This window comes from Radiobacillus sp. PE A8.2 (genome assembly GCF_045635475.1).
Taxonomy (GTDB): Bacteria; Bacillota; Bacilli; order Bacillales; family Amphibacillaceae; genus JBJGXI01.
The window spans coordinates 1-57,671 of sequence record NZ_JBJGXI010000022.1 but is presented as its reverse complement, the minus strand read 5'-3'; the positions used below and the strand labels follow the sequence as shown (position 1 = coordinate 57,671).

General features: G+C 38.1%; 56 protein-coding genes, 1 tRNA gene and 2 riboswitches (1 of these 59 running past the window's edge). Of the genes, 4 read left to right on the top strand and 53 right to left on the bottom strand.

Going from position 1 to position 57,671, the window contains the following annotated elements; translation table 11 throughout:
• The 9 genes from ACI6MV_RS13085 to ACI6MV_RS13045 all read right to left on the bottom strand — a co-directional run.
• On the bottom strand, nt 1–536 hold the 5' portion of the coding sequence (locus ACI6MV_RS13085; RefSeq protein WP_407270751.1) for an L-lactate dehydrogenase. The gene continues 415 nt to the left of window position 1, outside the view; the window shows 536 of its 951 coding nt (coding positions 1–536); its start codon is at nt 534–536; its stop codon lies beyond the left edge, outside the window.
• A gap of 819 nt (nt 537–1,355) precedes the next feature.
• The gene (locus ACI6MV_RS13080; protein ID WP_407270750.1) at nt 1,356–1,673 is read right to left on the bottom strand and encodes a hypothetical protein; all 318 of its coding nucleotides are present in this window, start codon (nt 1,671–1,673) and stop codon (nt 1,356–1,358) included.
• 149 nt (nt 1,674–1,822) lie between these two features.
• On the bottom strand, nt 1,823–2,275 hold the full coding sequence (locus tag ACI6MV_RS13075) for a hypothetical protein (RefSeq protein WP_407270749.1): 453 nt from the start codon (nt 2,273–2,275) through the stop codon (nt 1,823–1,825).
• Between the two features lie 111 nt (nt 2,276–2,386).
• Nucleotides 2,387–2,752, bottom strand: a complete 366-nt coding sequence (locus ACI6MV_RS13070; protein WP_407270748.1) for a hypothetical protein — start codon at nt 2,750–2,752, stop codon at nt 2,387–2,389.
• Nucleotides 2,753–2,931: 179 nt separating this feature from the next.
• Nucleotides 2,932–3,126 (bottom strand): DUF6366 family protein, encoded by a 195-nt coding sequence (locus ACI6MV_RS13065; protein ID WP_407270747.1) that lies wholly within the window; start codon nt 3,124–3,126, stop codon nt 2,932–2,934.
• 108 nt (nt 3,127–3,234) lie between these two features.
• Entirely contained in the window at nt 3,235–3,504 is a 270-nt protein-coding gene (locus ACI6MV_RS13060; RefSeq protein WP_407270746.1) for a hypothetical protein, read from the bottom strand.
• 104 nt (nt 3,505–3,608) lie between these two features.
• A complete protein-coding gene (locus ACI6MV_RS13055; protein ID WP_407270745.1) occupies nt 3,609–4,286 on the bottom strand; it encodes a hypothetical protein in 678 nt (225 codons plus the stop codon).
• On the bottom strand, nt 4,279–4,800 hold the full coding sequence (locus tag ACI6MV_RS13050) for a sigma-70 family RNA polymerase sigma factor (RefSeq protein ID WP_407270744.1): 522 nt from the start codon (nt 4,798–4,800) through the stop codon (nt 4,279–4,281). Before ACI6MV_RS13050 ends, ACI6MV_RS13055 begins: the two co-directional genes overlap by 8 nt.
• 461 nt (nt 4,801–5,261) lie before the next feature.
• Nucleotides 5,262–5,576, bottom strand: coding sequence for a hypothetical protein (locus tag ACI6MV_RS13045; protein WP_407270743.1), 315 nt, complete (start codon nt 5,574–5,576; stop codon nt 5,262–5,264).
• A 323-nt stretch (nt 5,577–5,899) separates the two neighbouring features.
• Between ACI6MV_RS13045 and ACI6MV_RS13040 the strand changes: the two genes are divergently transcribed.
• Nucleotides 5,900–6,238, top strand: a complete 339-nt coding sequence (locus ACI6MV_RS13040; RefSeq protein ID WP_407270742.1) for a hypothetical protein — start codon at nt 5,900–5,902, stop codon at nt 6,236–6,238.
• 125 nt (nt 6,239–6,363) lie between these two features.
• Here ACI6MV_RS13040 and ACI6MV_RS13035 read toward each other — a convergent pair whose 3' ends face one another.
• A complete protein-coding gene (locus tag ACI6MV_RS13035; RefSeq protein WP_407270741.1) occupies nt 6,364–7,026 on the bottom strand; it encodes a hypothetical protein in 663 nt (220 codons plus the stop codon).
• Complete coding sequence (locus ACI6MV_RS13030; protein ID WP_407270740.1) at nt 6,989–7,561, bottom strand: sigma-70 family RNA polymerase sigma factor; 573 nt, start codon at nt 7,559–7,561, stop codon at nt 6,989–6,991. Before ACI6MV_RS13030 ends, ACI6MV_RS13035 begins: the two co-directional genes overlap by 38 nt.
• A 379-nt stretch (nt 7,562–7,940) precedes the next feature.
• On the opposite strand from ACI6MV_RS13030, the gene ACI6MV_RS13025 reads away from it, so the two are divergent.
• Entirely contained in the window at nt 7,941–8,411 is a 471-nt protein-coding gene (locus ACI6MV_RS13025) for a VanZ family protein (RefSeq protein ID WP_407270739.1), read from the top strand.
• 264 nt (nt 8,412–8,675) lie between these two features.
• Here the strand turns inward: ACI6MV_RS13025 and ACI6MV_RS13020 are convergent, their stop codons facing one another.
• The 12 genes from ACI6MV_RS13020 to ACI6MV_RS12965 all read right to left on the bottom strand — a co-directional run bounded on the left by ACI6MV_RS13020 (nt 8,676) and on the right by ACI6MV_RS12965 (nt 20,272).
• Nucleotides 8,676–9,068 carry a hypothetical protein gene (locus tag ACI6MV_RS13020; protein WP_407270738.1) on the bottom strand — a complete coding sequence of 131 codons (393 nt, stop codon included), beginning with the start codon at nt 9,066–9,068 and terminating at the stop codon, nt 8,676–8,678.
• Between the two features lie 95 nt (nt 9,069–9,163).
• Nucleotides 9,164–9,376 (bottom strand): hypothetical protein, encoded by a 213-nt coding sequence (locus tag ACI6MV_RS13015; protein ID WP_407270737.1) that lies wholly within the window; start codon nt 9,374–9,376, stop codon nt 9,164–9,166.
• Nucleotides 9,377–9,441: 65 nt separating this feature from the next.
• Nucleotides 9,442–9,996, bottom strand: coding sequence for a hypothetical protein (locus ACI6MV_RS13010; protein WP_407270736.1), 555 nt, complete (start codon nt 9,994–9,996; stop codon nt 9,442–9,444).
• Between the two features lie 398 nt (nt 9,997–10,394).
• Nucleotides 10,395–12,086 carry an acetate--CoA ligase gene (acsA, locus tag ACI6MV_RS13005; RefSeq protein ID WP_407270735.1) on the bottom strand — a complete coding sequence of 564 codons (1,692 nt, stop codon included), beginning with the start codon at nt 12,084–12,086 and terminating at the stop codon, nt 10,395–10,397.
• A gap of 26 nt (nt 12,087–12,112) precedes the next feature.
• Nucleotides 12,113–12,856: an ABC transporter ATP-binding protein gene (locus ACI6MV_RS13000; protein WP_407270734.1), complete on the bottom strand. Its 744-nt coding sequence runs from the start codon at nt 12,854–12,856 to the stop codon at nt 12,113–12,115.
• An 11-nt stretch (nt 12,857–12,867) separates the two neighbouring features.
• Complete coding sequence (locus tag ACI6MV_RS12995) at nt 12,868–13,719, bottom strand: ABC transporter permease (protein ID WP_407270733.1); 852 nt, start codon at nt 13,717–13,719, stop codon at nt 12,868–12,870.
• A gap of 38 nt (nt 13,720–13,757) precedes the next feature.
• Nucleotides 13,758–14,762, bottom strand: a complete 1,005-nt coding sequence (locus ACI6MV_RS12990) for an aliphatic sulfonate ABC transporter substrate-binding protein (RefSeq protein ID WP_407270732.1) — start codon at nt 14,760–14,762, stop codon at nt 13,758–13,760.
• A 24-nt stretch (nt 14,763–14,786) separates the two neighbouring features.
• Nucleotides 14,787–16,580 (bottom strand): PLP-dependent aspartate aminotransferase family protein, encoded by a 1,794-nt coding sequence (locus tag ACI6MV_RS12985; RefSeq protein WP_407270731.1) that lies wholly within the window; start codon nt 16,578–16,580, stop codon nt 14,787–14,789.
• 77 nt (nt 16,581–16,657) lie between these two features.
• Nucleotides 16,658–16,771, bottom strand: a riboswitch (SAM riboswitch).
• Between the two features lie 30 nt (nt 16,772–16,801).
• Nucleotides 16,802–17,890 (bottom strand): homoserine O-acetyltransferase MetX, encoded by a 1,089-nt coding sequence (gene metX / locus ACI6MV_RS12980; protein WP_407270730.1) that lies wholly within the window; start codon nt 17,888–17,890, stop codon nt 16,802–16,804.
• 86 nt (nt 17,891–17,976) lie between these two features.
• A riboswitch (SAM riboswitch) is annotated at nt 17,977–18,090 on the bottom strand.
• 180 nt (nt 18,091–18,270) lie between these two features.
• Nucleotides 18,271–19,368, bottom strand: coding sequence for a nitric oxide synthase oxygenase (locus ACI6MV_RS12975; protein WP_407270729.1), 1,098 nt, complete (start codon nt 19,366–19,368; stop codon nt 18,271–18,273).
• A gap of 131 nt (nt 19,369–19,499) precedes the next feature.
• Nucleotides 19,500–19,572: transfer RNA gene (locus ACI6MV_RS12970), tRNA-Arg, on the bottom strand.
• A 304-nt stretch (nt 19,573–19,876) separates the two neighbouring features.
• A complete protein-coding gene (locus ACI6MV_RS12965) occupies nt 19,877–20,272 on the bottom strand; it encodes a hypothetical protein (protein WP_407270728.1) in 396 nt (131 codons plus the stop codon).
• Nucleotides 20,273–21,294: 1,022 nt separating this feature from the next.
• On the opposite strand from ACI6MV_RS12965, the gene clpP reads away from it, so the two are divergent.
• On the top strand, nt 21,295–21,885 hold the full coding sequence (clpP, locus tag ACI6MV_RS12960) for an ATP-dependent Clp endopeptidase proteolytic subunit ClpP (protein WP_407270727.1): 591 nt from the start codon (nt 21,295–21,297) through the stop codon (nt 21,883–21,885).
• A gap of 188 nt (nt 21,886–22,073) precedes the next feature.
• Nucleotides 22,074–22,283, top strand: coding sequence for a hypothetical protein (locus tag ACI6MV_RS12955; protein WP_407270726.1), 210 nt, complete (start codon nt 22,074–22,076; stop codon nt 22,281–22,283).
• Nucleotides 22,284–22,448: 165 nt separating this feature from the next.
• Here the strand turns inward: ACI6MV_RS12955 and ACI6MV_RS12950 are convergent, their stop codons facing one another.
• From ACI6MV_RS12950 to ACI6MV_RS12805, 30 genes are all read right to left on the bottom strand, one after another.
• A complete protein-coding gene (locus ACI6MV_RS12950) occupies nt 22,449–22,706 on the bottom strand; it encodes an HPr family phosphocarrier protein (protein WP_407270725.1) in 258 nt (85 codons plus the stop codon).
• A 140-nt stretch (nt 22,707–22,846) separates the two neighbouring features.
• Nucleotides 22,847–23,794, bottom strand: a complete 948-nt coding sequence (whiA, locus tag ACI6MV_RS12945) for a DNA-binding protein WhiA (RefSeq protein ID WP_407270724.1) — start codon at nt 23,792–23,794, stop codon at nt 22,847–22,849.
• A 118-nt stretch (nt 23,795–23,912) separates the two neighbouring features.
• Entirely contained in the window at nt 23,913–24,863 is a 951-nt protein-coding gene (locus ACI6MV_RS12940) for a gluconeogenesis factor YvcK family protein (RefSeq protein ID WP_407270723.1), read from the bottom strand.
• Nucleotides 24,864–24,866: 3 nt separating this feature from the next.
• Nucleotides 24,867–25,751 carry an RNase adapter RapZ gene (rapZ, locus tag ACI6MV_RS12935; protein ID WP_407270722.1) on the bottom strand — a complete coding sequence of 295 codons (885 nt, stop codon included), beginning with the start codon at nt 25,749–25,751 and terminating at the stop codon, nt 24,867–24,869.
• Between the two features lie 15 nt (nt 25,752–25,766).
• Complete coding sequence (locus ACI6MV_RS12930; protein ID WP_407270776.1) at nt 25,767–26,243, bottom strand: NUDIX hydrolase; 477 nt, start codon at nt 26,241–26,243, stop codon at nt 25,767–25,769.
• Nucleotides 26,244–26,757: 514 nt separating this feature from the next.
• Complete coding sequence (gene trxB, locus ACI6MV_RS12925; RefSeq protein ID WP_407270721.1) at nt 26,758–27,705, bottom strand: thioredoxin-disulfide reductase; 948 nt, start codon at nt 27,703–27,705, stop codon at nt 26,758–26,760.
• Nucleotides 27,706–27,802: 97 nt separating this feature from the next.
• Nucleotides 27,803–28,810: a tetratricopeptide repeat protein gene (locus tag ACI6MV_RS12920; RefSeq protein ID WP_407270720.1), complete on the bottom strand. Its 1,008-nt coding sequence runs from the start codon at nt 28,808–28,810 to the stop codon at nt 27,803–27,805.
• 366 nt (nt 28,811–29,176) lie between these two features.
• Nucleotides 29,177–30,838: a glycerol-3-phosphate dehydrogenase/oxidase gene (locus tag ACI6MV_RS12915; RefSeq protein WP_407270719.1), complete on the bottom strand. Its 1,662-nt coding sequence runs from the start codon at nt 30,836–30,838 to the stop codon at nt 29,177–29,179.
• A 56-nt stretch (nt 30,839–30,894) separates the two neighbouring features.
• On the bottom strand, nt 30,895–31,431 hold the full coding sequence (locus ACI6MV_RS12910) for an acyltransferase (protein ID WP_407270718.1): 537 nt from the start codon (nt 31,429–31,431) through the stop codon (nt 30,895–30,897).
• 4 nt (nt 31,432–31,435) lie between these two features.
• The gene (ppaX, locus tag ACI6MV_RS12905; protein ID WP_407270717.1) at nt 31,436–32,074 is read right to left on the bottom strand and encodes a pyrophosphatase PpaX; all 639 of its coding nucleotides are present in this window, start codon (nt 32,072–32,074) and stop codon (nt 31,436–31,438) included.
• The gene (locus tag ACI6MV_RS12900; protein WP_407270716.1) at nt 32,049–33,002 is read right to left on the bottom strand and encodes a nucleoside recognition domain-containing protein; all 954 of its coding nucleotides are present in this window, start codon (nt 33,000–33,002) and stop codon (nt 32,049–32,051) included. Before ACI6MV_RS12900 ends, ppaX begins: the two co-directional genes overlap by 26 nt.
• Before the next feature lie 15 nt (nt 33,003–33,017).
• Entirely contained in the window at nt 33,018–33,845 is an 828-nt protein-coding gene (gene lgt / locus ACI6MV_RS12895; protein WP_407270715.1) for a prolipoprotein diacylglyceryl transferase, read from the bottom strand.
• 17 nt (nt 33,846–33,862) lie between these two features.
• The gene (gene hprK, locus ACI6MV_RS12890) at nt 33,863–34,807 is read right to left on the bottom strand and encodes an HPr(Ser) kinase/phosphatase (RefSeq protein WP_407270714.1); all 945 of its coding nucleotides are present in this window, start codon (nt 34,805–34,807) and stop codon (nt 33,863–33,865) included.
• 232 nt (nt 34,808–35,039) lie between these two features.
• On the bottom strand, nt 35,040–35,399 hold the full coding sequence (locus tag ACI6MV_RS12885; protein ID WP_407270713.1) for a phage holin family protein: 360 nt from the start codon (nt 35,397–35,399) through the stop codon (nt 35,040–35,042).
• Nucleotides 35,392–36,489 (bottom strand): DUF4097 family beta strand repeat-containing protein, encoded by a 1,098-nt coding sequence (locus ACI6MV_RS12880; RefSeq protein ID WP_407270712.1) that lies wholly within the window; start codon nt 36,487–36,489, stop codon nt 35,392–35,394. The genes ACI6MV_RS12885 and ACI6MV_RS12880 overlap by 8 nt, the downstream gene beginning before the upstream one ends.
• A gap of 66 nt (nt 36,490–36,555) precedes the next feature.
• Nucleotides 36,556–37,212 carry a bacillithiol biosynthesis deacetylase BshB2 gene (gene bshB2 / locus ACI6MV_RS12875; protein WP_407270775.1) on the bottom strand — a complete coding sequence of 219 codons (657 nt, stop codon included), beginning with the start codon at nt 37,210–37,212 and terminating at the stop codon, nt 36,556–36,558.
• A 19-nt stretch (nt 37,213–37,231) separates the two neighbouring features.
• On the bottom strand, nt 37,232–37,585 hold the full coding sequence (locus ACI6MV_RS12870; protein ID WP_407270711.1) for a YojF family protein: 354 nt from the start codon (nt 37,583–37,585) through the stop codon (nt 37,232–37,234).
• A 109-nt stretch (nt 37,586–37,694) separates the two neighbouring features.
• Nucleotides 37,695–40,571, bottom strand: a complete 2,877-nt coding sequence (uvrA, locus tag ACI6MV_RS12865; RefSeq protein WP_407270710.1) for an excinuclease ABC subunit UvrA — start codon at nt 40,569–40,571, stop codon at nt 37,695–37,697.
• A 6-nt stretch (nt 40,572–40,577) separates the two neighbouring features.
• Nucleotides 40,578–42,560 (bottom strand): excinuclease ABC subunit UvrB, encoded by a 1,983-nt coding sequence (gene uvrB / locus ACI6MV_RS12860; protein ID WP_407270709.1) that lies wholly within the window; start codon nt 42,558–42,560, stop codon nt 40,578–40,580.
• 635 nt (nt 42,561–43,195) lie between these two features.
• Nucleotides 43,196–44,788 carry a peptide chain release factor 3 gene (locus ACI6MV_RS12855; RefSeq protein WP_407270708.1) on the bottom strand — a complete coding sequence of 531 codons (1,593 nt, stop codon included), beginning with the start codon at nt 44,786–44,788 and terminating at the stop codon, nt 43,196–43,198.
• Nucleotides 44,789–44,989: 201 nt separating this feature from the next.
• Nucleotides 44,990–46,165, bottom strand: a complete 1,176-nt coding sequence (locus ACI6MV_RS12850) for a PDZ domain-containing protein (protein WP_407270707.1) — start codon at nt 46,163–46,165, stop codon at nt 44,990–44,992.
• A 119-nt stretch (nt 46,166–46,284) separates the two neighbouring features.
• The gene (locus ACI6MV_RS12845) at nt 46,285–46,458 is read right to left on the bottom strand and encodes a hypothetical protein (protein ID WP_407270706.1); all 174 of its coding nucleotides are present in this window, start codon (nt 46,456–46,458) and stop codon (nt 46,285–46,287) included.
• A gap of 100 nt (nt 46,459–46,558) precedes the next feature.
• Entirely contained in the window at nt 46,559–48,058 is a 1,500-nt protein-coding gene (locus ACI6MV_RS12840) for a S41 family peptidase (RefSeq protein WP_407270705.1), read from the bottom strand.
• A 138-nt stretch (nt 48,059–48,196) separates the two neighbouring features.
• Nucleotides 48,197–49,600 (bottom strand): murein hydrolase activator EnvC family protein, encoded by a 1,404-nt coding sequence (locus ACI6MV_RS12835; protein WP_407270704.1) that lies wholly within the window; start codon nt 49,598–49,600, stop codon nt 48,197–48,199.
• A gap of 176 nt (nt 49,601–49,776) precedes the next feature.
• Complete coding sequence (ftsX, locus tag ACI6MV_RS12830; RefSeq protein ID WP_407270703.1) at nt 49,777–50,670, bottom strand: permease-like cell division protein FtsX; 894 nt, start codon at nt 50,668–50,670, stop codon at nt 49,777–49,779.
• Nucleotides 50,660–51,346 carry a cell division ATP-binding protein FtsE gene (ftsE, locus tag ACI6MV_RS12825; protein WP_407270702.1) on the bottom strand — a complete coding sequence of 229 codons (687 nt, stop codon included), beginning with the start codon at nt 51,344–51,346 and terminating at the stop codon, nt 50,660–50,662. Before ftsE ends, ftsX begins: the two co-directional genes overlap by 11 nt.
• A gap of 651 nt (nt 51,347–51,997) precedes the next feature.
• Nucleotides 51,998–52,864, bottom strand: a complete 867-nt coding sequence (locus ACI6MV_RS12820) for a YitT family protein (protein ID WP_407270701.1) — start codon at nt 52,862–52,864, stop codon at nt 51,998–52,000.
• Nucleotides 52,865–53,056: 192 nt separating this feature from the next.
• Nucleotides 53,057–54,158, bottom strand: a protein-coding gene (prfB, locus tag ACI6MV_RS12815; protein WP_407270700.1) for a peptide chain release factor 2 whose coding sequence is annotated in 2 segments (ribosomal slippage) — nt 53,057–54,085 and nt 54,087–54,158 — 1,101 coding nt in all. Because the reading frame shifts where the segments join, the coding sequence is not laid out codon by codon here.
• Between the two features lie 94 nt (nt 54,159–54,252).
• Nucleotides 54,253–56,760 (bottom strand): preprotein translocase subunit SecA, encoded by a 2,508-nt coding sequence (gene secA / locus ACI6MV_RS12810; RefSeq protein WP_407270699.1) that lies wholly within the window; start codon nt 56,758–56,760, stop codon nt 54,253–54,255.
• A 495-nt stretch (nt 56,761–57,255) separates the two neighbouring features.
• On the bottom strand, nt 57,256–57,489 hold the full coding sequence (locus ACI6MV_RS12805; protein ID WP_407270698.1) for a hypothetical protein: 234 nt from the start codon (nt 57,487–57,489) through the stop codon (nt 57,256–57,258).
• Nucleotides 57,490–57,671 lie beyond the last annotated feature (182 nt).

Sequence of the window (57,671 nt, the reverse complement as noted above, 5' to 3'; positions counted from 1 at the left end):
TCACCAATAATATAAGCATGTACATTACGAGAATCGACTTGAAAATGTTCACTTAATAAATAACGGAAACGCGCAGTATCTAAGATTGTCCCAGATCCAATTACACGTTCTTTTGGCAAACCAGACACGCTTAACGTAACATGACTTAGAATGTCGACTGGATTCGTAGCCACGACGAATATTCCTTGAAAGCCAGTTTCCATAATACTCGTTACAATCGTTTTGAAGATCTTCGCATTTTTACTAACCAAATCTAAACGCGTCTCCCCTGGAGCTTGGTTCGCACCAGCAGTTATTACTACTAAATCGGCATCACTACATTCCTCATATCCACCGGAACGAATACGCATCGGAAAACCAAACGGCATCCCGTGATTTAAATCGCGCGCCTCCCCTTCTGCCTTTTCCTTATTCAAATCAACGAGTACTAATTCATTAGCAATCCCTTGATTCACTAATGAATACGCATAGCTTGAGCCAACAAATCCAGTACCAACAACGACTACTTTTCTAGACTTAGAAATACCAATTGGCAAATAAACCAACCTCCAAGATACTTTTTAAACTGATAAGTTAATTATCGCATACTACACTTAATATAGCCTAATAAGAGGGTCATACACAAAGGGATTTTAGTGAAATTAGTAGTGGAGTGAGAGCTAATATATGACCGTGAATTATGCTAAGGTTGGGCCGAGGAGCGCAGTGCGGCATAACTTCATGAAGGGTGAATTCCGTGAGTTCGTTTTCGTTGACGGACACCCCGGCGCTTATCTGTGACAAAAAAGGCATAATTAAAATTGTGCGGACACCAGTGCGCTTATTTGAGTAAAATTGATGTTGGTGTATGTTGCACTTAATAAATAAGGTCTCTGGTGGCCGCCAAACCAACATAAATGTCAAATTAAGTGAAATAAGGTCCCGTGTGGCCGCTTAAAATCTTAAGTTGCGCATTGCCACCTGCTCTCTCTCTGCATGGTGTTGGTGTTTTCTATAGCAAGGGTGCATACTCCCAGAAGTTAGCATTTCGAGGCAGCATTTATTAAAGAATTAGATTAAACTGCGGGATTTTAAATAATTTAACGAAAAAATCTATTAGAAAAGATTTACTCATAAAGATCATCTGCTTTTATTCTGTATTTTCAAAATGATGAACTATGAAAAGGATATTTAAAGCGCACACGAGCAAAATACTTCCATAAATACTCTTATCAAAAACAGTTGTTAATAAAACTCCCGCCAAGAGCATTGTCGTAAGCATTACTCTCCAAGAAATATACCTGATTGTCAATTCTCTTATCTCCTTCATAATAGATATTTGATGTGTTTATTAAATTCAACTACTCTTTTATACATCACAAAGGAACGATAAAAATACAAACAATCATAATTAAAAGCCCTGAGTAACCTAGTGAATCGATCACCAATTTTGATTCTGAATTTGTATTTTCGTTTTCTTTCTTTTCATATTCTTTGTACATTTTTTGTTGTAAGTGTTCATCTGGGAAAATCACATCTGCATGGTTAGCTCGACTTGCAAAGAATATCAAACGGTGAATTTTTATAGCTGGCAAGATTAAAATAAAACCTACAATAATTCCAGCTACACCAATGACATGTCTGTTTAAACTGGAAGTAAAAATAATTGAAATTACAGATACAAATACAAACACTATCAAACTAATAACTAGAACGTTCCTGATCTTTTTCAGTAGTGTCCCCTCCTTCCAAACACGATTTCAATGATCAATCACCTCACTAGTTTGAACAATTAATGGGGTTGTGTTTAGCATAACAGAAGAGTGAATTTTCCGATATTTAATTACAAATTACTGATTCTAACCAGCTCACCTAAATTATATCCTACCCACACACCGATAAGTGGGAAGGCATCGCGAGGGAATTCCATCCTTGAATTCTCAAAATTTGTATAAAACAAAAACACTGTTAAAGCAACACTCACTACACTAATAAGGACAGCACCTATCATTGTTCTACGCTTCCAACGTTTCTCTCCCAAACGGTCTCTGTCAAATTCCTGCAACCGCTTATTTGTCTTTGTACCGACCGGCTTTCCTGTATTTAGCGTGTATAACGAGGTAACTGCAATTATCCAGCAAAGCACGCAAAACATTACGAAAATCATGGAAACTTTTCCAATCTCAACAAAATAACCAAACAGCACAAATACTAATAGCATTGCGAGATTGTATTGAATTACTTGCTTCTTTTTTAAACGTTTCACTTCTTGTATATCCCATTGGGTTTCCCCCATTTTATCCTCCCTTTCATTTTAGAATCTAGATGCTACGGTTTTTAGAGTGTTTTTCCATAAATGGTTGCTTACTTGTCGGTTGTGAAAATAGCCAAATAAGTGCATAAAAATTTACTTATTATCTACAAAAGAACGAACCAACATCGTTCCTGCTAACACCGATAAAACCATATGTGTTTCAGGCAGTGCGAAAATATCAGGATATACATTATCTGTCCCCCCATACCACAAATACCAATAGATAGTTGGAATAAACATAAGAACAGACAATATCACTGTTGGAATAAGAAGTTGCCAATTCAATGTAAACTTTCCTCTGACAAGCTTTCTTAAACCGTTCCATTCCATCAATACACCAAATAGGAATGCCCACAAAGACATTGTCGTTAGTAGATTGATGATATCCCCTGATGCTCTTTGTGATGCTAGTTGAATGTCGTGGTAATTGCCAACCATCAAATAAAGTAAAATTGTCATTCCCAAAATCACTGCTAAAACACTGAATACTTTTTTCAGAATAGTACCCCTCCTAAAAGTACAAATAATCATTTTGAATTTATTTTTAAAATTTATATAAGTCTTGTTAAAAGATTCTTTTATAAGACAGCTTTAGAATAGATAGGTAATTGTGCAATTAAGGAGTTTAATAGCATTCTTTATCGAAAGAATACGGCATATATTATAAATCCTAATATCATTATCAGAATAAGCATTCCTGTACCTTTCCAACTTAAACCACCAACTAAATCAGGTAGTCCACCACCGTGAATGTTTCCAGCAGGATTTCTTTTTAACTCTTCTTGATGGATTCGCTCTCTGGTTCTTTCGGGATTCTCTTTTTCTCTTCGCAATCTAATCCCTCCTTAATTACTGTACGAAACCTTAATGCAAAACGTTTCGGATTAATTGATTAAATTGCCATAGATAAAATTATAAAAAGACCGCTACAAGCAGTCTCTTTAAATTCTACCTATATTGATTAACAAAGTAACAACACAATATAATGCAAAGAACATAGAAATAAGTGAAATATACTTTGTTACCCCTTTTTCTTGTCTGACAATAGCAAAAAGTGATAAAACAAATCCAATTAAATATAGGATTGCTCCTACGAAAACGCCATACCAATTTGTGATTAACGGTAAATTAAGAGATGAAAATGGTTCAATCGCTAAGAACAAACCTATGATTACTAGACATATAGACCAAAAGCTAAAGTTTTTGATCATACCTTACACCTCGCTTCTCGATTTTCTATAATATATTTTAACAAATCAGAATTTTGCTTGTATCCAAGGAACAATACAGACGAAAACAGCCTTATTTTTTAATTCTATTTAATCGCAGAGCGATGAAGAATCATTCCTGAATTGTATACTACTGATTTTTCAAAGTAACCATCCTTATATCTGAATACAGACAAGTTCATATTTGTACCTTTTTGCTGAAATACAATAGCATTTTGATTATTCTCTTCATTTACCACATACATTTCAGCCAACCCATGTACGTGGTCATCGAATAAAGTATAATATTCCCCTTCATCTTGCACCAGTAACTGCCATACCTGGCTGCTGTCCCAAAGGTACTGACCTTCATTATCTGGATCTGGTACTGGTGCTGGAGAAATATTTAAAATAATCCGCTCATTTTGACCATCTCCGTCGATATCTACTTCTATATCTTCTGCTGTTAACACGTCTTCATAAACTGTAAAATCTCCAACAGGTATGTTAGTGGTGTCGTTCTCATCTATGATACTATTAGGTTCACCGGAGCTATTTATCCTATCCTTCTGTATTTCAGTTACAGTCATATATCCGATTAAAAATAAAATAGAAACTAATACTAAACTGAGTAAAACGTTTTTAAGATTATAAGATTTATGAGTATAAAACTGCTTTTGTTGCTTTGTCGTTAACCTTGAATACAGTTCTTCTTTATCTTTGTTCGAAAATAAATTATCGGATCCAATATAATCATCCAAGCTTTTCTTAATTTTGTTATTCAAGATCAACACCTCCTAACTTTTTCCGTAACAGATCCCTTCCCCTAGAAATTCTAGTTTTTACAGTTGATTCATTTAAATTTAAGATACTGCTAACTTCCTTAACCTTTAACTCTTTATAATAAAATAGTATGATAACTTCACGATACTTGATGGACAATGATAATACTTTTTTAGCAATAAAAATCGATTCATCACCTTTGACCACGATCTCCTCTACACTTGAGGTACTTTGTCTGTCAACGAAATCCCCTAGGACCACTTTTGTACGATGCCAGCTTCTAAAATAGTCACGACACTGATTGATTGCAATCTGATAAATCCAAGTTTTAATAGATGATTTGTTTTCATATCGTTCCAAGTTATTATATATTTTTATAAATACTTCCTGCCACAAATCATCCGTTACTGTAATATTTTTAACGTAAAGGAAAATAAGACGTTTTACATCTTCTCCATATTTTTGCAATATTGACTCAAATAAATTCGTTTCCGGTATCTTACCGAACTCACTCACCATATCACCCACCTTTACTTATTAGACGTAGCATCATATTTTTTGGTCCCATTTTTTTATTGATATGATAAATTTTGATGCCATAACCGTTGTCTTAATTTCCGCTTGCCGTAAAGGAGAGTCTGAATCTCCTTGGTCATCGTAGTAAAAATTTAAAACCCATTTTCTTAACATCTCATAGCGACGAGGTGGATTATTTTGTTTCAGAAACATCAAATTCATTTCGAGATATTTCAGGCAAACCTATAAAAATTTTGATCCAATGGTATACCATGTAAGCTTGTCCTCCGATGAAACACTAAGATACATGTTTATGGTTTCTTGCTTCTACGACCACCAGTGAGATCTGAATCAACATCATCCAGGCCTAATATGATATCTTTTTACACATGCAAATAAAAAGAGTGAATATTTTGATTATTTTCTAGAATAAAATTCACTATTGACGTCACTTGTTGGAATTATATATTGTCTTCTTCAGCACCATTTGAATTTCGTCTTTTATCTACTTGTACCCATTTTTTTAATGAACTTCTATCAGGATAATTTTTTTCATAGTGTTTATTGCTTTCTAATAATGCCATTCCCTTTTTAGTTAACCGCGCTGGTTTCAAAGAATATTGATCATTAGCCCTCAATACTCTTTCCAAAAACCCTTCTTGCTCTAACAAAAAAATAAAGTTTCTAAATTCGTATTCCTTTAGTCCATAATCATTTGGTTCAGGCAGGAAATTTTTCCTGTGAATTTCTCTTATAATACTGTATGCTACACGCAAAACTGATCACTCCTTTTTCAATTTAGCTTTCCTTTGGCTAAAATTTAATTATCCGCTTGAATAACAAATCAAAGCCTGTTGGCATTTGGAAGGGCATTTTGTATTCTTTGAATTTAAACTTTATATTTGAAAGGTCATGAGTTAAGGCAGGGGATACGGTCAAATAATTTATGGTACTTTTAGAAACAGCCCTAAACTTTACTTTCAGTGTTAATGGAACAAGGTTGTAGACCCTCATTTCATGTAATCTTTCCGGTCATTAAAATTATTCCTTATTGAGGGAAGCTATTTTTTCTAAAAGTACTAAGGTACATATAACAACGGTGCAACTTAAAGTTGCTACAGAAACTAATATTGCAATATTAGTTGCAACATTAACATCCATGTTAAGACTTAACCCAATGAATATTACAAATAGAGATATTATGAGATTTATCATACCACCTAGTAAAATACCAAATAACAATTTGCTCCTATCAAAAAATATAAACAGACAAATCAGCAAAACAATAATAATAAAAGATAAAACACCTATCATTTTTTCACCTCACGTAGTAAACCGATTTTATGGTTATTTTAATGTTACCATAAATATCCTTTTATATGGGGTTATAATGAAAAAGCGTTCCTTTCTATTTGAAGGAACGCCAATAGTGCAATAGGAGCGGATACTTTATGAACTCTTTGTTTCACGATCGTACCGTTTGGTTAATCAGACTAACTACCACGATATTTCTCGCATTTCTTTAGGTACCATTACTTCCTCCAGGAAAACGTTTTAATACTCCTATTCCATTGAATTCGCAATATTTATCAAATCATCAAATGTAGTCTTTGATTTCAATTCCATGATCATGATCTGATGCCGAAGATCATCCTTTCCTGTCCACTCAATAGACTTGGAACTGTTATCTCCTCTTAATTCTGCTTCTGCACCACTATTCAGTGTAACTATCTTATCAGGATTTTTCCCATTACTATCAAACTCTTGATACCAAGTAGTTACATGCAATCCCCAACCAATTACTGATCCACCGTAAGAAAATTGGGTAGACAAAATTTGATCATCTGCATTCCGGTCAACTCGGAATGTAATACTTTTTGGGTCAGAAGGAAATATCGTCGGTACCGTTAACAGATGTTGGACATCCTTTGGTAATTCAGCAATTTTTGCTTTCACTTGTTCAGGATAATCCACTGTTTTATCTTCTATTGTTACTATGTCAGTATCTTCAACAAATTGAATCATTGATGAATCATAAGCAATATATACTCCTAATACCAGAATAATAACTCCAATTACTGTCGCTAATCTAGGTATCCAATTTATATGCTTTTTTTTCTTATTAATGCGCATATAAAACCTTTCTTTATCTTCATCTTTGACCAGAGTGTTTAAGCCAATATAGTTGTCAAATGCTTTTTTCAGGTTCTGATTCAAATCGCTCAAGATATTCACCTCCTAGTTTTTGTTGCAGTTTCTTTTTGCCACGCATCATCCTTGTTTTAACGGTTGACTCGTTTAGTTGTAGTGAAATACTAATTTGTTTCATACTAAAAGACTGGTAGAATCTAAGAACAAAAATTTCTCGGTATTTAATTGGCAATGCTAAGATCGCTTTTACTACCTCCATATCTTCTTCGTTTTCAATTGCACGTTGTTCTGCAGACTTCCCGATGGACCTTGACTTTACTTGATCGTTAAATGGGAAGAATCGTTGAATAGAAGTACGCAAATAGTCTTTGGATTTGTTTATTGCAATTCTACATAACCATGTTTTGAACGAGGAGTTACCTTTAAATAGTCTTACGTTTGTATAGACTTTAATGAGAAACTCTTGAAAAATATCATCCGTTTGTTCATAGTTTTTAACGTATGTGAAAATTATACGTTTAATCTGATCACCATATTGTTTGATAACATAATCAATTATTTCATCTTTTGATTTTTCTAATATTTCATTTTCCCTTTCCCATGACTCCAAGCGTCCTCACCAACTTTCATAACTTTCTCTTTAGACGAATCAAAACGAAAAAAGTCCCATTTTCTTTAAAAAAATGGCACCTTTAGTAAAATTATTTATCTCTGATTGGACTTAGCTCTCGTCAGTAAACCGTTCTTCCGAATCTACCTGTACCCATACCACTATTTCAAATTCTCGGTAACAAAATTAAGATTAATCTCTAATTTCCTTCTGTTTTTCACACTAGAAATACTTATAACATAATTTGTCAAGCTCTCTTTAGTTGAAGAGCACCAACTATTAAATCGACATCTGTCCATAGAATTTGCATATTTTTCATACAAGCCCTAATTCGTTCATATACTTTATCGAACTATAAAAGAAAAGGAGAAATCCAAGTATGAAGGTTATATATGTTGAAATAACAAGGTTAAACAAATATTTAAAAGTAGCTTTTGCTATGTATATTATTATTTTGTTTATCATTAGTTTTTTAGGAGTAAGCTGGTATTCTCCAAAACTTCAGGCTGATTACATTGATGTTTCTCATAACATTACTCCATTTAAAACCATATTCACTTACATACTAAATCTTCATCATTATAATTTCGATACTTGGTTTTATAATACAATAGGAAATGTTCTAATGTTTATACCACTTGGATTTTTACTTCCCCTTACTTCTAACAACTTCAAACGATTTACTCAAACAATTGTTACTTCAGTCATTCTAAGTTTTTCTATCGAATTTACCCAGTACCTTGCTAAATTGGGCGTATTCAACATAGACAAGATAATACTAAACTTTATAGGGTGTTCGATAGGTTTTTATGCGTTTAAACTTACTTGTAAACTAACACAAAGAGAATAGTTGGTGATTACCAATTACTCTAGTCCTGAATCCAAACAAAAAACATCTTCCTCATTACTTTCCAAACCAGCAGCTTGGCAGGGTTATGTTTCTTCAACGTAATACTCTATGCACCACCTAAGTAGTGGTATAAAAATCAAGGTTCCTTTTACTTTTGCTAATTCAAATGTATTGTCGGATTCATCTTCGTATAATATTGCTCTACCGTAATTTGCATTTATACTTTCTATTACATTAGAGCTTGAGGTAATGCACACTCAAATTCTATTCAATATGATCCGGTGTTTGATTTGTACCTTCGTTAACACTATCCGTTTGCATTATTTCATTTGTATCCTTTTCGTATTGATAAAAGTAAGCATTCTTCGGTTCATCTTGAAAATGCACAACCGCTTGATAATCACCCGTGTGGATAATTTCGTCATCTTCGCCTGATTCAAGGATCTCAACAACATATATTTCTTCTATATCCGTTTCCTCATCATATCCTTGTTTTTCTAAGTACGAAATAGTGTCATTCTTTATCTGGCTATGCTCTTTTTGTAGAAAGAATGATTGAAAAGCAAAAATGAGTACTAATACTATGAAGGCTCCGATAAATCCTTTCTTTTTCGAAATAATAATCACCCCTATTTTGATAGACCATCGATTATTCAAAATGCACTTTTAAATATCAGCATGCTGGTTAGATAATCAACATCATACAAGAACATTCTGCTTTGGAATACTCAGATTATTACCAAAGTACTTATTCATTCAGAACTCTCTGCATTCCTCAAAATAAAAATCTCTCTAATAAACGCACCAATAACTATTGAAAGTGCAATTACAACGATAAGATTTAACACCCTAACAAATAAATGTGGGGAGTTAATAACTAATAAACTATTAATAATAATTATAACTGCATAAATTACACAGAATAATGTCAATTTAGCGGGTGTATTCCGTTTATTTACTTCCATTCCAATTGACCTCCAAACCTATTGCTTGTTAGTTCTCTGGTTCAACATAACGTGATAATTCTTAACTAGTATGGCTCTATAGTAGTAAGCTTTGCTTTAGTCGGAGATAAATGGTTCCATTTATAACTCCCCATATACTTTTCGTTTTTACTCGTTAACTTGAATACATGCTCAGTCACCTCAATTTTTTTATCGTAAGTGACTAAGTAATACTTGTTGTCCTCCTGTAATTTTTCTTGAACAAGTATTACACCAGAAGTTGCAACCTCATTTATTTGAATATAGGTAAAAGAGAAGATCGCAATGGTAGTAACAACAATAAATAATGCTCTAATCCCTGTTTTAAAATTTGGAATTCCCAACCCTCTTATACGCAAATACTTTATTCCATAAAACATATAAACCAATAAAAGGGCGGGGATGAGAAACATTAAATTGGCGACACTGGATATCATCTCATACAAAATATAATTAAAATCTGCGATTGCTTGGATTTCATGACATACTATTCCTATAAACACCAAGTACGTGTTGCTTAAAAAAAATTTTAATGCAATTTTCTGTTGCTTAAATGTTTTTTCAAGAGCATTTTTCCTATCAAAACCTATGTCCCTATTCAAATTCCAACCACCTCTTTACTGAAAATTCATATACTTTATTGCAACTGCCCGTTATTTTACTTTTCTTTTAAACTACCTAGAAATGTATATCCGAAAATTATGCCAGCTATTGTTGCTATAAACCTTATCCAGATTGTACCAATGATCATATTTTAAATATAGTCGATAAATTTCATTCACCTGATCAAGCCCACAACCTGACCTGTCATGCGATTTCAATAATCCTCATGCCTAATTTTACCATAAAAATCCCACCTATAACCAAAACCATCAAATTCCCACAGCAAGTTTATACAAATCAGCCTCACATTTCCCAATCCACACAAAAAAACAGTCCAATCAAGGTGTACAAATGTACCCCTCAACTGAACTGCCCAATTCAAGTCTCTTAGCTATTATCATACGTCACTCGTAGCTGCTAAACTTTTTTGAATTTCTACTTCTTTTAACTTCCGGCGCAAAATCTTGCCGCTTATCTTTGTTTTCGGTAATTCGTCTAGCACTTCAATCTCACGTGGTGCTGCATGTGCAGATAAGTTATTTCTGACAAACAACCGAATGTCTTCTAGTAATTCACTTGATTCGGTATATCCATTTCTTAACGTAATGAATGCCTTCACTAACTCACCACGTAATGGATCTGGTTTGCCGATTACTCCCGCCTCTGCAACTGCTGGGTGCTCAATTAATTTACTTTCCACTTCAAATGGGCCGATTCTTTCTCCTGCCGAGTTGATCATATCATCGCTGCGACCTTGGAAAAACACATAGCCTTCTTCGTCCTGCAACGCTAAATCTCCAGAGATATACCAGCCTTGATATTGGAAATAGGAATCAAATTTTTCTTTGTTTCCCCAGATTTCTTTCATTAATCCTGGCCAAGGGGCTTTCACGGCTAATTGTCCTACTGAACCTGATGGTAGCACGTTTCCTTGCTCATCAAGAATGCCAACTTCTATTCCTGGGAATGCTCTCCCCATCGATCCCGGTTTGATCGTTTCTGATGGGAGGTTGACGATTAAGTGCCCGCCAGTTTCTGTCATCCACCATGTATCGTGGATTCTTACACCTAAACATTCCCACGCCCAATGGATGACTTCCGGATTTAACGGTTCACCAACGCTTAACACGTGTCTTAGTGTTGATAAATCATAGTTTTTATATAAATCTCCTTGTGACAAGAGCATCCGAAATGCCGTTGGTGCACTGTACCAAGTCGTTACCTTCAAATCTTCAATAAGCTGATACCAGTTTTCCGCTTTAAAGCGTCCGCCTTGGATTACAATCGTTGCGCGGTTCAACCACGGAGCGAATAAACCATAGACACTTCCTGTAACCCAGCCTGGATGTGACGTACACCAATATACGTCGTCTTCCTTAATGTCTAACACCCACTTTCCTGACTGATAATGGTGAGTAACGGCACGATGCGCATGTAGCACGCCTTTAGGCTTGCCTGTGGAACCACTTGTATAATGAATAATTAATCCGTCTTCTGGATCAACCCATTCAACAAGCTCCTCTACGTTGTCTGCTTCAAACGGGGCTGCCTCGATGCCTTCGACAAATAATATTGTTTCCAATGATGGTATTTCTTGCTTTGGAACACGTTTAACTAACTGTTGATCCGTAATCAGAACCGTTCCCGTACAGTCATTGATACGATCTTTGACTGCATCTTCCATAAACGCTTCAAATAACGGACCAGCAATCGCACCAATTTTTATAATAGAAAGAATCGCAATATAGCATTCTGGTGTCTTCGGAAGGAAAACAAATACGCGATCTCCTTTTTTAACACCATGTTGCTTTAAAATCGCCGCATAATGATCTGTTTTATCTTTTACTTCTTTAAAGGTAAAAGATCGGGCAGCTTCGTGTTCATTCACATAATGCAAGGCAACCTTATCGCCATACCCTTCTGCCACATGGCGATCGATCGTTTCATAGGCTGCATTAAGCTTGCCAGTTTTCGTAAAACTTAATTGTTGTGCAGCATTGTCCCATTGAAATGATGCTTTTGTTGCTTGATAGTCTACAAGATTGTGTGCACCTGATAATGCTGCTATAACCTTTGTATCTGTCGACATAATACAACCCCCTTTGTGATTTATCGCTAGGATGAAAGTAAATGTGCTCTGTTTAAATCTAAACTGTCCAAAATTTCTGACTTATAATCTGCTAAAAGCTTGCTTCCTCGTGCTCGTGGACGAGGTTCTTTTATCGTTATTTCCCGGGCAATTTCTCCAGGTTGGCCACGTAAGATCACGACACGATCACATAAATAGGTCGCTTCATCAATATCGTGTGTTACTAACACAATCGTTGACTGATATTTTTTCCAGACGTCCAATAACAAATCCTGAAGCTGCATTTTCGTAAATGCATCAAGTGCACTAAACGGTTCATCTAGCAACAATATTTCTGGGGAAGTTACTAACGCACGAGCAATTGCAACACGTTGCGCCATCCCACCGGACAACTGTTTCGGATATAATGCTTCATTGTCTTTTAATCCGACACTATCCAAATATTGTCGAGCTAATTTTTCCTTTTCCTGCTTCTTCCCTTTTAGTCCGAACGTGACGTTGTCTAATACGGTCAACCACGGTAACAAGCGCGGTTCTTGAAAAATAAAACCAGTCGTATCATGTATTTCCTTAGAGGTATTACCATTTATCGATATTTCACCTTGATAGTCATTGTCTAATCCTGAAATCGCCCGTAATATCGTACTTTTTCCACAGCCACTCGTACCTAACAGACCAACAATTTCACCTGGTGCGGCTGATGTAGTAATATTTTTCACAACCGTATTGTCACCGAAAGTTCTGCTCACATTTTTTAATTCTAAACTCATGATCATACCTCCTATGATTTTCCAATACGGTCCTGCCAGTGTAAGGAACGATTTTCTACTATTTTAAGAATCCAGTCCGATAGTTTACCAATAATCGCGAATAAGATAATACTTGCAATAATTGTTTCTGGGCTTAAGGTGTTTTGCCCTAGTACTAACAAATAACCTAACCCTTTACTAGCACCCATTAGCTCTGCTGCTACAACGAACATCCAACCAAGGCCTAACCCGCTTCTTAGTCCAACAAGGAATGAAGGAAGTGATGCCGGTAAGATAATTTTTCGAATGAGTGTAAACGTATTAAGACCGTACATTTTTCCAACTTCAATTAGTTTTCTATCAACACCTAATATTCCGCTAACGATATTTAAATAAACTGGGAAAAACACACCAACGGCAATCATCGTTACTTTCGATGTTTCTCCAATTCCCATCCATAAAATAAACAATGGTACCCATGCAAGTGATGGGATTGATCGGAACGCTTGAATCATCGGGTCAAACAGCTGCTCTGCTTTTTTGTAAAACCCAACTAACGAACCAAGGATCAACGCAACAACTGTTCCTAAAACGAACCCGGCGAATACACGGTACGTGGTAATTCCAATGTGTGTCCATAATGAACCATCTTGTGCTAACTCTGCAATCGTCGCTAAAATGACGGTTGGAGATGGAAGTTGATAGGAGGGAAAGACTCCTAATCTACTTAGCAACTCCCATAACAAGATTAAAAGAATCGGCAGAATGCTACCTAATACTAATCCTTGCAATCTGGCGCCTTTCCTACGCTCTTTTGCTTTTGTTTTGGTGGTGCTTTTTCCAGGAACATACCCTGCTGTTACTTCACCTGGATTTTTGGCCATGTTGATTCCCTCCTATCTTTTCCGTAAATCTAGTTTGCTTACTCGATAACCTCTTCTGCATAGGTAGACTCAATTAGCTCAGTAGTTAAAGCTTCCACATCTACATCCGCTTCAATAACTTCGCCTTCTTGTAATACCTTACCAGCAGCAACAATTGCTTCGTAATGAACATCGCCTGGTATTGGCTCTGAGAAATCATTTCGCTCTAATTGCTTTTTCGCCACTTCTACGTCAATCCCAGCTTCTTCCGCTAGTAATTCTGCTGCTTCTTCTGGATTTTCTATGATCCAGTTTCTAGCTTTCTCATAAACTTTGATCACGCGGTTCACATAGTCAGGATAATTTTCCGCAAATTCTTCTCTTACGTTAAGGAAACCATACGTGTTGAAATCTGCATTTCGGTAAAATAGCTCTGCTCCAGATTCTAGTTCTAATCGTGCCATGTGCGGATCCAAGCCAGCCCATGCATCAACGGAACCAGATGCAAGTGCAGATGCGCCATCACCATGCTGCAAATTGACAATTTCTACTTCATCTACCGGTACACCTTCTGCTGCTAGTGAACGAAGTAAGAAAATATAAGGGTCAGTTCCAATTGTTGCTGCAACCTCTTTACCACGCAAATCCTGTAGAGACGTGATACCTGAATCTGGATTCGTCACCATTGCCGTCCATTCTGGCTTCGAATAAATGTACACGTTCTTGATCGGTGCGCCATTTGCTTTGGACATTAATGCCGCAGCACCTGCTGTTGAGCCAAAATCAACACTGTCACTATTTAAGAATTCAAGAGCTTTGTTACTTCCTTGGCTTAATGCCCATGTAACTTCAATATCATCATCTGCAAATTCTTCCTCAGCCCAGCCAAACTTTTTCAATACTAAACTTGTTGGAGAGTAATACGCGTAATCCAGTCTAATTTGTTCTGGTTTTCCTTCTGAGCTTGCATTCGAGCTAGAGCATCCTGTAGCCAAAACAATCACTAATCCTAATACAACAATCGCCAAAAAACTTCTAATATCTATCAATGGTCTTTTTTTCATTGTAAATCCCCCTAGTTTTTTTAATTAAATTTCACATGCATACGTGCTGATTGTTCCTCTTAAACGCTGTGCTTCTTTATACGTACATCGGTTATGCACCACTTGTAAACCTGCATCTCTTGCAATCTCTGCTGCTTCCGGTGACACAACACCTTCCTGCAACCAAAAGATCTTCGGCTTCACTTCAACTGCTTCATGGGCAATTCCGATTGCTGCTTCTGGGCTTCTAAATACTTGCACAATATCAATTGGTTCTGGGACGCTCTTCAAATCTGGATATGCTGTTTCACCAAGAATTTCGGTCTCTCTCGGATTAACCGGAATAATTTTATAACCAAGACGTTGCATTTTTCTTGCTAACCGGTAGCTTGGTCTTGCTTCTTTACCGCTTAGTCCGACAACTGCCAATGTTTTTTGGCGAGTAACTTCCTTGCCATCCACTATTGTTCGTTCGTTGGCACTGCTTAACGCCCACTTGATGACACCTTCATCATTTACAACAACTTCTGTTTTTTCAGATGCTCCAATACCAGTTGCCTTCACTAATGCTTGATCTAAATCGTTTGTAATGTCTCTTACTGACTCAATACCAACAGATAGGCGAACAAGTTCTTCTTTAACGCCTGTTTCTTCAAGCTGCTGCTTCGATAACTGTTGGTGTGTTGTTGATGCTGGATGTATGATTAATGATTTCGCGTCCCCTACGTTTGCTACGTGTGACCAAAGTGACACATTATTAATCAGCTTTCTTCCTGCTTCTTTTCCACCTTTTATACCGAACACAATCATCGAACCAAAGCCGTCTTTCAAGATTCGTTTAGAAAGCTCGTGTGACGGATGACTCTCTAATCCTGGGTAGCTAACCCAATCTACTGCAGGATGATTTTCCAAGTGAGTCGCAAGCTCTGCAGCATTACGGTTATGGCGCTCCACTCGTAAATGCAATGTTTCTAATCCTTGGATAAGCTGAAATGCATTATAAGGACTAAGTGCTGCCCCGAAATCGCGAAGTAATTGCACACGAACCTTCGTAATAAAAGCTAGTGTTCCAAAATCAACGGCGTACTGTATTCCGTTATAGCTTGGATCTGGTTGTGTAAAGGTTGGGTACTTTTCTGAATTCCAGTTAAAGCGTCCGCCATCGATAATGATGCCGCCGATTGATGTTCCGTGTCCGCCAATCCATTTTGTAGCAGAATGTACAACGATATCTGCACCTAAGGTAATTGGCTTACACACATACGGTGTTGCGAATGTATTATCGACAATTAGTGGAACTCCTGCATCATGAGCAATCGCTGCGACCGCTTCTACGTCCAACACTTGTAATCCTGGATTACCAATTATTTCGCCGAACACCGCTTTTGTTTTCTCATTGATCGCTTCTTTAAAATTTTCCGGATTGGTTGGATCAACGAATTTAACATTGATGCCGTACCTTGGCAGTGTGATTGCGAAAAGATTGTATGTTCCACCGTACAGGTTCGTACCGGCAACAATTTCATCTCCTGCACTTGCCAGATTCAAGATTGATAGTGTAATAGCTGACATCCCGGAAGAAGTTGCTACTGCCGCAACCCCATCCTCTAGAAGCGCCATTCGTTTCTCAAACACATCGACCGTTGGGTTACCGATACGCGAATAAATATTCCCTGGCTCATCTAGTGCGAATAATCGCTCGGCGTGCTCTGTATCGTGAAATACGTAAGAAGTTGTTTGATAGATTGGTACTGCTCTTGAGCCTGTTGTTGGGTCGGGTGCCTGCCCGCCGTGTAGTGTTAGTGTTTCTAAATCGTACGTTGTATTATGTTCAGTCATTGTAAATTCCCCCTAAGTAAATTTTGCTGTATAAAAAAACCCTCTTCCAAAGAAGAGGGCATAATATTTCATTCCTCCTCTTATCTGCCAGGAATAATATTCCTGCAGGATTTAGCACCTTCTCAAGCTACGTATAGCTTAATGGTTGCCGGGCTTCGTCGGGCCAGTCCCTCCGCCTCTCTGGATAAGAGATCCATATCTATTCACTTTTTTTGAACACCTTAATTCGTCGTTAACTTACTTTGGATAATCGGTGCCCATTTTTCAAATTCTACAAGAAACCCATCATGACCAAATTTCGTTCCTACTTCATAATAGGTTGCTTCCTTGCCTAGCCTTTGCATATGGCTGATAAAGGCGTTTAATTCTCTTGGCGGGAAGAGTAAATCACCGCTATAACTAATCGAGTAAATTGGTGCTTCTATTAGTGCAGCTGCTTTTTTCCATCCGCCACGATCGCGACCAATATCGTACGTATCCATCGCTTTTAATAAATACAAGTAACTGTTGGCATCAAACCGTTTTGTTAATTTTTTACCTTGATAATCAAGGTAAGATTCAATTTCATAAGCTATCTCTTCATGCGCAACTCCTGCTGGTGCTCGCTGCTCACGTCCAAAGCGTTCATTAAATAAATCTCCGGAGCGATACGTGATCATACCAATCATTCTCGCTAAGCTAAGCCCGTGCTCTGGAATCGTTTCAGCAGTGTAATTACCGTTGTTCCATTTTGGATCTTGCAGGATAGCTAATCGAGCAATGTTATTAAATGCAATTGCATAATCGTTTAGGTAAGGTGTTACGGCTACCGGAAATAATAGATCCATATAATCGGGATATAAAATTCCCCATTCTAGCGCCTGCATGCCACCGAGCGATCCGCCAGTAACTGCCTTTACATGATCAATTCCTAACTGCTTTAATGCTTTATATTGTGCATTCACCATGTCACGTACCGTAACAAAAGGAAAATCGGTACGATAAGCTTCTCCTGTGATTGGATTAATACTCAATGGACCCGTGCTACCATTGCATCCACCTAATACGTTAAACGAAATCGTTTGAAACTGGTCGGAATCAATATAACCACCAGATTTAATTAAATTTGCCCAATAGCCAGGGCTTTCTTCCGTTCCTACAGCATGCTGACTACCAGTTAAAGCATGGCATATAAGAATAACAGGATCAGACGTTGAACCAATTCGTTCATAGGCTAGCTCTACTTTCGGAAGAGTCTTTCCTGATTCCAATACGAGTTCACCAATATCAATTGTCCCTGTCTCCCTAAATGTGGCGACTGTTGCTTTCATCGGCGTCACCTACCACCCTTCCAAGAAAATATCCATCAAAAAAGCCTCTCTGCGGAAACAGAGAGGCATACTAATAAAGTTAGTCTCTCTTATCTCCCAAGCATAACGCTCGCAGGAATTGGCACCTTTTCAAGTATATAAAAATACTTAATGGTTGCCGGGTTTCATCGGGCCAGTCCCTCCACCTCTCTGGATAAGAAAACGAATTACTATTCAATTAATTTAAATTATCAATTTCATTAATACGAAGTTTAGCACGCAGAAATTCGACTGTCAATATAAAAAGTATAAAAAGTTGTAAAATTAAGATAACTGAATCAATTTCATAATTACTCTACAGAATCATTAACAAATATTATGATAATAACCATACATGTCCTTTACTGATGAAAGAAATTAGGCTTCTGCGTCAGATCATCATAATGGCTATGAAAAATATGTGTAGACGCAGGTGACAGTGGTGGAATTAACCATGACCACCTGCCAGTGAGCTCTCGTTCTGCTTTTGCCTCTTTTTCTTCAAACATCTTAAACTGCTGTGCTGCCGTATGGTGGTCAACGATCGTAACGCCTGCTTTTTGGAAAGATTGGAGAACAGCTTTGTTCAGTTCGACTAGCGCTTCGTCTTTCCACAAAGAACGGTTTGAATTTGTGTCCAACCCTAAATGCTCAGCAACGGCCGGCAACAAATTGTACCGATCTGTATCTGCAAGGTTTCTAGCTCCAATCTCCGTGCCCATATACCAGCCGTTAAAAGGGGCACAGCCATAGTTGATCCCGCCAATCTCAAGACGCATATCTGCAATAATCGGCACTGCATACCACTTCACTTCTCGTTCGCCAAAAAGGTCATGATTAGGGTGCTCGATCACAACTTCAACAATAATATCGGCCGGAATATCCATCCATTGAGGTTCATCCTCATCTATTTGCACCACTAATGGAAGGATATCAAACGCACCAAACTTTCCCTCCCAGCCAAGCTCCATGCATCGCTCCGTAAATGCCACAGACGCCGGATCACCGATGATACCGTCTGCGGTTTGATAGCCTGCATAGCGTAATAGCTGATGGTTCCAGATTCTCACTGTCCGATTGTTACCTGCATCTGCATTAAATATCGTAATCGCAGACTGGACTTTACCATTATTTGTAGCAAACACAATATGCTTAAAAAGCAAATCAAACACATCAGACGCCTCGGTGATCTCTCTAGCATCAATCACCTTCAAGCGATTCCAAAACAACCGTCCAATGCAACGATTGGAATTGCGCCAGGCCATTTTTGCTCCATGACTCAATTCCTCAAAACTATGCTTATAGGTTCCCGTTTCGTTAATTTCTGAAATCACTTCATCTATTCGTTGCTCAATCTGAATCTCGTTTTTCCCAAGTTCGAAGTAACACGTTCTTATAAAGGATGCTGCTTCTTGTATTAACTCAGCATTTTCCAAACGCTGTAAATTATTATTTTTCATAGCTACCTCCAAGTTCAATAGTGTCATTTTAGCAAAACTTTGGAGTAATCCGAAATAGTATGATTGCGTAAGAAAAAAGCCAAGGACCTCCATATCATATGGAGGTCCTTGGCTTACTGGAAATAATGTAACGCGCCCGGAGGGATTTGAACCCCCGACTCTTGGTACCGGAAACCAATGCTCTATCCCCTGAGCTACGGGCGCAAGACAACTTTATTAAATTTGTGACAAAAACCATTATAACCGATAGCGCTGCTTATTTCAATTACTGTTTTTCCTATCTATAAATTGTGCCCATACCACTAGGTATTTGTCTGCATAGGTTATAAAGGATTTCAATACAAATGTAGGAAATCATTACAAAAACACCTTGCAAAAAATTGCTAATAGACTTATGTCTTGATTTCACTATTGGAATCAAGGCATTTTTTGTCTATTTTCGTAAATCTTGTGGATATGGCAAATTTCCTATAAACGTGTCAACATTTGTATGGAAGCGATTTTTAGCTTAGTTTTCACTAAGGGATCGGACCAATAAGATTCCTGCCAACACACCCATTATTGCTCTTATTTCTAAGCTTCTCAATGGATTGATGGCATTAAAACCGTCAATCCCAAACCATAGTATCCAACTTCCAAATGGTATAGTGGAAAATATAATAAGGATCAGCGTAAGGACAGCCTTAGCGCAATCTACCTTAACCTTTTTTAAAGCAATAATCTTTTTAACTTTTTCTGACTCAATTAAAATTCCGAATAACAAGTAGAGAAAACTGATTAAAAGTCCGTAAAGTATCATTCCTTCCCCACTGTAATTAAGTACTACCTTATACTCTTTAAGGACTAAGGATATTACCATTAGAAGAATAATACCAATGACCGTTTTAAAAAGTAACTTATTCATTTTCAGTACAGCCTCCCTCCTCAAATTCAACATAAATTTCTATTCTTTGCATAATCTTCTTATGTAACTTTAACATAAAATACCAGAACCCTTTATGCTTTCTATGGAAATTTAACTAAGTTCTAAAACCACACTATTGTAGAAAATAGGCATTTTATAGTAATATCAATCAATTCCTACTACTGACAAAACCTATGCTGCCATGTTTATATTGTGTAAAAAAGGGAACGCTGAATTTAGGTAATTTACGCTACAATTAATACATACGATGTAATATAGGGACTATGATGATAAAAGCTCACCTTATCTACATAATTATTTTTGGCTTTTTCGTAAAGTTTGTTGTTTTTTAAACTTCATAATTGAAATGAAAATGCGACATAGTGCTTGTGATTTCCGCTCCAGGCAGTCACTTTACGCTAGTTTAAAGCGTTTTTCTTTAAACAGGCACGGCTTCAGCTAACTCAGAAGCAAATGTTTTCGGTGGGACGAGTAATCGCAGTCCCAAAATGCGCTTCTGAGTGGATCTTCAGCTCGCGCTTTTCCCGCAGGACTTTGAATTAACTTCCCCGAATTACACCGCACGAAGAAAATGCGGTTTTCATTTTCGAAGATCGACTGCCTGGAGCTCCAATCACCCGTCATAAAGAGCAATCACCTTTATAGCGGAGGAAATGCACTTCGACTCCTGAGGCCCGGCAAGGGTTATGCAGGCGTTGTCCGGCATGGACGGTTTTAGCCTGTAGTCCTTAAGAAAGGGTCTAAGTGAGACCCCGCAGCGCGAAAGCGCAAGGAGGCTCACTAGCCCCCCGCGGAAAGCGAAGTGCATTTCCGGAGCGGTGCAAGCACTCTCAAAATTTTGCAGGAGTTTAGATACTACGTGAAATAACAACAACCTTTAGAAAGAAGCCTTATTTTTTAATAGGTAAACAGCTTATCGTTTGACCTTTATTGACCATTTAGTTTAAGATGTACTTAGTTACAATAAGCATATTGAACAAAGCTTAAGGAGGATAAATTGAATGAATCTAATTCCAACAGTTATTGAACAAACTAACCGCGGAGAACGTGCATACGATATTTATTCACGACTATTAAAAGACCGTATTATTATGTTAGGAAGCGGCATCGATGATAACGTATCAAACAGCATTGTTGCACAGCTACTTTTCCTAGCAGCAGAAGATCCAGAGAAAGATATTTCTTTATACATTAATTCCCCTGGTGGCTCGATCACTGCCGGAATGGCAATCTATGATACAATGCAGTTCATTAAACCAAATGTATCTACAATTTGTATCGGTATGGCAGCATCCATGGGAGCATTCTTACTAGCAGCAGGTGAGCCTGGTAAACGTTATGCGCTACCAAATAGTGAAGTAATGATTCACCAACCACTAGGAGGCACACAAGGGCAAGCATCTGATATCCAGATTCACGCAAAACGAATCATCGAGATGCGTAAAAAATTAAACACAATTCTTTCTGAACGTACAGGTCAACCAATGGAAGTAATCGAGCGCGATACAGATCGCGATAACTTCATGGAAGCACACAAAGCAAAAGAATATGGTTTAATTGATAAAGTAATGGAGAAAAAACCTGCAGAATAAGCACGTAAGGAAAAACACGTAGATTCCTAATAGAATCTACGTGTTTTTTGTTCTTCAATAACTTAAACTCTCAGACTTTTTAATTGTGTACTCGCTCATGTTATAATAAAGTACCTAGGATGAATATCAATACTACTAATTGTGAGGATACTAGGATATCCAGCAATCAACTATAGAGGTGCTAATAAATGAATAAACGATGGACGATTGATAAGATTCAAGAATTTGTAGAGAAAAATTCAGAAAGTAAGTTGCTAACGACAGAATATCATGGTTTCTCTCAAAAATTACTATTTAAATGTGCATGTGGTAACAATTTTGAAAAACAATTTAAAAAATTTAAAGACAAAAATCAACGTAAATGTGACGTGTGCCAACCACCAAAAACTGCAGAATAATTAACACAGATCAAGTGCCGACTTCCTTAACAGGAGTCGGCACTTTTTAGCATCTTATTCGTTCACTCCTGATATCAACTATAAATATGGCATCCCGTGTCCGCTATGAACAAAAAAACTTTGAAAAAAGTTTTATCTCACAAAAAGGCGTTCGATCTCGTTATACTAGGATGCAACAGACACAAAGTTAATTAGCTCCAGCAGTGCGGTTTCATCATCTGATCCATCGGCTATTATGATGATTGAATCGCCTGAAGCAATTGCCAGACTCATCACGCCCATAATACTTTTGGCATTGACCCGCTTCTCATCCTTATCAATAAAAATCTCACTTGAAAAGCGATTTGCCAGCTGAACAAACTCTGCAGCAGGTCTTGCCTGCAAACCTGATTTCAATTCTATAACTACTGATTTCTCAACCAATCTCTATTCCTCCCTCAATAATTAAGCTCTATAAATAATATATATATGAAAGCGCTACCATTGTTATGAAAAAAATTACTCTCTATCTCCAGAGAGCATTTATCATATTATAGCATACGAAGCCTATGTTTAGAAATATATTATTCATTAATCGGTTGCCCTTTTTTTATTTTGTCGGCAAACTCGTCTATTTTTCGAAGTCGATGATTGATTCCAGATTTACTAATTTTTCCTGTCGATACAAGCTCCCCTAGCTCTTTAAGTGACACGTCCTGATGCTGTACTCTTAATGTAGCAATCTCTTTTAGTTTATCAGGGAGGGAATCTAATCCTACCGTGCGATCGATGAAGCGAATATTTTCGACTTGGCGAAACGCTGCACCAATCGTTTTATTTAAATTGGCTGTTTCGCAGTTAACCAAACGATTAACGCTATTCCTCATATCACGAACAATCCGAACATCTTCAAATTTCAACAGTGCTTTATGAGCACCAATATGACTGAGAAATTCGGTGATTTTTTCTGCTTCTTTAATGTAAGCAATATATCCCTTTTTTCTTTCTAACATTCTTGCATGGAGACCAAAATCGTTCATTAATTGAACCAATGAATCATTATGTTCTTCATAAAAATTAAATATTTCTAGATGATATGATGATGTTTCTGGATTGTTAACTGATCCACCTGCAAGAAATGCACCACGCAAGTATGCCTTTCGACAACACGTTTTTTCTAAAAACTTTTCGGAAATCTCTCGTACTAAAGTAAATGGTTCTTCTAGTATATTTAATTCAGCTAAAATCGTCCGTACGCCTTCTTTCAGCCGCACAATGTACACATTGTTTTTCTTCAGCTTCATTTTTTTTCGGACGAGTAATTCTACTGGATAACTGTAGAGGGATTTAAGTAATGTATAAATTCTTCGAGCAATCGCTGCATTTTCAGTCTGAATGTCCAACACATAATCCTGTCTTGATAATGACAGCGCACCATTCATACGAATAAGTGCCGCTAATTCAGATTGAGCACAGCAACTCTCATTCGGAATGTTCGTCAGCTCTTTTTTTATTTCCGATGCAAATGACATGGTAACTCCCCCCTTATAAGTTCGAGTTCAAAAAGGTGAAGGAGGTTAAATTCCCGGATCGGAAAAATAAACCAACTCTAGCTTTCGCCACTAATCATTCGACGCCTTTTTGAACCTCTTATAATAACGAATACAAGAGTTTCGCTATTTTATCTGTATCATGACGCAGCATCGTTTTATTGTGATCGATAATATCTGCTTCAATTATTTCTAACCCCATGTTAACAAGGCGTGCAAGATCATATTCAACTGGTTGTGCATTTTCCTCTGCATAAACAGCACGCACGTCACTTTTAATCGGTTTATTGTGTACAACAATCGAATGGATACAGCCATCTCCTACATGTCTTGTAATTGCTTGTACGTGATCTGCTGCCGTATAGTCCGTTGTTTCACCGTACTGTGTCATGACATTACAGACATAGACAATTTTACCTTTCGCCCTTTTTAAGGCATCACCAATTTGCGGTACAATCAAATTAGGCAATGTACTAGTGTAGAGACTACCTGGCGCAATCACAATTAAATCTGCTTCAGATACAGCAGTAATTGCGTCAGGTAAAGGCAGAACAGGCTCCGGCTTTAAAAACACACGCTTAATTTTTTTATTAGCTAACGGTATATTCGACTCACCAACAATAATCTGGCCGTCTTCCATTTCAGCATGTAATTCCATGTTTTGGTTTGCAATCGGAAAAATTTTACCTTTCACATTAAGAACCCGCGAAATCTCTTTAATCCCGTTATAAAAATCTCCAGTGACAGAAGTCATCGCCGCGAGCAAAAGGTTTCCCATCGAGTGACCAGACAAACCATTTCCGTTTTGAAAGCGATGCTGAAACAGCTCAATTAGCATGGGCTCGACATCAGATAATGCAGCAATTACGTTTCGAATATCTCCTGGCGCAGGCATCGCCATTTCTGTTCGTAGTCTTCCTGAGCTTCCTCCATCATCTGCTACCGTTACAATCGCAGATAAATCGAGTGGATACCTTTTCAGCCCTCGTAATAAGACAGGCATTCCAGTTCCACCACCAATGACAACTACATTTGGATTACTTTTTGTCATACACTAATGGCCCTTTCGCTTATCAATGTCACGGTGGATGGTGTGTGTGACAAAGTTTGTAGAAAACTGCTTAGCTAAATGCTCAGCAATTGCAACGGAACGATGCTGACCACCAGTACAACCAATCGCAACGACCAGCTGACTTTTCCCTTCTCGCTTATACTGCGGTAACATAAATTGCAGCAAATCAATTAACTTTGATAATAGTATTTGGGTATCAGACCATTTAAACACGTAAGAAGATACCTCTGTATTTAAACCTGTTAACGGACGCATATGCTCTACATAATGTGGATTTGGGAGAAATCGAACATCAAATACTAAGTCGGCATCAATTGGTACACCATATTTAAACCCAAACGACACCATTTGAACGGAAAATATTTCTTGCTCCTTCGCGCCATATTTATTAACGATTTTTTCTCTTAGCTCTTTCGGCTTTAGATTAGTTGTGTCAATATAGTTCTGTGAACGTCCTCGCAGTTCGTCTAAAATTCTTCGTTCCTGCTGGATACCTTCTAAAGGCAGTCCATTAACAGCTAAAGGATGGGACCTTCTCGTTTCTTTATACCGAGATACTAATGACTGATCCTTCGCATCTAAGAAGAGAATATGTTCTTCTAACCAATCTTCTTTTCCAAGCTTATCAAGTGCAGCAAATAATAAATCAAAGAACTCTCTACCCCTTAAATCCATTACAAGTGCTACTTTTTGAATATTGTTCGTTGCATCTTTCATTAAATCCAAAAACTTAGGAAGTAGTGCAGGCGGTAAATTATCAACACAATAATAGCCTAAATCTTCAAAACTATGCACAGCTACAGTTTTTCCAGCTCCTGACATACCTGTAATAATTACTAGCTTTATTTCGTTCTCCTTGTTAGCCACGTTCTTCTCCCCTTTTTAAGAAATTAATGGGTCAAGACGAAAATCAATTAAACGATCATCTGGCGTATAAGTAAATACTCCGTAAACAAGTTCGTTGTATTTAAACAGCTGGGAATGAATGTGTCTGTCACCTTCTGCCATCGGCTTGTTCGACACTTCATTAATAGGTACCCATTCGAGTTCACCTTCATCGCAATAATCCACCATTTCACCAGAGAAATTACGACAAACAAACGTAAACATCATCCATTCCTCATCCACCTGTTTTTTCTCATCATGTGTCGTAATAGTAAATGCTCCCTTTAATTCAGGACTAATTAAGTGGAGACCCGTTTCTTCCCTATATTCCCTCATGACGGACTCTTTTATCGACTCACCCAGCTCCATCTTGCCACCTGGCATCGCATACCAACCATGGCGCGGTTTTTTCAATAAAAGGACTTTATTTTCATTTATTAATATACAATTCGTAACACGTCGCAAATAGATCAACTCTTTCTGTAAAAGTGCGTGTTCAAATAGGTACCGAATTAGCAGCAAGAAGTTCGAGGCGTTGAAAGCTTGAGGACCGCAGTGAAAGCTGGTTGCTTCGAAAGCATAATCCTCGCCCACAGAAAAAAATTTCTTTATTTTTTCAAGGATAGGCTTTTCCTACATGAAGACCGGAAAGATAAACTAAGTTTAATGTTCGCCACTGATCATTTGGTACCGATTTGAACAACCTCTAAAAGAAAAATGTACCCTTCTATTATACAATGAATATTTACTATCCCACAATAATATGAGCGTACGATTTAACTTTGACAAAAATCTATTTCATTATTCCAGCATAAATTTGAGCAAAAAAATAGCACAGGCAAGCGTTCACCTGTGCTTTCAAAATATATCTATTAAAAGGGGGTCAATTAGTTAACCCTATTGTAACTCATAATTGTTTCGTGCGTGTTACAGCAGCATTAAAATGTAATTACGGATATAAATTAAATGTTACAAACTGTATTATTAATTATTTAACTGCATTGAAGGATTCTTCTAAGTTCTCAATATACGCTTGCGCTGCTTGAGCAGCGATACTACCGTCACCAGTTGCCGTTACGATCTGGCGGAGCTCCTTATCACGAATGTCTCCAGCTGCAAATATTCCTGGGACATTCGTTTGCATGTTTTCATTGGTTACAATATAACCCTCATCATTGGTTATTCCAAGCGATTGGAATGGTCCGCTTAACGGGATCATTCCAATGTAGATGAAAGTACCATCTGCAGGATGCTCGTATTCTTCTCCAGACTTGTCGACAAGCGTTACACTGCCAACTTTTCCGTCCTTACCATTAATCGTTTTAACTTCCGTGTCCCAGATGAAGTTAACTTTTTCATTACTAAAGGCACGATCCTGTAAAATCTTTTGTGCACGTAATTCACTACGTCGGTGAACGATCGTTACTTTGCTTGCAAAGCGCGTTAAATAAACGCCTTCTTCAACAGCAGAATCGCCTCCGCCTACAACGATTAGTTCTTTTTCTTTAAAGAATGCACCGTCACATACTGCACAATAAGAAACACCACGTCCGCTCAATTCTGCTTCTCCAGGAACGCCAAGCTTTTTAAAATGTGCACCAGTTGCAATGATTAACGCACGAGTTTTATACTCTTTATTTCCGACGACAATTGTTTTGTATTCTTTACCATCTTTAACTTCTTTTATATCGCCATAAGCATAAGTTGCGCCAAATTTTTTAGCATGATCAAACATTTTATTTGACAAATCTGGACCTAAAATATGTTCGTAGCCTGGATAATTTTCGACATCTTCTGTATTAGCCATCTGTCCTCCAGGAATCCCGCGCTCAAGCATCAGAGTATCCAAATTTGCACGAGAAGTATAAACCGCAGCAGTCATACCAGCTGGCCCTGCTCCGGCAATAATAACATCATAAATTCGTTCATCAGACATTGTTTTTGACTCCTTCCTTACCAACTAAAAACATTATCATATGAATGCTATCCGAGGTAAACTATTCTGCTCATAAAAATGAATTTAGCTTTATTTCTTATGCTTCCCATGGACAAGGTTTGTTTCGAAGAATCGAATGACGCTTCATACCTTCTTGCCAGAGAGCTGTCGCCTTTTCCACGTTACCTGTATGGTATGCGGCCTTACTATACCACTGATAATAATCTGCATGCCCCTTCAGCTTAGAAGCTGATAAACGAATGAAACGAACGTACGCATCTTGATTGTAACCAGTTCGAGCTAATGTACTAGCAATCCTAAGCTCTTGTTGTTCATGCATAGGATAAACATTTTGCAAACAACTTATGATTTTATTATTAGCAAAAAGGTTTTGTTGCTCATAATAAAATACCGCTAAATTCGTTAAAGCATACAGCGAATTAGGGTCTTCCTCTAACCACTTTAACTCTAACTCCATTGCTTTTTCTTTATTGCCATCAAAAAATAGCGCGTAACTGTATTCATGTCTAGCCGAAACATGCTCGGGAAAGATCTCCATCATCTCTTGCAGTAACGGTATTGCTCTGTCCCATTCTTGCCGCTGCAAATGATAAAAAGCCGTTTCTTGATATAGGAGCAACTCATCTTCTTCTTCGAGCGCCCAATCTTCATCGATGTCTTCCTCATCATCAATATCTATCATTTCTAACAATTGCTCTGATTCCTCACGAAAATCGCCATCTGGCGCTTTCTCTAAATAACAAGTGATGTACTTTTTAGCATCCTGCAATAATCCTAAATGCGCATAATTGTTAGCAATTAAATAATAGCAATCAATATAGCTATCTCCATTAGTAGAAAGCACTTCTGTTAATATTTGATTCGCTACATGGTATGCACCGATTTCAGTATATATAATGGACAGTTGACATTGATAGAGTGCTTCATCCGGTGATTGTTCAACCGCTTTCTTTAACCATTTCAATGCAACATCAAATTTACGCTTTTGAAATGCGGCAACGCCTTTTGTAAAGAAAAAATCCCCTTCAGGAATAAAAGGAATGATATTATTTATAGTATTCTTTGTATCCTCTAATGTGTGCATTACATATCCCCCTAAAATGCTTGTGTTCAAAAAGGAGGACATTCTTTTTGAACGATAAATAAGTGCAGTGTATCCATAGAAGTATACCATATTAGTCTAGCAGATTATATAGGGAATCGTAGGAATGAAAACTGGTTACTAGATACCGAAATAGATTGGACTTAGGCTGTTGGATTTATGGAATTAATTTCAAAGTTGTTTTTAGTAAAATGGATTCCGGATTACTTTGGATTTTGAGGGCAGATGATGGCAAGAGGAAGTATGGCAGTTTCAACTTGCACAGCTCCTCAGAACTGTCGTAGAGACTCAAGCAATTAAAAAAACGGCTCAGATTTCCTAAGCCGCTTTACTTTAAACTCGCACACTCTAATCTTCAACCGGATGAACAGCTTCGTGCAAAAGTACTTCTAGTTCACGTTTATAAAAACTGACGTATTCTTGATCCCACTTAAATAGCTTTGCCATATAATCAATTACTTTTATTTGCTGTTTTTTAACCCAAGCTATATCAAAATAAAGCGCAGCCGTGCGACGGATAAAAAAGTCACTTGGCGTATAAATGCACTCGTCATCAATGGCATATCGCAGCATCGCAAACACGACTGGGTCAATCTCAGCTTCCAGTGCTTCATTATGCAGATTCAAGTAGTGATCAAATAACTTATCTACGTTAGTACCGTATGTTTGAATAAGGACCTTGGCATCACGTTCACCAATACCTTGGTTGATTGCATCCTGAAGCTTTTCCTTTTGAAATTCAGCAAATCCAGCTGCACCACCTACGATACCTCCGGATATCGGAATGTGCTTCGTTTCAGAACCGGAATATAGTATTCCAACCTCATCCTTCAACTTCTTAACAATCATATCAACTGTTTCTTCCGCCATTTTTCGGTAACCAGTCAGTTTGCCGCCAGCCACCGACATTAGACCTGATTTCGATAAAAACAATTCATCTTTACGAGAAATTTCGCCTGGAGACTTTCCTTCTTCCCAGATTAGTGGACGTAACCCAGCCCAGCTGGATTCCACATCATCCGCTTGAATCCCTAAACTTGGAAAAAGGTAATTAATTGCATCGACCACATAATCACGGTCTTTCACAGTAACTTGTGGATGAGCAATATCACCCTCATAACTCGTATCTGTCGTGCCTACGTATGTCTTCCCATCTCTTGGTATCGCAAATAGTAATCGTCCATCAGGTGCATCAAAGTAAACAGCCTGCTGCAAAGGAAAACGCTCCCTATCAAACACTAAGTGAACACCTTTTGTAAGGTGTAAGGTCTTGCCTTGCTTCGAACCGTCCATTTCTCTGATGGTATCTACCCATGGCCCCGCAGCGTTGACTACTTTATTAGCGAAAATTTGAAATTGATCGCCACTAAGCTGATCTTCTACTTCCACGCCTTCAATTTGGCCATCGGTTTTATAAATAAAGCCGATTACTTTTATATAATTTAAGGCATTTGCACCATATTCAATAGCTTTCTTTAATACTTCAATCGTTAAGCGTGCGTCATCCGTCCTATATTCCACATAGAAACCAGCACCAATTAAATTATCTTGCTTGATCAATGGTTCCTTTTGCAACGCTTGTTTGGCGTTGAGCATTTTTCTCCGCTCTTTTTTCTTTACATTCGCTAGGAAATCATAAGTTCTTAATCCAACATTTGCTTGCAAGGGACTAAAGGTGCCATCCTTATAAAATGGCAGCAGCATCCATTCAGGTGTTGTCACATGTGGGCCATTTTCATAGACGATTGCTCTTTCTTTTCCAACTTCAGCGACCACTCCTATATGTAATTGTTTCAGGTATCGAAGTCCCCCGTGAATCAGCTTGGTTGATCTGCTAGACGTACCCGCAGCAAAATCTTGCATTTCAAGTAGTCCAACCTTTAAGCCTCGAGTAGCTGCATCCATGCTAATGCCTGCACCAGTGATTCCTCCACCAATAACTAATACATCTAACGGATTTGCCGTTAGTGATTGTTTAATATTGTCTCGAAACAAATTAGAAAAGAACATAAGAGTCACCTCCATCAGCGACAAGCAGCTTACTATTAAAAGAACTATAAATAGTCTTACACATCCTTATCATTGAAAAAATCATCCGTTAAATTACGTTCGTCCATTTCTTCTTTCGTATAAATAATTCGCATCGGATTGCCACCTACAAAAGTCCCTGCAGGCACATCCTTATGCACTAATGTCCCGGCAGACACGATAGCTTTATCTCCAATCGTAACACCTGGTAGGATCGTGCTATTTGCACCAATCATTACTTCTTCCCCAATTGTAACGTTTCCCAAACGATATTCTTTAATCATATATTCATGTGCCAATATCGTTGTATTATATCCAATTACTGTGTTTCTACCAACAGATATTTTTTCCGGAAACATAACATCAAGCATGACCATTAGGGCAAATGCTGTCTGATCGCCAACTTTCATCTGTAAAAATGTACGATACAGCCAATTTTTCATACCGAGAAATGGTGTGTATCTGGCGATTTGAATAACGATAAAATTTTTAACCACTTTTAAGAAGGGTACCGTTTTATACACTTGCCATAAAGAATTAGCTTCTGTTGCTCGATATCTTTTTGTGTTACGCATCACGTTACACTCCTAGAATTTCTATCAAATCACTCATTTGCTCTAGCATATAATCCGGCTTATATTTTTCCAGTGTTGCCTTTCCTTTAATCGACCATGCGACACCTGCTGTTTTCGTTCCAGCATTTTTTCCAGCCTCGATATCATGATAGTTGTCACCTACCATTAACGTCGTTGATGCTTGTGCATCTAATTGCTTAAGTGCTTTCATGATTGGCTCTGGGTGAGGCTTAGCATGTGTGACGTCTTCTAATCCGATGATTGTTTCAAACATATCTTCAATTCCCGTGAGCTTCATGCCTCGAAGTGCCGTTGATTTGACCTTTGTAGTTACAATACCAAGTTGAAATCCTGCTTGCTTTAACTTGGTTAACGTGTCCACTACAGTGGGATAGGCGAGAACATAACTGTCATGATTGGCCAGATTATGCTCCCGGTACGTATTTACCATCGTCTCCACTTGAAGCGGATCGACCAGTTTAAAGCTATCCACTAATGGTGGACCTATAAATTCAAGTATCTCTTTACGATCATATACCCGATCCGCATGCATCTGTAATGTGTGGGTAAATGATGCAATGATTAATTCGTTCGTGTCAATTAAGGTTCCATCTAGATCAAATAGAATCGTACGAATGCTCATGTAGTTGCTCCTTTCTCTGCTTTGACGCTTGATTCCAAATATGCGAAATGATTGCTGTTAAAAGTATTGCTGTGATTAACCTAATCACGAGTAACGGCCAGACCGGAATGCCAAGTGGAATAAATACGAGTGTATCCTCTACCACCGCATGGCAAGATACTAGAAAAATTAACGACAATAGCATGTCTCGTTTTGATACACCATCTTTTTCAACGGCTTGAATCATCATCCCAGCTCCATAAGCAAGACCAATCGTTAATCCGGCAACCAATGTCATGGATGCATTTCTTTGCATACCTAAGAAATTAGTAAATGGTGCAAACCAATCAGAAAGTTTTTGCATCCAACCTAATTCACGGAAGTACTGCATAAATATCATCAGTGGGATAACAATTAACGCAAGCTGGACTATACCCATAAAGGCAGTCTGCAGTCCTTGGCCGGCGATTTCCATCCAGTTCTCCGGTGTTGCCGTTTTAGAGATTAATCCATATTGGGCAAGTTCACTTCCGCCTTTCCAAAACAGGTTAATAACTACTGCGGCGACCACGGCAAGTGCAACCCGCACACCGACAACAATCCACCAGCGAATGCCAACTCTTGATGCGATCGATGATTCAATAATTAAGTTATGTGAAAAGGACAACATAATTGCCATAATAAAAACTTCTTTTACGGTAAAGTCGAAGGATACAATCGCTGCAATCCCAGCATATAAATTCAGTAGATTACCGATGACTAAGGGCACTGCTGCTTCTCCCGATAGACCAAACAAATTCATAAAAGGAGTTAGCACATCAATTAACCATGGAAGCAAAAACGTGTATTGTAATATTGTTACGATTAATGTAACAGGGAATATTACCTTACCTAATGTCCAAGTTAATTTAGCACCTTGTTTAAAACCGCGCTGCAAAATATCTATCAAGAGCGTTTCCCCCGTTTATACTTTTTTGCCGTCGTAATGTTTGTCTGCCAGTCCAGACACTTTACGATAAATCATTAAACCGATACATCCAACAACTAGTACAATAGATATCACTTGTGCAGTCCGTAGTTCTCCAACAATGTACAAACTATCTGTACGCATGCCTTCAATAAAATATCTACCGATAGAATATGCGATCGCATAGCTTAAGAACACAACACCACGTCTAGGATTGTACCTTCTTAATACGAGTAAGAATATTAGTACGAGAATATTCCAAAATGATTCATATAAAAATGTTGGATGATACATCGTTCCCCCGATACACATTTGATTCGTTATAAAGTCAGGTAAGTATTGCATAAAGTTATTATAATAAGCTTCCGAAACAGCGCGTCCGTGTGCTTCTTGGTTCATAAAGTTTCCCCAACGACCGATTGCTTGTCCAAGAATAAGACTTGGTGCTGCAATATCAGCAAGCTGCCAGAAAGATACTTTTCGCACGCGAGCAAAGATAATTGCTGTAATTACAGACCCGATTAGTGCCCCATGGATTGCAATTCCGCCTTCCCAAATTGCAAATACGTCCCACCATGGTCCGCCCACATAGTTTTCCCATTCAAAGACTACATAGTAAATTCGGGCAGAGATGATCGCGATTGGAATTGCAAATACAATTAAATCTACAAATAGATCTTTTTTTAATCCGAGTCGATCAGACTCTCGAGTAGCAAGCCATAATCCAAGAAATGCACCGGTAGCGATTATAACTCCATACCAATATACGGTGAAAAATCCTAAATGTAAAAATACATTATTTAAAGCTGGTTCACTACATGTCACAATTCTTTCCTCCCCAATTATATATCTAAATCAACGTCGCTTTTTTCTTGTTGTATCATGTTTGTTAATCGTTCTGAAAACTCTTCTGCTGCATTAACCCCCATCCGCTTTAATCGGAAATTAACGGCGGCAACTTCAATAATAACTGCTAAATTTCGTCCCGGTCTAACAGGGATCACTGCTTTCGGAACATCTACGTCGATAATTTTCAGCGTTTCTTCTTCTAATCCTAAGCGATCATACTGCTTCTTTTGATCCCAAAGTTCTAATTGAATGATAAACGATATTTTTTTATAAGAACGAACAGACCCAGCACCAAATAATGTCATCACATTAATAATACCTAGTCCTCTAATTTCCAATAAATGTTTGATTAAAGGTGGAGCATTACCAACTAATGTATCGTAGTCTTCTTGTCTAATTTCAACACTATCATCAGCGACAAGTCTATGGCCACGTTTTACTAATTCTAGAGCCGTCTCACTTTTACCAACGCCACTTTGTCCCGTAATTAGTACACCAATCCCGTAAACATCGACTAAAACCCCATGTAATGCTGTAAAAGGAGCGAATTTGGCTTCTAGAAAATTAGTTAGACGACTAATTACTCGCGTTGTTTTATACGGAGACCGCATTAACGGCACACCTGAATTAGTAGCAGCCTCGATCAGTTCTTCTGGTATATCGAGCCCACGTGTAATCACAATCCCTGGTGTTATATCCGTGCATAGTCTTGTTGCTCGATCACGTCTTTCCTCAGGCTTCAAATCGGAATAGTAAGAAAGCTCCGTCTTGCCTAACAACTGCAGTCTATCTTTCGGGTAATATTTGAAATACCCTGTCATTTCGATTCCAGGACGTGATATTTCACTCATAAATATTTCACGGTGAACACCATCATGCCCTGCAACAATTTCTAATTTGTATTCATCCAACAAATCCTGTGTTCGTACTTTAACCATATTTAATCCCTCCATCTTGCCTTACAGTCAAACCATCGCTCTTATTGTAGCATTTTTTTTCTTCCATTACATTACTATCCACATTTCTACGTAAAACTTACGGTTATCGAGTGCATTGTAGTAATTTTATTCTATGTAGAAGTGATAAGCTAGCCGCTTGACTTAGAAAAAATGCAGTACTTACTATGAACAACAAAACGCAGGTGCTTATGACCTGCGTTTCCATTGTACATTAGTCTTTTAACGAATCTTTAAAAAGACGATTTAGTATTAAGTTTATCAGTGAAAGAATGATCGCAGCAACAAAGGCAGTTCCAAACCCATTTATTTCAAATGCAGTTCCGATTAAGGATTGTGTAATCATTAATGTTAAAGCATTAATAACAAATAAAAATAGGCCTAAAGATATAATCGTAATTGGCAACGTCAATACAACTAGAATTGGTCGTACGATTGTATTAAGAATTGATAAAATCAAGCTTGCGAGTAGTGCGGTTCCGAAACCTTCTACAATAAATGAATCAAACAGCTGGGCCACAACAACAAGTGCCACAGCATTAAAAAGTAAGGATAGAAGCCATTTTTTAAGCATCAAAATCCTCCTTAGCACGGACCCAAATCGATCCAGTCTTTGCTTCTGCTTCCATAAACAATACATCTTCCTTGGCATTGTATGTTGTGAAATGCAATTGTCTTTGCAGCATTTCTTTTTTCTCTTCTATTACGTGATAGTTGTTTATGTCGCATTGAATGGAGCCGATGTTTGTTTTTAACTGTCCGTCAACTTCCAAGCTTTGAGGAACGGTTAACCGAATGCTACCTGTTGTTGTTTTAATAAACGCGGTTCGAGCATTATTTCCATGCCAATCACAATGGATACTGCCACTGACAGTTTGGGCATCAACCTTTTCAAATGCACCATTCAGCTTGACCGAACCGTTAATCGTTTCGGCTTCCAGTGTTTGACACTGTGCTTGCTTCACTTTTATTGAACCACTAGTTGTCTCTAATTCCAACTTGTCACCAATTACTTTTTCAACGTTTAACGCACCATTTTTAGTCTGTGTTTGTAGCTGTTTTATTTCTAACTCTTTTACATCTACAGCACCATTGAACAAGCGAACGCTAACTTTAGCATACTGTTGTCTAGGCACATGAATAGTAATATTCGTTTTGATTTGCTTTGATGGTATATAAAACCGCATAACCCCACCATCGATTTTTAACTCTGAGCCTTCAAGAAATGTTCGACGAGCTTCGTCTTGATTCTCAACCTGATACACTTTCGCTTTGCACGTAATTCTAATATCCTGTTCTGACCATGGTTGAATGTCTACATTACCATTTGAAACATCAATGTCAACGTCTTTTAAGTGAGCGGCATCATGATGAAAAATATGGGAAACATCAAAATACGTACCAAAATTAAAATCTAAATCTGCATGCTTTATTTTGTGAAAAGCTTCCTCGACAAATTGGAGAATGCTTGCTTTCTTTCCTGTGGAGGTAGATTTTTGCTTTTGATTGGATTGTTCATCCCAATTGACCTGCTTTGACAAAGTGGTAGCCTGCTCATCAGCTTGTTTCGCTTTTTCCAATGAGTCTAACAGCTCTTCCGCTTCCTCTGAACTTATTAAACCTTCTTCTATCATTTTTAATACTTTTTTTCGCTCATCATTCATTCAATCTCATCCTCACTATTGTGGAATGCTTACATGATATTTCTTAATCGTTTCACACAACTTCTGTTAAAACTTCCACGTATAGAACCGTTCGTCACCTAATCTTTCTTTTGCAATTGCCTCTAAATCTAATTGTTCAGTGCTCATCCCACCTAACACACCTTGTGCTTGTGATTTGTGAGCTAAGATTGCTTCCATCTTGTTCTTAAACACCTCTGAAATGTCAACAATCACATCAGGATCCCCTAAATTTTCAAGGTGGTCACGGCTAAAAGCTTGTGCCCACAGTTCTGGCCTCTTATCAGCATCGATGCGTCTTACCGCTTCAATCGCAGCCGCTCCAAAAGCATTATGGTCAGGATGTACTGCATATCCTGGATAATGCGTAATTACTAAGCTTGGTTTAATTTCTTCAAGAATACCCTTTAGTCGTGTAGCTACTTCATCTCTTGATTCAAATTCTAACGTTTTATCTCGATATCCGAGCATTTGTAAATCTATATCTAACACCTTGCATGCTTCTAGCAATTCTTGTTTTCTAATCTCGGGTAACGTTTCACGGTTCGCAAATGTTGGATTTCCCATATTTCTTCCCATTTCACCCAGAGTTCCACATAAATACGTAACCGGTACACCATCTTTTCTAAATTTGGCAATTGTTCCTGAAGCTCCAAATGCCTCGTCATCAGGATGGGGATAAATAACTACTACGTGTTTTTCCACTAGATTCACTTCTCCCTCATTAATAATTAAACGGCGTTTCACCGATCTGTAAAGCTACCATGAGACGTCCTTCACGATCGTGTCCCGCCATCAGAAGACGTCCCTGACCGTCCTTCTCCCAGACGGACAATCCTTCTGCATATACCCATCCAATTGCAAGTTTTAATCCAATTCGAAAGCTACTGTCTTCACCAACAATTTTGGAATGATTATACGTAATTTTTGCATTACGAATGAAGGCACCAACGTTATATGCTTTCTCATCATTGTGACTAGCATATGCGCCATTTGTCGTTTCTAAGTGTATATATACCTCTTTATCCTGTAAAAGATCTAATTCAGATTGTACGGTATTAATACTTATTGTTTCCATTACACAATCCCCCCTTCTTTCATGCTATTATGTTTACCTTACTCAAATTCAATAAAAGCGTCAAAGGATAAACAATTTAGAAAAACTAAATTTAAAGCCTTATGTGCATTTATTGCTGCGCAACTTTTTCTTTCTCTTCTATCAATGTCTTCATACGAGTACGATCTCTTTCTAAGATTGGTTTCAAATAAAATCCTGTATAAGACTGCGTTTGTTCGGCAACCTCTTCTGGCGTACCAGAAGCAATGATCTGCCCACCTTTATCTCCACCCTCTGGTCCGAGGTCAATAATATGATCAGCCGCTTTAATCACATCAAGATTGTGCTCAATAATTAACACCGTATCGCCGTTTTCTACAAGACGTTGGAGGACGACTAAAAGTCTGGCTATATCGTCAACATGCAAGCCGGTCGTCGGTTCGTCAAGGATGTAAAGCGTTTTGCCATTCGACCTGCGATGCAGTTCGCTTGCCAATTTCACACGTTGTGCTTCCCCACCAGAAAGCGTCGTTGCTGGTTGACCCAAACGTACGTAGCCCAGTCCGACATCAAAGATCGTTTGCAGCTTCCTTCTAATCTTCGGAATGTTAGCGAAAAAGTCCAGCGACTCTTCAATCGTCATCTCTAAAACTTCGGCAATATTTTTACCTTTATATTTAATATCTAGCGTTTCTCGGTTATATCGTTTTCCATGACATACTTCACACGGGACATAAACATCCGGTAAAAAGTGCATCTCTATTTTAATGATACCATCACCACGGCAAGCTTCACAGCGTCCACCCTTGACATTAAAACTAAATCTGCCTTTCTTATAACCTCTAACTTTAGCTTCATTCGTTTGTGCAAACACATCACGAATATCATCAAATACACCTGTGTACGTTGCTGGATTAGAACGAGGTGTTCTTCCAATTGGTGATTGATCAATGTCAATCACCTTATCAAGATGGTCTGCACCTTTAATTCGCTTATGTTTCCCTGGCTTTTGTTTGCCACGATGAAGTTTCATAGATAAACTCTTATGCAAAATTTCATTAATTAACGTGCTTTTTCCGGAGCCTGATACACCGGTAACCGTTGTAAACAGTCCAATTGGAATTTGGGCGCTAACTTTTTTAAGATTGTTTTCTTCTGCACCAATGATTTCGATTTGTCTGCCGTCAGCTTGGCGTCGCTGTTTCGGAAGCGGGATAAATTTCTCTCCAGATAAGTATTTTCCAGTTAGTGATTTTTTGTCCTTCATAACACTTTTAGGTGTACCGCTTGCTACGATTTTCCCACCGTGTTCTCCTGCACCAGGACCAATATCAATTAACCAATCAGCTGCTAACATCGTATCTTCATCATGCTCGACAACGATCAGGGTGTTGCCTAAATCTCGCATCCGTTGCAACGTGGAAATTAAGCGATCATTGTCCCGCTGATGTAAACCTATGGAAGGCTCATCAAGTACATATAATACGCCGGTCAAGGCCGAACCAATTTGCGTTGCTAACCGAATGCGTTGTGCTTCCCCACCAGACAAAGTTCCTGCCGCACGGGATAACGTTAAATAATCTAATCCAACATTGATTAGAAATGTTAATCGATCTTCAATTTCTTTCAATATCATGCGGGCAATTTGCGTTTCCTTCTCTGTTAATGTAAGGGAAGCGAATAGTTGTTTGGCGTCTGTGACGGCCATCTCGGTTACTTTCCCTACGTGTAAACCATTGATTAGTACCGATAAGGCTTCTTCCTTCAGCCTATATCCTTTACACTTTGGACAATGCTTCTGTGCCATATATTTTTCCATCTGTTCACGGATAAAATCAGAGGATGTTTCTTTATAACGACGTGCAATATTTGCTACGACGCCTTCAAAAAGAATTTCATTTTCCCGTATTGCACCGAAATCATTTTCATAACGGAAGAAAATTCGTTCCTTACCACTTCCGTATAAAATTTTATCTAACTGATCCTTAGGAATTTCTTGGATTGGGATTGACTGATCAATTCCATAATGCGTACAGACACTTTTGAGCATTTGTGGATAATAATTGGAACTCGTAGGCTCCCATGCAGCTATTGCACCATCTTTAAGTGACAAGCTCCAATCTGGGATAACTAAATCCAAATCCACCTCTAATTGCGTTCCTAATCCATCACACCTGCCGCATGCACCATATGGACTGTTAAAGGAAAACAATCTTGGCTCTAATTCGCCAATTGAAAATCCACAAATCGGACAAGCATGATGTTCACTAAATAACAGCTCCTCTTCACCGATAACGTCGACAATTGCTTTTCCTTCACCTAAACGTAATGCTGTTTCCAACGAATCTGTTAGTCTTGTCGCAATACTATCTTTCACAACGATTCGATCAATGACTACCTCGATCGAGTGCTTTTTATTTTTCTCAAGTTCTATATCTTCGGATACCTCACGCATTTCTCCGTCGACCCGAATTCTAATATACCCTTCTTGCTTTAAATTTTCTAAAACTTTGACATGTTCCCCTTTTTTGCCGGAGATAACAGGAGCCAAAACTTGTAGTTTTGTTTTTTCTGGATAACCTAAGATTCTGTCTACCATCTGCTGGACGGTTTGTGATGAAATTTCTACACCGTGCTTCGGACAAGTTGGACGCCCGATTCTCGCAAACAACAAACGCAAATAGTCATACACTTCTGTAACTGTTCCTACTGTTGATCGTGGGTTTTTGCTCGTCGTTTTTTGATCGATGGAAATGGCCGGTGATAGACCCTCAATCGCGTCAACATCAGGTTTATCCATTTGACCAAGAAATTGTCTCGCATAAGCAGAAAGAGATTCCACATAACGTCGCTGGCCTTCTGCATAAATCGTATCAAAGGCCAAAGATGATTTACCTGAACCAGATAAACCTGTTAGTACAACGAGCTTATCTTTTGGGATTTCCACATCAATGTTTTTTAGATTGTGGGCACGTGCCCCTTTAACTGCTATTACTTTGTTAGCCATGTAGGATCATCCTTCCGCTTTTAATTCCAAAATAACATCACGCAATTCTGCTGCCTTCTCGAAGTTCAAATCGCGAGCAGCTTGCTTCATTTCTTGTTCCATTTGTTCGATTAACTTGTCTTTTTCTTTTCGAGACAATTTTGCATGCTTGCTTGTTGTTGTTTGATACGCATCCGTTTCTTCTGCTGCTACCGTCGCACGAATCACGTCACGTACTTCTTTCTTAATCGTTTGCGGTGTGATGCCATGATCTTCATTATATTGCTGCTGGATCGCACGACGACGATATGTTTCATCGATTGCTTTTTTCATCGAGTCGGTTACTTTATCGGCATACATAATAACTCTTCCGTTTTCGTTTCTCGCTGCTCTTCCCATTGTCTGGATCAGGGAACGTTCTGAACGTAAGAAGCCTTCTTTATCAGCATCTAAAATCGTTACTAATGAAACCTCTGGAATATCAAGACCTTCCCTCAACAAGTTAATCCCGATTAACACATCGTATTTACCGACACGCAGATCACGAATGATTTCAATTCGTTCTAACGTTTTGATTTCGGAATGGAGGTAAGCAACCTTAATCCCAATCTCTTTCAAATAATCGGTTAAATCCTCCGACATTCTTTTCGTAAGTGTGGTCACTAGTACACGTTCATTTTTTGCTGTTCGCTCGTTTATTTCTGCAATTAAATCATCAATCTGTCCATCAATTGGACGAATAGATACCTCTGGGTCTAATAAACCTGTCGGTCGGATGATTTGTTCCGTCATATACGGTGTATGCTCAAGCTCGTATGGGCCCGGAGTGGCAGAAACATAAATCATTTGTTTCGCCTTTGTTTCAAACTCTGGAAATGTTAACGGTCTGTTATCCATTGCCGATGGTAGGCGAAAGCCATGATCCACTAGTACTTGTTTACGCGCTTGGTCACCATTAAACATGCCGCGTACCTGAGGCAAGCTCACATGTGACTCATCAATAACAATCATAAAGTCTTCTGGAAAGTAGTCTAGCAACGTATAAGGCGTCGAACCTGGCTCTCTAAAGGCAAGGTGTCTTGAATAGTTTTCTATCCCAGAACAAAAACCCATCTCACGCATCATTTCCAAATCATAATTCGTCCGTTGCTCAAGTCGTTGCGCTTCTAACAACTTATCGTTATCACGCAGTTCCTTTAAACGGTCCTTTAATTCTTTTTCAATATTTTCAATTGCAACCTTCAATGTTTCTTCTCTGGTTACGAAGTGGGAAGCTGGAAAGATCGCAATATGTTCACGATCACCAATAATTTCACCAGTTAAAGCATCAACTTCTCTAATCCGGTCAATTTCATCCCCAAAAAACTCCACACGAACACAATGCTCCTCGCGCGAAGCAGGAATAATCTCAACAGAATCACCACGAACACGAAAGGTCCCCCGATGGAAATCAATATCGTTCCTTGCATATTGCACATCTACCAGATCACGCAGCAACTGATCGCGATCCTTTTCCATACCTACACGAATTGAAACCACTTGACTACCATATTCTTCCGGTGAACCTAAACCGTAAATACAGGAAACGCTAGCAACGATGATGACATCACGCCGTTCAAATAACGAAGACGTTGCTGAATGTCGTAGCTTATCGATTTCATCATTAATGCTCGCATCTTTTTCTATAAATGTGTCCGATGACGGTACATATGCTTCTGGCTGATAATAATCATAGTAGCTGACGAAATACTCCACAGCATTATTTGGGAAAAAGTCCTTAAATTCACTATAAAGCTGTCCAGCAAGTGTTTTATTATGTGCAATTACTAAGGTTGGCTTTTTTACTTCTTTTATAATGTTCGAGACGGTGAATGTCTTTCCGGTACCCGTCGCACCTAGCAAGGTCTGGTGCCGCTTACCTTCATTAATCCCTTTTACCATTTCCTCGATTGCTTTCGGTTGATCGCCTTGCGGACTATAATTCGAAACTAACTCAAACTCATTAATCACAAAACTACCTCCGTATCTTTGTTTCTATATGTCTTACCATTGATTTATTTTGAATACTACAGTATTCCCATTAAACTGAATTGGAACACTGAAAACGTATCGACTATTTTCTATACCCATTATACTACACAAATAAAAAAACGAACAAACATTCGACTGTTTTTTCAGAAGAAGTTGTCCTTTTCTTACCTTATCATGTTTGTCTGCATTTTTTTAGAAATATGTCCTACCGCCTTTTTTTGTAAAACAGAACTGAAGTTAACTTTCACTTTACATTCATGAGAAGAATAGGTAAACGGCTGTCGCTACTAAGATGAATCTGAATGAAGGGGCTGTATGGAAACGATTGGTATTTGCTAGTAAAAACTGTCGTATGTGGGTGGGTTTCGGCAGTTTTGGGTTACCTTACCTGAGATATCTGTCGCATGTGGGTGGGTTTCGACAGTTTTGGATTACCTTAGCTGAGATATCTGTCGCATGTGAGTGGGTTTTGACAGTTTAATCAGATAGACATGCCCATTTTGCCGGAGATTCCGGTTATGATAATTTGCCGGCCATCAACTCATTGCCAACCTTGTCCACTCATGTTGCATCAACTATAAAAGCGCCCTTCCTAAACGAAAAGGCGCTTTTGATTATTCTGCGTAGCTTTGATCGTATTGATTTACTTCAAACAAATCAATTAGTTCAACTTTTGGATGTTTATCTTGGAACCAACGTAATGCGAAATCATTTTTAAACAAAACGACGAATTGGTCTTCTCGATCTTTTACGAGCATGCTTCGCTCATCAAAGATTGAAGAGTCAATTTTATCCGTTTGTAGCCAACGCGGAATTCTTTCGCCTACTGATTCAAGCATAACTTCAACATTATATTCATTTTTCATACGATATTGGAACACTTCAAACTGTAATTCACCAACCGCTCCAATGATAAAAGATTCGGTACGATGTCCTTTATAAAGCTGGATTGCCCCTTCTTGTACAAGCTGCTCCAATCCTTTTCTAAACTGTTTAGCTTTCATCACGTTTTTAGCAGTTACCTTTTTAAATAATTCCGGTGGGAACTGTGGCAACTCATCATACGTATACGATTCTTTACCTTCCAAGATCGTATCACCGATTCGATAAATATTCGGGTCATATATTCCGATAATGTCTCCAGCGTAGGCTTCCTCAATCGTTTCTCGCGCTGAGGCAACAAACTGCTGTGACTGTGATAGCTTGATTGGTTTATCCGTTCTAGCCAATTTAACTGTCATTCCACGTTGGAATTTTCCAGAGCATACGCGGATAAAAGCTACTCGATCACGGTGTGCAGGATTCATGTTCGCTTGTATTTTAAAAATAAACCCTGAAAAATCCGGATTATCCGGGCTAACTAACCCTTCCGTAGACCTTCTTGCAGTTGGAGATGGTGCCATCGAAATAAACGTGTCAAAAAAGGTTTGCACACCAAACGGAGCCAGTGCACTACCGAAGAATACCGGTGTTTGCTCGCCGCGTAAAATAGCATCGATTGAATATTGGTCACCAGCTTCGTCCAATAGCGATAGTTCATCCTCTGTTTCTTGATAAGTCGCCTGTGAGACTAGCTCCTGATTTTCGGGTTTATCTAATTCTGAATACGGAATATACGTCTCAGCTTCATTACCGTTAAATTTAACAAACTGTTTGTTGTATCGATCAAAAATACCTAAAAATCGTTTGCCCATTCCAACCGGCCAGTTCATTGGATATGTTTCGATATTAAGTACCTGCTCGATTTCCTCTAAAAGATCTAATGGTTCTCTACCTTCGCGGTCTAGCTTGTTAATAAAGGTGAAGATTGGAATACCGCGCATCCGACATACTTTAAATAGCTTTATCGTTTGTGCCTCAATCCCTTTAGTTGCATCAATAATCATGACAACACTGTCAACAGCCGTTAACGTCCGGTACGTATCTTCACTAAAATCTTCGTGTCCAGGAGTATCCAATATATTTACTTGGTAATCCTTATATGGGAAATTCATTACACTAGATGTAACAGAAATCCCACGTTGTTTTTCGATTTCCATCCAGTCTGATGTTGCAAATTTTCCTGATTTTTTACCTTTAACCGTACCCGCGGATCGGATCAAGTTTCCGAACAATAATAATTTTTCTGTTAATGTTGTTTTCCCCGCATCTGGGTGTGAAATGATTGCAAATGTTTTACGTCTATTTACTTGTTCATGTAAGCTCATCAAAAAATCCCTTCCATTCTATTCCTTCTGTAAAAATATATGATCATCAATACTATATGATTTCAATTTAGCAAAGGGATTTACATTTCAATAATTCTCCTTTAATTCTGCACTTTACACACCATCAAAACATAGCATGGACGTAAATAAAAAGTCAACTCACATTTCAGAAACAAAATCCCTAAGCATATGCTTAGGAATTTATTTTCTTACGAGATAATCTTCTTTCGCAAATATAATACCTAGTTCATGATGTTCTCCCTGATACATTGCTCGCTGGGCAAATCGTATTTCACCACGATCATCTCTGACCTCTAGCTTACAAAAAGCACTATTTATCTGTAATGCCTTGTAAAACTCAGGCTCCGTTCTTACCAGCTGACCATTTACTTTCTCAAGCCGTTCTCCGATAAGTAAACCTAGACGCTCTGCAGGTGAACCTTGAATCACACCTAAGATAATTAAGCCTTTGGGATCCGGTGTATATGACGGTTGTTTTTGCTGTTCTGCTGTTCGCAAGCGTATGGAAATAATGATTCTAACTACTAGTACAACAGCTATTGTTGCGATTGCAACATAAGGGATATATATGCTAACTACACCTAAACCAACCGTTGACATGCCCAAAATTAAGATCGACTGTGATAACCTATGTGTGAGCTTTAATGGTATAGTCCCACGAGCAACCATATCAAAACCGATTAAGAACGGTATTAGGACAAGTCCATAATTTTCGGCATTAATAGTAAAGACCGGCCACCAACTTGCGAATGGTTCGATATCTCCAATAGGAATAACCGTAAAAAAAGGGATCAGAGCAATCCGTTTAATTCGATGTTGTGCCACCCATCTACCACGACCACTTTTCATTAACTCTGGAAAAGTATCGTTTCGTTTCACTCGTAACAGTAATAATGCTTCAGTAATTAACAATATACCTAAAATAATTGCATAACCACTTACATTAACCTGATCAAATGGTACAAGCCAACTACTAGGCAAAAAATTACTCATTAAAGGTAAAAGCAGCAAAATAATCACACTAATCCCAATAGAATAAGCAGGAGACAGCATCGTGAATTTTCTCGTTAATGAAAGTAACAGTAAAGCTATAAATAATAAGAGTAGCAATTGATATTGAAGAACGATCCCAATGCTAATCGCAACAATTGATATGAATAAACCACTTAGTAAAGAGGTCGTCCACATGTTCCGCCATTCAGAAAAAACATTAAAAATCTTTGTCCCAAAATACTTTCGTTCCTGTTTAATACGTGCTAAAGAGGCTAAAAACGTAATAATAAGAAACCAATATAATAGTGGATTAATAAATAGTCTGCCTAGTCCTTTTAATACTTCTATTAACCATACCTCCATAGCGATTTTTCTCCTCCCCAAGTACAGTCCATTACCCTATTCTAATCATTCGATAATTTGTATCTTTTCTCCTGCCAACAGCCTAAATGAATTAATATTATATAACTTCATTATACCAATTAATCATCTTGATTACGGTGAAAATAACTTAGTAGTTTTTCAAATGTTGTTTTCGAAATAGTTGTTGTTATTGCGTAGAAGAAGTAAACTTCGTCGTAACGTAGTGCTCGTGATTTCCGCTCCAGGCAGTCGCTTTCCGGAGCGGTACAAGCACTCTCCAAATTACGACGCATACTAGCTAAATTACGAACTGTAAAAACAACAAAGCCTTCCGAAAAATACGCTCAATAAAAATAAATCCGCGAGAAGTACCTCGCGAATTTATTTATGACGTCATTTAAATAAAACCTCTAATGCTTTTGCTTTTTGATTATCATGCTCGCCACTTCTTATTTGTTCAATAATATTAACTTCTAACTTTTCGGCAGTTTCCACGTCAACTTCTCCTGTAACCGGTAATTCATTCGCTTTCTGAAAAGCTTCTACCGCTTGGGTTGTTGATTCACTAAAGTAGCCATCTTCTCGCTCGGGATCATATCCTAATCCTTTTAGAATGATTTGAACATTTTTTATTTTATCACTACTTTGATTATACGCTAACGAATCCTGTTCTTCATTAAATTGAATCGGATTCGTGTAATAATATTCGGGCTGTTCTACTTGTATGGTTGGTTCTACACCTTTTTCATGTATCCAATTGCCGTCAGGAGACAACCATTTAAAGCGAGTCAATTTAATCGTGCTGCCATCACCCATTGGTTTTGTTTGTTGCACTGTTCCTTTTCCAAAGCTAGTCGTACCAACAACTTCATAATCTCCCGCTTCTTTCATTGAAACTGCTAAAATCTCAGAGGCGGAGGCACTTCCTTCATTTATTAACACACTAATTGGATAGTCTTTTTTATTCTCTAATTCAGAGAAATACCGAGACTTTTCTCCATCTCTATCCTCAATTTGTAGATAAGGTGTATCTTTTGTGATAAACAGTTTCAATATATCTTGTACTACCGGCAATAAACCCCCGGGGTTACCACGAACATCGATTACTAAGCCGGCAATCCCCTGTTCTTCTAATTTATTTAATTCTTCTTGAAAACGTTGAGCCGTTTGTTCTGAAAAAGATGTAATTTCAATGATACCAGCTTTTTTACCGTCAACTGTAGTGGTTTCCGAATATACGGTTTCGACCGGAATATCGTCCCTTACAAGTTCCACCGTTATTGATTCCTCTACACCAGGACGTTGAACCTCAAGACTAACTTTCGTCCCTTGTTCCCCCCTAATTTTGGAGACCGCCTCATATAAGTCCAGACCTGTTAGTGTTTCATTATCTACTTTCAAAATTTGATCGTTAGGCATTAAGCCGGCAGCTTCTGCAGGTGAATCCTTTATCGGTGCGATTATCGTCAGCTTACCTTCTACCATACTTACTTCAGCACCAATACCCTCAAAAGAAGACTCAATTTGATGCGTGAATTCTTCGACGGTTTCTTTATCCATATATACGCTATATGGATCATCCAATGAATCGAGCATACCTTGAATGGCACCTTCGATTAACTTATTGTCGTCGATTTTTTGTACATATTGGTCCTGAATTAACTGGTACGCTTGAGAGATTTTACTTAATTCATCCACACTTTGCATATTATCGATTAGCTCTTGTTGTTTTTCCGTCGTCAATCCATTTTCATTCTGTTGAGTTTGGTCTTGATTTGTTATTTGCTTCGGATCGTCTAGCCCTGCTAACTGTATTCCAACAAAGGAACCTATAGCACCAAGCAGTAAAGCCGCGATCATAATTAGGACTATATGGACTTTTTGTAGCTTCAACTTTATTCACCTCAATCATTTGATTCACCTTGTTGTGTACGTGTCTATGTATGGCACAAAAAGACACCACAACTTTTCGTGCGATGTCTTTTTCTATTCTAGTTTATGCCACACTTGTCCATTTCATGTCAAATAATATTAATATAGATAGGATCTTGGATTAACCGTATTACTAGAACCATATCCACCTTTATGAATTTCAAAATGTAAGTGTTGACCAGTAGAATTACCAGTATTACCCATAACCCCTATTTGTTGGCCTCTTGTTACTGTTTGTCCATAAGACACATTTAAGCTTCTCATATGAGCATAAACCGTTGTGTACTGTTGTCCATTTATATAATGTGTAATCATCACAAAGTTCCCAAATGACCACCATCCAGATGAACGGTTGTAATGTCTAGCCATGGACACAACACCATCTTCTGCCGCATAGATAGGAACCGTGCCACCAGCAGCAATATCCATGCCCTTGTGGAAATCACCCCAACGATTACCATATTCAGAACTAACATACGTTGCACCTGCTGGCCATCCGAACAGTCCACCACTACTTGGAGGTGTTGATGGTGTTGATGGTGTAGTTGGCGTAGTTGGTACACTTGATTCATCACTTTGATTATCTTGATTTTTCTCCGCTGCTAATTGTGCTAATCGTTCTCTTTCTGCTTTTTCTGCTGCTAATCGCTCTTCCTCTTGTTTTTTCTTATTTTGTGCTTGCTGAATAGCTTTTTCCAAAGCTACTTTTTCATTTGCTAAAACTTCTTGTTCCATTTCTAATGTTACGTTATATTCTTCTAATTGATGTTCCTTTTCTTCTAATTGAGACATCAATTGTTGCCTATTTGCAACTTGTGTATCAAGAGAAGATTTAATCGTTACTAATTCGCTTTGTTGATTTTCTAAAGCTAGCTTCGTTTCTTCTAATTCAGCTTGCTTTACTTCTAACGAATTCTGTTTCGTTTCTAGGTCCGCTTTTTCTTGATTATTTGTTTCGATAATACTTTTGTCTTGATCCATAATTTTTGTTACTGCCGTCACCCGATTTAGAAAATCACCAAAGCTTTTAGAGCCCATTAACACTTGAAAATAACTTATGTCCCCTCCGGTTTGTTGTAAATTACGGAGTCTGTTTTTCAATAGTTCTTCGCGTTTAGCAATTCGTTCTTCTAAGTTGGCAATTTCAGTCATCAATTGAGTTATTTCATCATTAGTAGTTGTAATTTCTGCTGTAGTTTCATCAATCTCTTGTTGTTTTTCCTGCAGCTTTGCTTGTGTATCTGCTAATTCATTGCTGATCTTCTGGATTTCTTCCGTCACTTTTTGCTGTTGTACAAGGTTTTCTTGAAGCTGTTTATCGGTATCGCTTTTTTTGTCATTTATACTATTATAGTTACTTTCAATATTATTCTTTTCTTCTTTCAATTCGTCTATTTGGTTCGTTATTTCATTAACTCCCTCAGCAGCCACTCGGTCAGCACTAGGTAGTAGTGTCGCTAATAGGATAATAATTATACCACTATAAGTAAATACGTTCTTCATTCGCATCCGTGCTCCTTCCCTCTGCCAATTCTATTTATCTATCAATCGAGTCAATTTCATAATTACCTTACATTGCTATTCATATCCACATATAGTTCGGAAACGGGGTAATCAAACTTTATGTGGATATCAATAGTTTAAAAATCAGTATTATGAATTTGACTGAATCTATTTATCTAAACTTTCAAGAACTTACGTACACTCATAACACTTCCCCAAATCCCTATCACAGTTCCAATCCCAATAATTAGTAAAGACAATTGCCATGCAAATGGATTGAATGGTAATATTTGAATGAAGCTATATTGCCTTAAAAGCTCTACATTAATATCAAGATAACGATATCCACTTACAAGAATAATAATTGGAATAATACTGCCTAGTAATCCAAGCAACATTCCTTCTACAAAGAATGGCCATCGAATAAAGTTGTTCGTTGCACCTACCAATTTCATAATTCTTATTTCTCTGCTTCTTGCAACAATCGTAATTTTTATAGTATTAGAAATTAAGAATACAGCTGTTAATATGAGACCAGCAATTAGAGCAAGTCCTACATTTCTAGCGTAGTTATTAAAAGTAAATAACTTCTGTGCCGTGTCTTCTCCATATACTATATCTTCCACATTCGCTAGAGTCTCTACGTTTCTAGCAACTACTGCTGTATCTTCTGGATTTGTCGCTTTAATGATATAAGCATGATTTAAAGGGTTGTCTTGTTCATATAACTCCCAAGTCTTACCTTCATCGCCTAATTCTTCAATCAAAGCGTTTAACTCCTGATCTTTTGTCGAAAAAGTAATCGATGCGACCTCTGGTATACGTTCAATCTCTGTTTTTAGTTCCTCTATTTGTTGCTCATTTGCCGTCAAATCGATAAGTGCCTTTACCGAAACATCTTCTTCTAATGTGTTAGCAATTTGGTTTAGATTTAAGATTAAAGCTAGGAATGTTCCAACTAAAAGCAAGGTAGTCGTTACTGCTCCAATAGATGCAAGGGTCATCCAGCCATTTCGAATTATATTTTTTGCACCTTCACGAAAGTGTCTATTTATAGTTCTAATTTTCATAACCGTAGTCACCTCTATGCTCGTCTCGTACGATTTGTCCGCCTTCAATAGCGATAACGCGCTTTTTAATCGTATTAACGATCTCTTTGCTGTGTGTAGCCATGATTATGGTTGTTCCTTTAGCATTTATCTCTTCTAGTATCCTCATAATCTCCCAAGACGTTTCAGGATCAAGATTACCTGTAGGCTCGTCCGCTATTAAAAGCTTCGGACGGTTTACAATAGCTCTTGCAACTGCCACACGTTGTTGCTCACCGCCGGACAATTCATCTGGAATAAAACGAGCCTTGTTTTTTAATCCAACTAGATCTAATGCATCCATCGCTCTGCGTCGGACGTTTCTTGGTATTTCTTCGATTACTTCTAATGCATAGGCAACATTTTCATAGACAGTTAATTTGGGGAGAAGTTTAAAATCTTGGAAAACAATACCAATATCACGACGTAGATAAGGTACTTGCTTCCACTTCATTGTTTGTAGCGATTTATTATCAAAATGGATCGTTCCTTTAGAAGATTTTTCTTCACGATATATCAATTTTATAAATGTAGATTTTCCAGCCCCACTCGGGCCTACCACATAGACAAATTCACCCTTCTCTATGGTAACATCAATGCCGTTTAAAGCCAAAACACCATTTGGATACGTCTTATATACTTCTTTCATCTCTATCATATAATTATCACCTTTATAGTAGAATGTCTTTCAACTCATAGCTGCGTTACTTATTAAGGTTCTATTAGGTTGCAAGTTCTGTCGAAATAAGAAATCTGTTTCATTATAACATCAAATTCGGATTTTTTTGGGTACAAAAATATTACAATTATATTTCAAAGGTTGTAAATTTTTTAAAAAGCGTGCTTAATGTTGTAAAGACAGTGAATTCTGTCTTCTAACGACTAAAATAATTTTCGTAAAGTTTGTCTTTTTAATTGAAATTAAATCCGGTGTTGTAGCAAAATATGCAATATCAGCGGTGTGTGGTGAGTGGCTTTGAAGCTGATGAGATCAATTCAAACAATACCAATTTGGTCACAGATAAAGGCAGTGGTCAATGACTCCATCGTCCTGTGGCAATTGCCTCTGATCCGGTTTAGAAAATGACTAACTGTAAAAAAATACGTCACTCTTGTGGGAAACGAACTGTCTAGCATCCATTACGAGCAACCTTTCCCAAAGGTAACCCTGAAGCGTTTCCTTCTGTTAACGCAGATTAAATCGTTTAATCAAATCTATCTCCTTTTACCCAATAACATCAATCTTTTAGAAAACTACCAAGCAAAAAACTGGTTATGTACAACCAGTTTAATAATCTGTCACATATATTTAGGACGTTTTAAAGCCTTCTCCTAACACTTCAGTTGCATTCATCGCAACAACAAACGCTTTCGGATCAATCGTTTTAACAATTTTAGTCACTTTACTGAATTCCCGTTGCGATACTACACACATAAGGATCTGCCTTTCTTCATCTGTATATCCACCAGTCCCCCGCAATACAGTAACTCCTCGATCGACATCGGCCAATAACACTTGTCTAATTTGTGTCACTTGATTAGTAATGATTAGTACGTTTTTAGAAGTGTTTAAGCCAACCTGTACAAAATCAATTGTTCTACTTGTGATAAATAAAGCGATGAGTGCATATAGCCCTTGCTCCACAGAAAATACAAAGGTAGCGGTTAGGACAATCAATCCATCAAATAAAGCAACACAGATACCAAGAGGAAGTGGAATGTATTTATGCAAAATTTGTGCTGCTAAATCAATTCCACCAGTAGAGGCCTTGCCTCTAAACACGATACCAAGTCCGATTCCTACACCCATTCCTCCAAATATAGCTCCGAGTAGAGGGTCAGGTGTTGCTGTTTGCAAACCACTTGTTAATTCAACGAAGAAAGGTAGAATAAAAGTACCAAGCAATGATTTTAAACCAAAATTTTTACCGAGTATAATGACTCCTGCAATAAATAAGGGAATATTTAGTGCACCTTGTACGATCGACGGTTGCCACTCGAAAAGTGCATATAAAATCGTACTAATGCCCATCACGCCTCCAGAAGCAATATCATGCGGAAGTAAAAACACGTTGAAAGCGATCGCCACAAAAAATGAACCGATGATGACGAGACTATAGTCAATTATATTTGTTAGTAACGGCGGAATTGGTTGCCGTCTATATTTTGCAATCATAAAAACACCTCAAGCCATAGTATTTGAAGGCTGTTCAAATCTATCCACAGCCTTAAGCAGTATAACATGAGGGTATAGGCATGTAAACGTTGATTTATCAATCTTTCGCGCTTTACCGCGGTAGCTTGATAGCGTGTGAAATTAATACAAAAAAAGAGCATCGTCTATAGGTTAGACGTGCTCTCTGATCATTTATTTCATTGTCGCTCGAAGATAAGCATCTATAAATGGATCCAATTCACCATCCATCACAGCTTGTGTGTTACCGACCTCATAGTTCGTACGATGGTCCTTAACCATCGAGTACGGGTGGAAAACATAAGAACGAATTTGACTGCCCCAACCGATCTCTTTTTGCTCTCCACGAATGTCATTAAGCTCTTGCTGCTGTCTTTCAATTTCTAATTGATACAATTTGGCTTTTAGCATTTTCATTGCTGTCTCTCGGTTCTTGATTTGCGAACGCTCCGACTGACACGTAACTACCGTATTAGACGGAAGGTGTGTAATACGAACAGCAGAATCTGTCGTGTTAATGTGCTGTCCACCCGCTCCACTTGCCCGGTACGTATCAACCTTAATATCTTCTGTTCTTACTTCAATATCAATATCATCATCTAGTTCAGGCATCACTTCGCAAGAAACAAATGATGTATGCCTTCTTCCTGATGAGTCAAATGGCGATATTCTAACGAGCCTGTGCACGCCTTTTTCTGCCTTTAAGAAACCGTAGGCATTATGACCTTTGATTAGTAGCGTAACACTTTTAACTCCAGCTTCATCACCTGGCAAATAGTTGATTGTCTCAACTTTAAATTGCTTCGAATCAGCCCAACGTGTATACATGCGCAGGAGCATACTTGCCCAATCCTGTGACTCTGTTCCACCCGCACCCGGATGCAATTCGAGAATCGCGTTATTTTTATCGTAAGGTTCACTTAATAACAGTTGTAACTCGAACTTGTTTAGCGCAGCTGTAAGCTCAATCGCTTGTTCTTCTAATTCATTACGTAAATCTTGATCGTTTTCTTCTTTAACAAGCTCATAGGATACCTCTAGATTTTCATGGTCCTCTTCATGACGTTCAAACGTATGGACCATTTCCTTTAATCCATTCACCTCATTGATGACCTTTTGTGCGTTTTGTTGATCATCCCAAAAGCTCGGGTCTGTCATTTCTTCTTCTAATTCAGCAATTCGAGCTCGCTTTGCTTCTAAGTCAAAGAGACCCCCTAAAGTCAGTTAATCGTTTCGCCATTTTATCTAGTTCTTGTCTAATTTCTACTAATTCCATCCTGAGCACCTCATTAAACAGATATAATTTTACTACAACGGAAAGCACTTCCTAACTAGGAGGAAGTGCCAAAATTGCTGTCATTTAGTTGATCTTATGCACCATGACATTGCTTGTATTTCTTACCGCTACCACAAGGGCATGGATCATTCCTGCCCACATCTTCACTTTTAACAAAAGGTTGACGTGTTTTTTTCTTCTCCTGATCACCAGAAACAGCTTTCGCATCCTTTGCTACCTCTTGACGTTGCAAGTTCTCGCGGATTTGAGCCTTCATTACATATCTGGCCACTTCGTCATTTATAGCAAGAATCATTTGCTCAAACATAGCGAAGCCTTCCATTTGGTACTCGCGAAGCGGATCATTTTGTCCGTATGCACGAAGATGAATACCTTGACGTAATTGGTCCATTTGGTCTATATGATCCATCCATTTCGTGTCAACAGAACGAAGCAAAATAACCTTTTCAAATTCACGCATTTGTTCTGAGGTTAATTCCTCTTCTTTCTTATCGTAACGGTGCTTTATCTTCTGCATGATCAGGTCAACCATTTCTTCTGGATCTTTGTTTTTCAGATCCTCTAATGAGATGTCCTCTTGTTCTAAAAGGTTAGCATGCAGATATTCGATAATCGCTGAAAGATTCCAATCTTCTTCTAAATCTTCTTGTGTATGGGATTGTACCAAGCCCTCAACAGAAGATAAGATCATTTGTTCAATAATCTCACGCAAGTTCTCTGAATCAATAACCTCAAAACGCTGTTTATAAATAATTTCACGCTGTTGACGCAACACATCATCGTAAGAAAGTATCGTTTTACGAGCATCAAAGTTATTTCCTTCCACTCGTTTTTGTGCGGATTCTACCGCACGTGATACCATCTTACTTTCAATAGGTTGTGAATCATCCATCCCGAGTCTTTCCATCATCGCTTTCATGTTGTCAGACCCAAAACGACGCATTAATTCATCTTCCATAGATAAGTAGAATTGTGTAACACCTGGATCTCCTTGACGACCTGAACGACCACGAAGCTGATTATCAATACGACGAGATTCGTGACGCTCTGTACCAATAACAGCAAGTCCACCAAGTTCTTTTACACCTTCTCCAAGCTTAATATCCGTTCCACGACCGGCCATATTTGTTGCAATTGTTACAGATCCCTTTTGACCAGCACCTTCAATAATCTCTGCTTCACGGTAGTGGTTCTTAGCATTTAATACATTATGCTTTACACCAACACGCTTTAATAGCTTGGAAATAACCTCTGAAGTCTCTACAGCTACAGTACCAACAAGTACTGGTTGACCAAGCTCATAGCGCTCTTTAATGTCATCTACTGCTGCACGAAATTTTCCTTCGATTGATTTGAAAATCAAATCTGCTTTGTCATCACGTACAATCGGTTGATTTGTCGGAATCGCAATAACATCCATATTATATATATTACGGAATTCCTCTTCCTCTGTTTTCGCTGTCCCAGTCATACCGGAAAGCTTGCCATACATACGGAACAGGTTTTGGAAAGTAATCGATGCTAATGTCATGCTTTCATTTTGAATTTGCAAGCCTTCTTTAGCTTCAATTGCTTGGTGAAGACCATCACTATAACGTCGACCTTTCATTAAACGACCAGTAAATTGGTCAACGATGACAACTTCGCCTTCTTCAACAACGTAATCAGTATCACGGTGCATAGAGGCATGAGCCTTTAACGCCTGATTTATATGATGTGTTAATGTTACATTATTAAGGTCATATAAATTTTCGATACCGAAGAAACGTTCTGCTTTATTAATACCTTCTTCAGCAAGCTGTACACCTTTAGTTTTCACGTCATACGTGTAATCTTCTTCATTCTTCAGTGTCCGAACAAATGCATTAGCTTGCATATATAAATTAGCTGATTTTCTTGCTGAGCCCGAGATAATTAATGGCGTTCTCGCTTCATCAATTAAAATTGAGTCGACCTCATCAATAATCGCATAATTTAATGGCCGTTGAACCATCTGCTCTTTATATAAAACCATATTATCGCGTAAGTAATCAAAACCAAATTCATTGTTTGTTCCATAAGTAATGTCGGCATAATACGCTGCACGTTTCTCTTCTTTCGACATGCCATTGCCATTCAATCCAACTGTAAGGCCAAGGTATTCAAACAGCTTGCCCATTTCTTTCGCATCACGGTCAGCTAAATATTCGTTCACCGTAATAATATGCACACCTTTGCCTGACAAAGCATTTAAATAAGCAGGCATACTGGATGCCAATGTTTTACCTTCCCCTGTTTTCATCTCAGCAATGTTACCTTCATGAAGCACGATAGCTCCAGTAAGCTGAACAGGAAACGGACGCATACCTAGTACTCTTTTTGCGCCTTCTCTTACTACTGCATATGCTTCGACCATTAAATCATCCAGTTGTTCTCCATCTTGATACCGTTGTTTAAATACTGCTGTTTTCGCTCTTAATTCATCGTCTGATAGTTTCTCGATTTCCGGTTCCAGCGCTTCTATTTCATCAACGATCTTTTGTAGACGATTTAATTGGCGTTGGTTACCATCCCCAAGTACTTTCTTTAGCAATCCACGCATGTTAAAACGCTCCTCTATATTCATGCTCCATTTTGATACATTCTTTTCAGAGGTTGTTAAAAAAGGTGCCAAATGATTAGCGGCGAACTCTAGAGTTGGTTCATCTTTCCGGTTATGGAAAAGCAAATCACTTTTCCTTACCTCATGTAGGAAAAGCCTACACTGCGGTCGCGGGGACTTTCACCGCCTCGACCTTCTTGCTGCTATTTCGTCACCTTTTTGAACAAACACTTTCAGTAAAGACGTATGCATGAACTAATAATTTCTTGATAATATTTCTTACAATAGATTCAATTTCATCACTGTGCTATGAAGCAAGTCACAACAACATAAAGCTAGGACTTATAGTGAAAAAAATAGTATGAAATTAATTATAAACTATCATTTTCTAGCTAAAAGCATAACCCAAATTTAATAATAACACTTGCCCTTGGCAAACACAAGAATCCTGAAGGAATGCAGATACACACTAAAAATGAGTAGCTCGGGGATAAGCTACTCATTTGGGTGGGGTACTAGCGAAGAACTGGAGGGTTCCTGTATTGGAACATGTTTTGGAAGAGATTCTGAATGAAGTTTTGTTTTAGCTTCCACATCCGCATATTTACTTGATAAATCTGCTACTTTCTTATTTGTTACAGCAATTATTTCGACTAATTGAGAGATCGTTCGCTCTTGTTGCTTTAACTTTCTAACAATATCGTAATCAGAACAAGTATGTATGCTCATAACATCTTACTTCCTCCTTTGATCTAGTATCTTATTTATAACATAGAACCAAAGACCAATCGAATTGGTACTATTGAAAAACTAGTTCTATAAATTGCTAAGTTATGGTGATTTGTGTAAACAATTTATAAAAACAGACACATAATTAATGGCAATTTTTCTATTTTATATGTTTTTTAAAA

Coding starts and splice junctions, on each gene's coding strand:
- ACI6MV_RS12940 (WP_407270723.1), bottom strand. CDS start 24,863: ATGACAAAAAGTAATCCAAATGTAGTTGTCATTGGTGGTGGAACTGGA.
- ACI6MV_RS12880 (WP_407270712.1), bottom strand. CDS start 36,489: ATGAATGATGAGCGAAAAAAAGTATTAAAAATGATAGAAGAAGGTTTA.
- ACI6MV_RS12820 (WP_407270701.1), bottom strand. CDS start 52,864: ATGATTGCAAAATATAGACGGCAACCAATTCCGCCGTTACTAACAAAT.
- ACI6MV_RS12845 (WP_407270706.1), bottom strand. CDS start 46,458: ATGCGTCGTAATTTGGAGAGTGCTTGTACCGCTCCGGAAAGCGACTGC.
- ACI6MV_RS12850 (WP_407270707.1), bottom strand. CDS start 46,165: ATGGAGGTATGGTTAATAGAAGTATTAAAAGGACTAGGCAGACTATTT.
- ACI6MV_RS13070 (WP_407270748.1), bottom strand. CDS start 2,752: ATGACAATTTTACTTTATTTGATGGTTGGCAATTACCACGACATTCAA.
- ACI6MV_RS12955 (WP_407270726.1), top strand. CDS start 22,074: ATGAATAAACGATGGACGATTGATAAGATTCAAGAATTTGTAGAGAAA.
- ACI6MV_RS13060 (WP_407270746.1), bottom strand. CDS start 3,504: ATGATCAAAAACTTTAGCTTTTGGTCTATATGTCTAGTAATCATAGGT.
- trxB (WP_407270721.1), bottom strand. CDS start 27,705: ATGTCTGATGAACGAATTTATGATGTTATTATTGCCGGAGCAGGGCCA.
- metX (WP_407270730.1), bottom strand. CDS start 17,890: ATGAAAGCAACAGTCGCCACATTTAGGGAGACAGGGACAATTGATATT.
- ftsX (WP_407270703.1), bottom strand. CDS start 50,670: ATGAAAATTAGAACTATAAATAGACACTTTCGTGAAGGTGCAAAAAAT.
- ACI6MV_RS12855 (WP_407270708.1), bottom strand. CDS start 44,788: ATGAGCTTACATGAACAAGTAAATAGACGTAAAACATTTGCAATCATT.
- acsA (WP_407270735.1), bottom strand. CDS start 12,086: ATGTCGACAGATACAAAGGTTATAGCAGCATTATCAGGTGCACACAAT.
- ACI6MV_RS12995 (WP_407270733.1), bottom strand. CDS start 13,719: ATGGCCAAAAATCCAGGTGAAGTAACAGCAGGGTATGTTCCTGGAAAA.
- uvrA (WP_407270710.1), bottom strand. CDS start 40,571: ATGGCTAACAAAGTAATAGCAGTTAAAGGGGCACGTGCCCACAATCTA.
- ACI6MV_RS13025 (WP_407270739.1), top strand. CDS start 7,941: ATGAAGGTTATATATGTTGAAATAACAAGGTTAAACAAATATTTAAAA.
- ACI6MV_RS13000 (WP_407270734.1), bottom strand. CDS start 12,856: ATGAGTTTAGAATTAAAAAATGTGAGCAGAACTTTCGGTGACAATACG.
- ACI6MV_RS12870 (WP_407270711.1), bottom strand. CDS start 37,585: ATGGAAACAATAAGTATTAATACCGTACAATCTGAATTAGATCTTTTA.
- ACI6MV_RS12885 (WP_407270713.1), bottom strand. CDS start 35,399: ATGCTTAAAAAATGGCTTCTATCCTTACTTTTTAATGCTGTGGCACTT.
- secA (WP_407270699.1), bottom strand. CDS start 56,760: ATGCGTGGATTGCTAAAGAAAGTACTTGGGGATGGTAACCAACGCCAA.
- ACI6MV_RS12985 (WP_407270731.1), bottom strand. CDS start 16,580: ATGACTGAACATAATACAACGTACGATTTAGAAACACTAACACTACAC.
- ACI6MV_RS13015 (WP_407270737.1), bottom strand. CDS start 9,376: ATGGAAGTAAATAAACGGAATACACCCGCTAAATTGACATTATTCTGT.
- ACI6MV_RS12910 (WP_407270718.1), bottom strand. CDS start 31,431: ATGCGTAACACAAAAAGATATCGAGCAACAGAAGCTAATTCTTTATGG.
- ACI6MV_RS12990 (WP_407270732.1), bottom strand. CDS start 14,762: ATGAAAAAAAGACCATTGATAGATATTAGAAGTTTTTTGGCGATTGTT.
- ACI6MV_RS12835 (WP_407270704.1), bottom strand. CDS start 49,600: ATGAAGAACGTATTTACTTATAGTGGTATAATTATTATCCTATTAGCG.
- ACI6MV_RS12805 (WP_407270698.1), bottom strand. CDS start 57,489: ATGAGCATACATACTTGTTCTGATTACGATATTGTTAGAAAGTTAAAG.
- ACI6MV_RS12915 (WP_407270719.1), bottom strand. CDS start 30,838: ATGTTCTTTTCTAATTTGTTTCGAGACAATATTAAACAATCACTAACG.
- clpP (WP_407270727.1), top strand. CDS start 21,295: ATGAATCTAATTCCAACAGTTATTGAACAAACTAACCGCGGAGAACGT.
- hprK (WP_407270714.1), bottom strand. CDS start 34,807: ATGGTTAAAGTACGAACACAGGATTTGTTGGATGAATACAAATTAGAA.
- ACI6MV_RS13075 (WP_407270749.1), bottom strand. CDS start 2,275: ATGGGGGAAACCCAATGGGATATACAAGAAGTGAAACGTTTAAAAAAG.
- ACI6MV_RS12975 (WP_407270729.1), bottom strand. CDS start 19,368: ATGAAAAATAATAATTTACAGCGTTTGGAAAATGCTGAGTTAATACAA.
- ACI6MV_RS12965 (WP_407270728.1), bottom strand. CDS start 20,272: ATGAATAAGTTACTTTTTAAAACGGTCATTGGTATTATTCTTCTAATG.
- ppaX (WP_407270717.1), bottom strand. CDS start 32,074: ATGAGCATTCGTACGATTCTATTTGATCTAGATGGAACCTTAATTGAC.
- whiA (WP_407270724.1), bottom strand. CDS start 23,794: ATGTCATTTGCATCGGAAATAAAAAAAGAGCTGACGAACATTCCGAAT.
- ftsE (WP_407270702.1), bottom strand. CDS start 51,346: ATGATAGAGATGAAAGAAGTATATAAGACGTATCCAAATGGTGTTTTG.
- ACI6MV_RS12920 (WP_407270720.1), bottom strand. CDS start 28,810: ATGCACACATTAGAGGATACAAAGAATACTATAAATAATATCATTCCT.